This window comes from Streptomyces sp. NPDC029014 (assembly GCF_055564695.1).
This window is the reverse complement of the sequence record NZ_JBVHVT010000026.1, coordinates 1-57,004: the sequence shown is the minus strand read 5'-3', so window position 1 is coordinate 57,004 and position 57,004 is coordinate 1. Positions and strand designations below refer to the sequence as shown.

Genomic DNA, 57,004 nt, shown 5'->3' with positions numbered 1-57,004 from the left:
ACCGGCTCCTGGATCGACTTCCTGACCGGCATCGTGCCGAACGACGTCGTCACGCCGTTCACCGAGCTGAACGTCCTTCAGATCGTCTTCCTCGCCGCCGTCGCCGGTGTAGCCGCCCTCCAGCTGGGTGACAAGGCCCAGCCGGTCCTGAACGTCGCCGAATCGATTCTCCAGCTGCTGCAGAAGGCCCTGTGGTGGGTCATCCGCCTCGCCCCCATCGGCACCGTCGGCCTCATCGGCACCGCCATCGCCTCGTACGGCTGGGAGCTCATCGGCAAGTACGCGACCTTCACCGCCGACGTCTACATCGGCTCCGCGCTCGTGATGTTCGGCGTCTACCCGCTGCTCCTCGCGACCGTCGCCAAGGTCAACCCGATCCAGTTCTTCAAGGGCGCCTGGCCCGCGATCCAGCTGGCCTTCGTCTCCCGCTCCTCCGTCGGCACCATGCCGGTCACCCAGAAGGTCACCGAGCGCCTCGGCGTCCCGAAGGAGTACGCCTCCTTCGCCGTCCCGTTCGGCGCCACCACCAAGATGGACGGCTGCGCCGCCATCTACCCGGCGCTCGCCGCGATCTTCATCGCGCAGATCTTCGACGTGCAGCTGACGGTCACCGACTACCTGCTGATCGCCTTCGTCTCGGTGGTCGGCTCCGCCGCCACGGCCGGCCTCACCGGCGCCACCGTCATGCTGACCCTCACCCTGTCCACCCTGGGCCTGCCCCTGGAGGGCGTCGGCCTGCTCATGGCCATCGACCCGATCCTGGACATGATGCGCACCGCCACCAACGTCGCCGGCCAGTCCCTGGTCCCCGTCGTGGTCGCGGCCCGCGAGGGGATCCTCGACAAGAAGGCCTACGACAGCGCCTCGTCCTCCCCTCTGGACGAGCGCGCCCCGGTGGTGGCCGCCGCCTGACAGGCGCCACCGCCCCACGCGCCGCAGCCCCTGCCCGGTCCGATGCCGACCGGTCGGGGGCTGCGGCCTTTTCCTGCGGGCGTACGGGGGTGTACCGCGCGGGGTCTACTCCAGGGTCGCCATGCGGATCCAGGCGATCGCGCCGAGGAGGACGGGCGGGGCGAGCCACCACGGGCCCAGGGTCCGGCGGACCGACGGGATCAGGGTGACCAGCAGTGCGAGCCCGCTCAGGCAGACCACCGTGAAGCACACCGCCGAGATCCTCGTGTACCCGCGGTCGTCCCAGACGCCCTGCGGCCCGTAGCGCACCGCGGCATGGACGAGGAAGGCGTTCAGTGCGTGGACGAGCCCGAGCGGAACGCCCAGCACCCACTGCAGGCAGCCCCGGTCCTCGGGCAGGTCGATGTTCTCGCGCCGGTACGTCACTGCACGCCCTCCCCGTTGTGGTCATGGGCATGCTAATGGTCCGTTTCCGGCCAACGGGGCTCCGCCGCGCGGCCGGGTGTCGGCGGGGCGGCGGCTTCGGGGAAGGGGGCGGCGGGTTCGGTGGGGGTTCCGTGCGGGTTCGCACGAGGGGTGTTCAGCGCGGTTACCCGTGCGTACATTACCGCCGGTAACTCCGCGTCCCCGTGCCGAGCCGAGAAGGAGCGCCGTGGAACTGCAGACCGCGCCGAAGCTGGTCGAGCCCGTCAAGACCGTCGTCGACGGGGTGGTGCGCCAGGTCGAGGTACCCGCGCTCGCCGGGGTCCCGGCCAGCGGATCGCTCGGCGACATCCCGTTCCACAACGCCCGCGAGGCCCCCGGCACCGCCGTCCTCTCCCGCAAGGAGCGGGACGGGACGTGGCGCGACGTCACCGCAGCCCAGTTCGCCGCCGAGGTCCTGGCCGTGGCCAAGGGACTCATCGCCGAGGGGCTGCGGGAGGGCGACCGGATCGCCATCATGGCCCGCACCACCTACGAATGGACCCTGCTCGACTTCGCCGCCTGGGCCGCCGGACTGGTCACCGTACCCGTCTACCCCACCTCCTCCGCCCTCCAGGCCCGCTGGATCATCCAGGACTCCGGCGCCGTGGCCTGCGCCGTCGAGGACACCACCCAGGCCCGCCTCCTCAGCACCGAGCGGCCCAACCTGCCCTGGCTGGCCCACCTGTGGGAATTCGACACCGGCGCGCTGGCCCGGCTCGTCAAAGCCGGTGAACAGGTGCCCGACGCCGTCGTGCACGCCCGCCGCGCCGCCCGCACGCCCGACTCCGTCGCCACCCTCATCTACACCTCCGGCACCACCGGCCGGCCCAAGGGCTGCGTCATCACCCACGCCAACTTCTTCGCCGAAGCCGACAACGCCGTCGCACTACTGCACCCCGTCTTCAAGTCCGCCAGCAGCGAACCCGCATCGACCCTGCTGTTCCTGCCGCTCAGCCACGTCTTCGGCCGCATGGTCGCCATCGGATGCCTGCGCGCCCGGGTCAGACTCGGGCACGCCCCCAGCCTGCAGACCGAGGACCTGCTCGCCGACCTCGCCGGCTTCCGGCCCACGTTCCTGCTCGCCATCCCCTACGTGCTGGAGAAGGTCTACAACACCGCCCGGGCCACCGCCGAACGGATGGGCCGCGCATCCTCCTTCGACCGGGCCGCACGCATCGCGCAGCGCTACGGCGAAACGATCGAAGGCGGCACCCCGGGGCTGGGCCTGCGGATGGCCCGCGCCCTGTACGACCCCCTCGTCTACCGGCGCATCCGCGCCGCCCTCGGCGGGAGCGTACGGTACGTCCTCAGCGGCGGCTCACCCCTCGGGCGGCGGCTCGCCGCCTTCTACACCGGGGCCGGCATCGAGGTCTTCGAGGGCTACGGGCTCACGGAGACCACCGCCGCCAGCACCGTCACCCCACCGCAGCGACCCCGGCTCGGAACGGTCGGCTGGCCCCTGCCCGGCACCGCGGTGCGGATCGCCGAGGACGGCGAGGTGCTGCTCCGCGGCCGGCACGTCTTCGCGGGCTACTGGAACACGGCCGCCGCGGACACCCCGGGGGACGGCCCCTTCCTCGTCGGCGGCTGGCTCGCCACCGGGGACATCGGCGAACTCGACGCCGACGGGTACCTGACGATCACCGGCCGCAAGAAGGACGTGATCATCACCTCCGCCGGCAAGAACGTGGCCCCGGCCCCGCTGGAGGACTGGCTGCGGGCCCACCCGCTCGTCGGCCAGTGCATGGTCGTCGGCGACAACCGGCCGTACGTCACCGCGCTGATCACCCTCGAACCGGAGGGGCTCGCCCACTGGCGGGCGATGCGGAGGAAGGAAGGCGTGCCGATGCGGGAACTGGTCCGCGACGAGGAGCTGCGGGCCGAGCTCCAGCGCGCGGTGGACGACGCCAACCGGCTGGTCTCCCGGGCCGAGTCGATCCGCCGGTTCACGGTCCTGCCGGGAGGGTTCACCGAAGCCCGTGGACACCTGACGCCGTCGCTGAAGCTGAGGCGCGCGGCCATCGTCCAGGACTACGAACGGGAGATCGAGGGGCTGTACCGGGCGGATTGAGAGGTGAGGGTCGGGGTGGGCGTGGATCCCGGAAAACCTGGGCCGCCCAGGCCTGGGGGCAGGGGCTCGGGCGGCCGGGGCTCGGGCGGCGGGGGCTCGGGCGGCGGGGGCGGGGCCGGGAGCTTATGGTGGCGCTGACGGATCGGGGGGCCGCCCCGAGGAGGGTGCAGTGCACCGTTCCCGCACCGGAGCCGCGGTCGGCGCAGGCTGTCTGCTGGTGACCACGGCCGTGGCGACCACGGCCGCCGTCCCCGGCGTGCCCGGACACGCCCCGGCGCCCGTCCGGGCGTCCGTACCCGCTGCGGCAGCTACCGCCGCCTCCTCCGCCGCGTCCTCTTCGGCCGCGTCCTCCACTCGGCCCCGCATCCGGTGGGGTGCCTGCCCCGTACGGCCCGTGCCCGCCGGAATGCGGTGCGGCACCCTCACCGTGCCGCTGGACCACTCCGCCCCCGCCAAGGGCACCCTCCGCATCGCCCTTGCCGAGGTACCGGCCAACGGACCCCGCGCCGGGCGCCGCGGCTCGCTGCTGCTGAACTTCGGCGGACCCGGCGGCTCGGGCGTCAAGGGCCTCGCCGCCCACGCCAAGGACCTCGCGCAGCTCGGCGAGCGCTTCGACCTCGTCGCCTTCGACCCCCGCGGGGTCGGTCACAGCGCCCCCGTCAGCTGCGGCGGCTCGCTCGACTCCGATCCCGTCGACTCCGACGACCCCGCGGACGAGCTCGCCGCCGTCCGTGGCGTCGTCGCGCGCTGCGAACGGGCCTCCGGGCCGGTCCTGCCGTACATCGGCACCGTGCACGTCTCCCGGGACATGGACCTCATCCGCCGGGCCCTCGGCGAGGACCGGCTCAACTACCTCGGCTTCTCCTACGGCACCCGCCTCGGCGTCGTGTACGCCGCCCAATTCCCCCACCGGGTCGGCCGCATGGCCCTCGACGGCGTCGACACCCTCACCGAATCACGCGTCGACCAGGCCCTCGCCACCGCGCAGGGCCAGCAGCAGGCCCTGGACAACTTCCTGTCCTGGTGCGCCCGTCAGCCCGGCTGCGTGTACGGGACGAACACCCGCACCGCCAAGGAGGACGTGGCCGCCTTCGTCGCCCGGCTCGACGTCGCTCCCCTCGTCGACGCGGACGGAGCCCTCTTCACCGGGCGGGACGCCGTCACCACCATCGGCAGCGCCCTCTACTCCCGGGAGCTGTGGCCCCACCTGGCCAAGGCCCTCGCCCTGGCCGAGCGCGAGCGCGACCCGCGCGGACTGCTCCGCCTCGGCGCCCCCGCCGGCGCGGACGAGGGCGCGGGTACGGATCCGGACCCGGCCCCGGATGCGGATGCGGATCCGGGCGGTTCCGCACGGCCGCCCGGCCTCGTCCCCGCCGACAACGCCGTGGCCGCGATGACCGCCGTGAACTGCGCCGACGACCCCGACCGCAGCAGCGACGAGGAGAGCCCCGCGGCGGTGGCGGCGCGGATCGACGGCCTGCGGGAGGAGTTCCGGCAGGCCTCGGCGGTCTTCGGGCCGCGGCAGTTGCTGACCGTCCTGGCCTGCTACGGGCGCCCCGCCGGTACCGACTTCATCCGCCGGATCGACCGGCCCGGCGCCCCGCGCATGCTCCTCGTCGGTACCCGGGGCGACCCGGCGACCCCGTACCGGTGGACCGAGGAGACCGCCCAACGCCTCGGTTCCGCCGTCGTCCTCGACTACAAGGGCGACGGGCACACCGGCTACGGCAGCTCGACGTGCGTGCGCGGCTACGTCGACGACTTCCTGATCGACGGCCACCTGCCGGGCGGAACACGGTCCTGCCCGGCGGAGGAATGATCGCAGGTGGGAAGCCCTGTCCGAACGCGCGGTCGAATATGCGATCGAACATTCATTCGTATACGGTGACGCCATGGGGAACTTCGTACTGGTACCCGGCGCATGGCTCGGGGCATGGGCGTGGGACGCGGTGGTGGAGGAGCTGCGCGCGGCGGGCCACGACGCCCACCCGCTGACGCTGTCCGGCCTCGCCGAGCGCCGTGCGACCGGCTCCTGGGCGGGCCAGCAGACGCACGTGCACGACATCGTCGACGCCGTCGAGCGCCGGGACCTGCACGACGTCGTCCTGGTCGGCCACAGCTACGCGGGCGTCCCGGTGGGCCAGGCCGCCGAGCTGATCTCCGACCGGCTGGCCCGGGTGGTCTTCGTCGACGCCGACGTGCCGGTGGACGGGGAGCCGTTCGTTTCCGGCTGGCCGGGCGGGGCCGAGGTGGTCGCCTCCGTCGAGGCGAACGACGGCTTCTGGCCGCCGCTGACCGCGGCCGACTACGCGGGCCAGGGCCTGGACGGGGAGCAGATCGCCCGCATCGTGGCCGGCTCCACCCCGCACCCGGGCGCCACCCTGACGGAACCGGCGGCACTCGCCCGCTCGTTGGGCGAGCTGCCGGCGGTGTACGTGAAATGCCTGCTGGACGGGCCGGAACCGCCGCCCGCGGCGGCCGAACTCCTCAAGAACGACAGCTGGACCCTGCGGATCCTGGACACGGGTCACTGGCCGATGTTCTCCCGCCCGCAGGAACTGGCGCGGCTCCTGGCGGAGGTGGGGGAGGCGCAGGGGGAGCGGGAGCGGGAGGGGTAGGCAGCGCCCCGCCGCCCGCCGCCCCCTTACCCCTCTTCCGCCAGTGCCTCGTCCTGGTGGGCCAGCACCTCGGCCCACGCCGTCGCGTGGTGGTCGCGGGCCGCCTCGTCGTAGAAGCCGGCGTGGGTCAGGTGCAGGCGGGAGCCGATGGGGTGGGGGCCGAGGCGGACGGTGACGACCGTCTCGGCGCCGGCCGTGCCGGCGCGGCCCGTCACCCAGGTCATTTCGACCAGTCGGCCGGGTTCCAGTCGGAGGAAGCGTCCGTAGTGCGGATGGCGGGCCCGGGGCGTCTGCGGGTCGCCGGCGAACTCGGTCTCGAAGAAGAACGGCGCGTTCACCTCGGGCCGCATCAGCACCGAGCCCGGCGCGGCGAACCAGTGGTCGAACCGTTCCGTCCACGCCAGGTACAGCGCGTGCGGCGATGCGAGCATCGCGCGCTCGACGGTCAACTGGTGGGGGCGGTCGGCCAGGTCGGGGGTGCGGATCGGCTCGGTCACCACGGCACCACCGTAGTGAGGGGCGCGGCGGCCGGCCAGGAGCCGCGCCCGGGCGCCCGGGCTCCATCAGCCGTCCGCCGTCAGGCCTTTCGCTCCGCCTTGAGGTGGGTCAGTTCTTCCTCGTGCCGTCTGAGGTCCAGGGCCACCGTGCCCCTCGTGTACTGGAAGGTGCCGGCGGCGGCCAGCGGGACGGAGAGGGCGAGGAGGGCCAGGAGGTCGGCCGGATCCCGTTCCGTGGCGCAGCGTTCGCCCTCGGCGTCGGCGTACGAGCGCCGCTTGCCGTCGCCCTCGTCGTAGAAGACGGGGGAGGCGCAGTCGGTGCTCCGGCTGGAGCCGTAGTTGACGGTGAAGGGGGCCAGCAGCTGGTAGGCGAGCCAGAGCCAGATGGCGCCTGCTGCGATGAGCAGGTACACCCCCAGGGTGCGCATGCGGTCCGCGCGGGCGCGGAAGGTCGTCTCGTGGGCCTCTGCTGTCATGTACGCCGAATCTAGCCGAACGGTGTCCGGCCCACCCGCCCCGTTCCCGCCCCGGGTCGTCCCTCGCGTGTCCGTCCCCATCCGCCACAGAACGGACAAGCGCCTTCAAGTGAGCACCTATTGGCGCATAACCGTCGGCAACCCTCCCCCGTTGGGCGTTCTGTCGCCGTACCGGATGAAGCCGAGACGAATGGTGTGTCACATCTGCCGGGGCGCCGGTGAGTCGCCGTCGAATACCTGATAGACAGTGAATATTCACGGCTCGACCCGCCGTACAACTTGCCGGCCGCCTTGGGGGGATCGCCGCACTGTGAAGCCGCTTCACCGCCACCTCGTCAACACCTCGCGCAAGGTCCTGTGTACGGCCGCGCTCGCGGCCAGCCTGACGACCGCAGCCGTGGTGACCAACCCGCCGACCGCCGACGCGGGCGAGTCCGAGCCCACCCCGGACAGCCCCCAGGCCGCCGACCGCGGCGACGCCCGCCTGGACCTGCCCGGCGACCTCGCCGATCCGGCGGTGCCGCCGGCAGCCGGTGCGGGCGAGGGGGCCAGCGGCATCCCCGCGACCGCACTCGACGCCTACAAGCGGGCGGAGACCGCGGTCGCCGCCGCGCTCCCGAAGTGCAAGCTGCCCTGGCAACTCCTCGCGGGCATCGGCCGGGTCGAGTCGGTCCACGCCTCCGGCTACGGGCTCAAGGCCGACGGGTACACCGAGAAGCCGATCCGCGGCCCCCAGCTGAACGGCCAGGGCTTCGCCGAGATCAAGGACACCGACAAGGGCGAGTTCGACGGCGACGCGGCCTACGACCGGGCCGTCGGCCCGATGCAGTTCATCCCCTCCACCTGGGCCACCTGGGGCGCCGACGGCAACGGCGACTCCAAGCGCGACCCGAACAACATCTACGACGCGGCCCTCGGCGCCGGCCTGTACCTGTGCGCGGGCGACCGCAACCTCTCCGACCCGGCGCAGGTCGACCGGGCGATCCTCAGCTACAACAACTCCCGCGAGTACGTGAACACCGTGCTCGGGTTCATGAAGCAGTACCAGAACGGTGTCGGCGAGGTGCCCAACCCGCCCACCGGGACCTACCCGACGCCCACCAACCCGGTGCTGCCGACCCCGCGCCCCGGCACGCAGACCAAGCCGTCCACCGGCGGGGGGACGACCACCCAGCCGTCCACCCAGCCCTCGACGAAGCCGTCGACGAACCCCACCAACCCGTCCAAGCCGGCCGAGCCGCAGAAGCCCGCGCCCGCGCCGTACCTGGCCAAGGTGGAGGTGCTCGGCAGCACCGAGCTCAAGGCGGAGGCCGGGGCCGCGTTCACCGCGGTGCCGCGGGTCAAGGCGGTGCTCAGCGACGGCAAGCCGGCCAAGGGGCAGGCCGTCCTGTTCGAGGTCGAGAACGACACGACGGGCACGTACTTCGGTACGCAGGGCCGGCTCCACCTGGTGGTGCAGACCGACGCCGAGGGCGTCGCCGCCGCGCCGGGCCTCGTGGCCGGAGCCACTCCGGGCACCTTCACGCTGCGGGCCTCGGGCTACGGCACCGCCACCCAGTTCACGGTGAACTTCAAGGGCGTCGTCTCGGCGAAGCCCGTCCCGGCCGTCGCCGACCTGCTGACGCGTACCGACGCGGGTGCGGGCAAGCCGCTGGAGGTCGTCGCCGGGACCCCCGTCCGGGGCATCGAGGTCAAGGCGACCGCCGGCGGCAAGGCCGTGGCCGGTACGCAGGCGACCGCCGGGCTGGTGGAGCAGGACAAGGCGACCGGCCAGTGGGTCCCGGTGGACCCGGCGAAGGCCACGGGCCCGTACTTCAAGGGCGCCAAGGACGGCGAGAAGCTGTTCAGCCTGGAGCTGGCCGCCTCTGGCGCCGACGGCCTGATCGCCCTGCCGGAGCTGCTGACCACGGACGTCGCCCCGGGCACGTACCACCTGCGGCTGATCACCAAGGAGAAGGTGGTCCTGGTCCTGGAGCTGAGGGTGACCGCCAAGGCGCAGACCCCGGCCCCGCAGACCCCGTCCCCGACGGCTTCCGCCGTCAAGCCGTAACGGCTCGGCCCCCGGACGGCCCCGAGACGACGGCCGGCCGCCACCGCGACCCGGTGGCGGCCGGCCGTTTTCGCACCCCGGCCCCGGCCCGCCCCGCGCCGGCCCCGGCCCGGCGGCAAAAGGCAGGAGCCCCGCCTCCGCCGTTCGCGTGGGAACGGGGAGGCAGGGCTCCTTGGGTACTGCTCTCAGGTACTGCGATCCAACCGCGAGGGGTTGGCCGTGGCCATTAGGCTACGGTGACGTTCTCCGCCTGCGGGCCCTTCGGGCCCTGCGTGACGTCGAAGTTCACGGTCTGGTTCTCCTCGAGGGAGCGGAAGCCAGAGGCGTTGATCGCGGAGTAGTGGACGAAGACATCCGGGCCGCCGCCGTCCTGGGCGATGAAGCCGAAGCCCTTTTCAGCGTTGAACCACTTGACGGTTCCGGTAGCCATGAGCCCTCCTATGGGCCAAAGGGTCGCCCTGCTCCAGAACCTGCTAAGAAGTCTGAAAACTACTAAAGCCCGCGGGTCACATTCTCCGCAGGCTTCGTACTGCAAGGGAAACCAAACTGCAACTTGCGTCGAGCCTAGCACGCACCCCGCGGCCGAGACCAGAGGGAAAGATCACGTCACCCGGACGTTTGACACCCGCTCGAAGGCTGACGCGGGGCCCCCGGCTAGTCTCGCGATGTGGACGTCTATCGCAGCCGGCCCCGGGTCGGCCACATTCAGTTCCTGAACTGCCTTCCCCTCTACTGGGGGCTGGCCAGAACCGGCACCCTGCTGGACCTGGAGCTGACCAAGGACACCCCCGAGAAGCTCAGTGAGCACCTCGTCCAGGGCCGTCTCGACATCGCCCCGATCACCCTGGTGGAGTTCCTCCGCAATGCCGATCGGCTCGTCGCGTTCCCCGATCTCGCGGTCGGCTGCGACGGCCCCGTGATGTCCTGCGTGATCGTCTCCCAGGTGCCGCTGGACCGGCTGGACGGCGCCCGCGTCGCCCTCGGCTCGACGTCCCGCACCTCCGTGCGCCTCGCCCAGCTGCTGCTCGCCGAGCAGTACGGGGTCCGGCCCGACTACTACACCTGCCCGCCCGACCTGGGGCTGATGATGCAGGAGGCCGACGCGGCCGTGCTGATCGGCGACGCCGCACTGCGCGCCTCGCTGCACGACGCGCCCCGGCTCGGCCTCGACGTCCACGACCTGGGGCTGATGTGGAAGGAATGGACCGGACTGCCGTTCGTGTTCGCCGTCTGGGCCGCGCGCAAGGACTACCTCGACCGTGAGCCGGCCGTCGTCCGGCAGGTGCACGAGGCCTTCCTCGAATCCCGGGACATCTCCCTGGAGGAGGTCACCAAGGTCGCCGAGCAGGCGGCCCGCTGGGAGGCCTTCGACGCCGAACTGCTGGAGCGGTACTTCACCACCCTCGACTTCCGCTTCGGGCCGGAACAGCTCGCCGGCGTAAGGGAATTCGCGCGCCGCACGGGTCGGTCGACGGGCTATCCGGCAGATGTCGCGGTGGAGCTCCTGAAGGTGTCCTGAAGGATCCGCCGGAGCGTTCGGGCCGCCGCCCGTGTTCCGTTTCGTGATCGGTTTCGTGATCGGAATACCGGGCGGTGGCCCGGGTTCCGGGCGGCGCTTCCGGGGGAATTCCCTCTCTTTACGTATTGTCATCGCAGCGCCGTGTCGCCGTTGCCGTGAATTCACCCTTCCGGTCCGGTTCCGGCGCGGCCGGGGGAATTCCCGCCGCCCCTGCGGCCCCACCCACCCCGCCCGGCCCCGCCGCCCCGCGCGTGGGTGTCACCCGTACGGCAGGCCACGGGGCAGCAGGGACACGCGACGCCACGGTGTCCGGACCCTCGGCGGGTTCGAGCCCGCGGGAACGGCCCCGGGGTCCCCCTGACGCACCTAAGGTGGATCACGAGGTGGATCACGAGGTGGACCACCTCGTCGGGACCACGGGGGAGGGGCCGGGATGGAGCCGCTGGAGGCGGGCGAGCCGCGGAGCATCGGTGCGTACCGGCTGCTGGGCCGGCTCGGTGCGGGGGGCATGGGCCGGGTCTACCTGGGCCGCAGCGCGGGCGGCCGGACGGTCGCCGTCAAGATCGTGCACCCGCATTTCGCCGCCGACGCGGAGTTCCGGGCCCGGTTCCGCCGCGAGGTGGAGGCCGCCCGGCGGGTCGGCGGCGAGTGGACCGCGCCCGTGCTGGACGCCGACCCGGAGGCGCCGGTGCCGTGGGTGGCCACCGGGTACGTGGCGGGACCCTCGCTGGGCGCCGCCGTGGCCGCGCACGGGCCGCTGCCGCAGGCCGCGGTACGGGCGGTCGGCGAGGGGCTGGCCCGCGCCCTGGTGGCGGTCCACGGGCTGGGGCTCGTCCACCGAGACCTGAAGCCGTCGAACGTGATGCTGACCCTCGACGGGCCCCGCCTGATCGACTTCGGGATCGCCCGGGCCACGGACGGCACCACCTCCCTCACCTCCACCGGGGTCTCCGTCGGCTCGCCCGGCTACATGTCGCCCGAGCAGATCCTCGGCAAGGGCGTCACGGGCGCCGCCGACGTGTTCTCCCTCGGCGCGGTGCTGGCGTTCGCCGCGACCGGGCAGCCCCCCTTCATCGGGGACAACTCGGTGACCCTGCTCTACAAGGTGGTCCACGAGCCGCCGGACCTGGACGCCCTCCCGCCCGGCGAGCTGCGCGACCTGGTCGCGGCCTGCCTGGACAAGGATGCCGGGGCCCGGCCGTCCCCGCAGGCCGTGGCGGAGGCGTTCGACGGAGCCCTGCGCGCCCCCGGCCGGCTCCCCGAGCCCGTGATGGAGCAGGCGAGCCGCGCCGCGGTGGCCCTGCTCGACCTGGACGCGGTGGACGCGGTGGAGGGGGAGTCGGGGAGCGGTTCCGGGCCGGTCCCGTTCACCGCGCCCTCGTACGGGGCGCAGGCCGCGGCCGGCGGTGCGGCCGCGGCCGCCGGCGTCGGGGTCGGCGTCTTCGGCGCGCCCGACCCCTCCTACGGCGGCTCGTTCGGGGGCCCGGTCGGGCCCGCGGCGGGACCGTACGGTGCCCCGACGGAGACGGCCGGCGGCGGCAGCCCCGGCAGTGGCGGGGTTCCGCAGCCGCGCACCGCCCCCGACGGGGAGGGGACCGCCCCCGGCCGCAAGGTGACCATGACCGCCGCCGGGCGCCGGTTCAGCTGCACGGTGGTGGTCGCGGCCGCCGCGGTGACGGCCGCGCTGTCCGGCGGGCTGTTCGGGCTGGGGCTGCTGCCCGGGACGGGAGGCGGGCAGGACCACGCGTCCCCGCCGGCCGCAGCGACCAAGCCCTCCGCGCAGTCCTCGTCGGGCCCGACCCCGCTGCCGACGCCCAGCCCGTCCCAGGGCGCCCGCGAGGACGTCCCGCAGGAGCTGGTCGGCACCTGGAAGGGCACGGTGGCCACGGCCCGGCTAGGGCTGTCGAGCGAGTTCGAGATCACGATCAAGGCGGGCCGGGTCGGCGAGGTCGTCGGCCGCGACAAGTCGGTCCTGCCCGTCTTCGGCACCGACTGCTCCGGTAACTGGAAGCTGGTGTCGGCCACCGACCGCTCCCTGGTCCTGGACACCTCGGGCAACCCCAACCCGGCGCCCGGAATCTGCTCCGGCGGCTCCGCCGACGAACGCTTCACCCTCAACGCGAACGGCACGCTGCACTACCGGTCGGGCGACTCCGCGGCCGGGAACCCGGAGGGGGACCTGACCCGCGGCCGGTGAGTTCCGGCGCCGGGCCCTGGCGTAGGCTGGCTCGGTCCGGATCTCTTGACACACCGCCGAAGGGTGACGCACCGGTGACCGACCAGGCCGCTCTCCAGTCTGTCCTCGACCGTGCCGCCGCGGGGGGCCGGATCACCAAGGAGGAGGCGCTCGACCTCTACCGGCACGCCCCCCTGCACGCCCTCGGCCAGGCCGCCGACGCGGTGCGCCGCCGCCGCTACGCGGGTACCGAGCACATCGCGACGTACATCATCGAGCGCAACATCAACTACACCAACGTGTGCGTCACGGCCTGCAAGTTCTGCGCGTTCTACGCGGCCCCCAAGGACACGGGGAAGGGCTGGTCCCGGGACCTCGACGACATCCTGCGCCGCTGCGCGGAGACCGTCGAGCTGGGCGGCACGCAGATCATGTTCCAGGGCGGCCACCACCCGGACTACGGCGTGGAGTACTACGAGGAGCACTTCTCCGCCATCAAGAAGGCGTTCCCGCAGCTGGTCATCCACTCCCTCGGCGCGTCCGAGGTCGAGCACATGGCCCGTATCTCCGGCGTCTCCGCCGAAGAGGCGATCAAGCGGATCCACGCGGCCGGCCTGGACTCCTTCGCGGGCGCCGGCGCCGAACTGCTGCCGGAGCGGCCGCGCAAGGCGATCGCCCCGCTGAAGGAGTCCGGCGAGCGCTGGCTGGAGATCATGGAGATCGCCCACGGGCTGGGCGTGGAGTCCACCTCCACCATGCTCATGGGCACCGGCGAGACCAACGCCGAGCGCATCGAGCACATCGCGATGATCCGTGACACGCAGGACCGCACGGGCGGCTTCCGCGCCTTCATCCCGTACACGTACCAGCCCGAGAACAACCGCCTGAAGGGCCGTACCCAGGCGACGGTCTTCGAGTACCTGCGGATGATCGCGATCGCGCGCCTGTTCCTCGACAACGTGGCCCACATCCAGGGCTCCTGGCTGACCGTCGGCAAGGAGGCGGGCCAGCTCTCCCTGCACTACGGTGCGGACGACCTCGGCTCGGTCATGCTGGAGGAGAACGTCGTCTCCTCGGCCGGTGCCAAGCACCGCTCCAACCGCCAGGAGATCATCGACCTCATCCGCAAGGCGGGCCGCACCCCGGCGCAGCGCGCGACGACGTACGAGCACCTCGTCGTGCACGACGACCCGGCGAACGACCCGGTCGACGACCGCGTGGTCTCGCACATCTCCTCCACCGCCCTCGAAGGCGGCACGGCGCACCCCGAGCTGAAGCTCATCGCGGCCGAGTGATCCGGCCTTGCTGACGCTGCACACCGCGGGGCTGCTCGTCGCCGGGCGCGGGGCCGAGCCCCTGCCCGGCGGGGCCGTCCTCGTGGAGGGCGACCGGATCGCGGGCACCGGCCCGTACGAGGAGCTCGCCGCGGCCCGGCCGCACGCGCGGACCCGCCGCTGGCCCGGCGTGCTGACGCCGGGGCTGCTGGTGCACGGGGCGCAGGAGTTGCTGGAGGGGACGTACTACCCGGACGACCCGTACGAGACCGCCGAGCTCGGCACCGAGCCGGTGACCGGGGCGGAGGCGCTGGCCGCGCTGGAGTTGACCGATGCCCGCCGCGGCAACAGCGCCCGGCGGGCGACGCAGCGGCTGCTGGCCCGGGGCGTGGTGGCGGTGGCGGGGCGGCTGACGGTTCCGGCGGTGCGCACGGCCGTGGCCCGGTCGGGGCTGGAGCTGTTGCCGCCGGCCGGTGGGGGCGCCGGGGCCCCGCTGGATCCGTTCGCGGGGCGGGAGCACGTCGAGGAGGCCTTCCACGGGGTGCTCCGGACGGGTGCTCCGGCCCGGTTCGCGGTGTTCGCGGCGGCGGACCTCGGGGAGCTGGCGGCGGTGGGCGCGACGAGCTGTGTGGCCACCGTCATCGGCGGGCGGCTGCTGCACCGCCGGCGCTGACCCCGCGTGCGGCGAGGCGGCCGTCCTCGCGGGCGAGGGCGGCCAGCACGCAGGCCTGGAGGCGGCTGATGCCGCCCAGTTTGGTCCGTATGTTGTGGACGTGGAACTTGACGGTACTGACGGACAGTTGGAGTTCGCAGGCGAGTTCCGCGTTGGAGGCCCCGGTGGCCAGGCACAGGAACACGGCGGATTCCTGTTCGGTGAGCTGCACCGCGCGCCGCAGTGCTTCCTTCTTCTGCGCCGGCGTGTAGGCCGGGAACCAGGCAGGGACGCTGAAGCTGACGACGCGCACGTTTCCACTCCTCGCCCCCGGCCGTCACGGCCCGGACGGTCGACTCTCCGACTCTCCCCGCTCTAAGGGACGGGTGGACCGGACAGGTAGGTTCCCTTTCCGTCGTACGGCCAGGCGTTGGCCGTGCAGCCGAGCAGTCCCTTGATCTGCTGCATCATCGCGGGGGCGGGCTTGCCGGGGCCGGGGCAGGTCTCGTGGCCGCGGCCTATCTCGTGGCCGACCTCGTGGTTGACGATCAGCGCCCGGTACTCCTCCACGGGGCCCTTGAACTGGGGTGATCCTTCCTGCCAGCGCTTGAGGTTGACGACGACGTCGTGTCCGGCGCGGCAGTTGGTCTCGCCGACGAGCTCGGGGGTGACCACCTCGCACAGCTTGTCGGTGGTGGTGGGGGTGGCGATCTTCACGGTGAAGTCCACGGGGCTGCCGGCGCCGACGAGCTGGAAGCCGTGCGCCGGGTCGGATATCCAGCCGCGGGGGTCACCGAGGATGGTCTCGACGGCCTGGGCGGCGGTGTTCGGGTCGATTCCGCTGCCCTCCTCGACCTCGATGCGCCAGCGGCGGGCGGTGCCCTTGCCCTGCGGCTGCCCGGCGCGGGTGGAGGCGGTGAACGAGCCGCTACCGGTGGCCGGGACCGGTGCCTTGGAGCTCGCGGACGGCTTCGGGTCCGCGGGCGGGGAGGCCGCGGCGCCGGGTACGGGGGAGCCGTGGGCGCCGCCGGAGGAGCGGGAGGCCCGTCCGGGGTCGTCGGCGGGGCGCGGGTCGGTGGTCACCCGGTCGGCGACGGTGGTCTTCTTCGCTTCGGGCCAGGCGGTCCACAGTGCGGCGACGGCGGCGACGGTGGTGGCCGAAACCAGAAGGGTGCGGCGCAGGCGCCGGCGCCGCTCGGCCCGGCGGCGGGCGCGCGGCCCGGGGGGAGCGCCCGCGTTCGTGGAGCGACCGGTGGAACGACCTGCCGGCATGGTGAAGCCCTTTGCTCGGGGCGGCCCCCTGGGGATCCGGCCACCGGAGGTCCGGAACCGGCGGGTGGTGATCATCACCGGGCCGCGCCCGCCCAGTTAACCCCTTTCGTCGCTCTGGTCATAACTGTCCTCGGGGCCAGTTCGGTTGGGGTTCTCCCCGGGCACCGGATCGGAATGGCTCATTCCGTGCGGTGGGTCCCCCCGGCGGCCGGGCGGAGCCCCCGCCGGGCCGCCTCCGCCGGCCTGAGAGGATGAGCCCGTACGCACACGGACCGGAACCAACCACGCACCTGAGGGGCCCACGCCAGTGACCCGCGCTTCCCTGGACAAGCAGCCGCACGAAGTCGCCTCCATGTTCGACGGTGTGGCGGCGAACTACGACCTCACCAACGACGTGCTCTCCCTCGGCCAGGCCCGCCTGTGGCGCAAGGAGGTGGCCAAGGCGGTCGCCGCCCGTCCCGGGCACAGGGTGCTGGACCTGGCCGCCGGCACGGCGACCTCCTCACTGCCGTTCGCCGCGACCGGTGCGTACGTGGTGCCCTGCGACTTCTCCCTCGGCATGCTCCTCGAGGGCAAGAAGCGCCACTCCTGGCTGCCGCTGACCGCCGGCGACGCGACGAAGCTGCCGTTCAAGGACGACGTCTTCGACACCGTGACGATCTCCTTCGGGCTGCGCAACGTCCAGGACACCGACGCCGCGCTGCGCGAGCTGTACCGGGTGACCAAGCCCGGCGGCCAGGTCGTCATCTGCGAGTTCTCGCAGCCCACCTGGGGGCCGTTCCGCACGGTCTACACGGAGTACCTGATGCGCGCCCTGCCGCCGGTGGCCCGCGCCGTGTCCTCCAACCCCGACGCGTACGTGTACCTCGCCGAGTCGATCCGGGAGTGGCCGGAGCAGGCCGAGCTGGCGGCCCTGCTGCAGAAGGCCGGCTGGTCCAAGGTCGCCTGGCGCAACCTCAGCGGCGGCATCGTCGCGCTGCACCGCGGCTCCAAGGCCTAGCCGGCGGTGGCGGCGGTGGCGGACACCGGGGCCCCGGACTACGCGGAGCTGCTGGAGCGGATCGCGGCCGACGTGCGGCCGCTGGTCGGCAGCGGCACGCCCGCCGAGTACATCCCGGCCCTGGCCGAGGTGGACCCGGGGCAGTTCGGCATGGCCGTGGCGGACCTCGAAGGGAACGTCGTCGGGGTCGGGGACTGGCGGACCCCGTTCTCCGCCCAGTCCATCACCAAGGTCTTCGCGCTCGCCCTGGCGCTGGCCGAGGGCGGCGACAGCCTGTGGGAGCGGGTCGGCCGGGAGCCCTCCGGCAACCCGTTCAACTCCCTGGTGCAGCTGGAGTACGAGAACGGCATCCCGCGCAATCCGTTCATCAACGCGGGCGCCCTCGTCGTCACCGACCGGCTGCAGACCCTGACCGGCGACGCGAGCAGCGAGCTGTTGGAGTTCCTGCGCCGGGAGAGCGGCAACCCGGACATCGGCTTCGACGCGGAGGTCGCCGCCTCCGAGCACGAGCACGGCGACCGCAACGCCGCCCTCGCGCACTTCATGGCCTCGTACGGGAACATCGCCAACCCCGTGCCCGCCCTGCTCGACCACTACTTCTGGCAGTGCTCCATCGAGATGAGCTGCGCCGACCTGGCCCGCGCCGCGCGGTTCCTGGCGCGGCACGGGCTGCGGGCGGACGGCAGCCGGCTGCTGACCCGCAGCGAGGCCAAGCAGATCAACGCGGTGATGATGACCTGCGGGACGTACGACGCCGCGGGCGACTTCGCCTACCGCGTCGGGCTGCCCGGCAAGAGCGGGGTGGGCGGCGGCATCGTCGCCGTCGTCCCCGGCGTGTGCACCCTCGCCGTGTGGAGCCCCGGCCTGGACAGCCGGGGCAACTCGGTCGCCGGTGTGGCCGCCCTCGACCGGTTCACGACCCTGACCGGACTGTCCGTCTTCTGAGCCCGGTCACAGGGCGAGGGCGTAGCGGCGGCCGGTGCGGGTGCCGCCGGGGAGGGGGAAGACCTCCTCCAGGGTCATGCCGAGGCGCTCGGCGACCGCCACCGAGCGGGCGTTCGCGTCGTCGATCATCGCCACGACCCGGAGCACCCCGGCGGCGCGGACCCGCTCCAGGGTGGTCAGCGCGGCGGCGTACGCGTACCCCTTGCCCCAGGCGGACCGGGCCAGGCGCCAGCCGATCTCTATCTCGCCGACCGGCCCCCACGCCTTCTGCGCGGGCCAGGGCTGGGCGCCCGTGAAGCCCAGGACGCGGCCGTCCTCGTCCAGGAGCGTCCACAGGCAGTAGCCGAGCTGTGCGTCGTGCATCCGCTGGCGCGCGGTGAACTCCTCGTACGCGGACAGCTCGGCCGGTCCGCCGAGGAACTCCATGACGTCCGGGTCGGCGAAGACACCGTGCCAGGCGTGCGCGTCCTCGTCGGTGGGCACGCGCAGCCGGACGGCGGGGAGCGGCCGGGTGGGCGAGGTCGGCGAGGTCGGCGAGCTTGTCATCAGGTAACCCTTCGGATTCGCGATCTCTCTCGCTGCATAGACTGCACACGTCCCGTGCCAATGGGCACCCCCTATCGAGCCTTCGGGAGACCCCGCAGTGACCGAGCCCCTCTCCGAACACTCCGCGGACGTGATCGTCGTCGGGGCCGGGCCCGCCGGCTCGACCACCGCCTACTACCTCGCCAAGGCCGGCCTGGACGTCCTGCTGCTGGAGAAGACGGCGTTCCCGCGCGAGAAGGTCTGCGGTGACGGCCTGACCCCGCGCGCCACGAAGCAGCTGGTCGCGATGGGCATCGACATCTCCGAAGAGGCCGGCTGGCTGCGCAACAAGGGTCTGCGCATCATCGGCGGCGGGCAGCGGCTCCAGCTGGACTGGCCGGAACTCGCCTCCTTCCCGGACTACGGACTCGTCCGCAAGCGCGACGACTTCGACGAGATCCTGGCCCGGCAGGCCCAGAAGGCCGGCGCCCGCCTGTACGAGCGCTGCAACGTCGGCGAGCCGATCCGCGACCCGCGCACGGGGCGCATCACGGGCGTGCAGGCCAAGCTGGGCGAGGAGAAGACCCCGGTCACCTTCCACGCGCCGCTCGTGGTCGCCGCCGACGGCAACTCCTCCCGGCTGTCGCTGGCGATGGGTCTGCACCGGCGCGAGGACCGCCCGATGGGCGTGGCCGTCCGCACGTACTTCACGTCGCCGCGGCACGACGACGACTACCTGGAGTCCTGGCTGGAGCTGTGGGACCGGCGCGGCCCGCAGGACCGGCTGCTGCCCGGCTACGGCTGGATCTTCGGCATGGGCGACGGCACGTCCAACGTCGGCCTCGGCATCCTCAACTCCTCCTCCGCCTTCAAGGAGCTGGACTGGCGCGAGGTCCTCAAGGCGTGGTGCGCTTCCATGCCGGAGGACTGGGGCTACACCCCCGATAACATGACGCACCCGATCCGCGGCGCGGCCCTGCCGATGGCGTTCAACCGGCAGCCGCACTACACCAAGGGCCTGCTGCTGGTCGGTGATGCGGGCGGGCTCGTCAACCCGTTCAACGGCGAGGGCATCGCGTACGCCATGGAGTCGGGCCGGATCGCGGCCGACGTCATCGTGCAGGCCAACGCCCGGGCCACGCCGTCGCAGCGCGAGCTGGCGCTGCACAACTACCCGAAGGTGCTCAAGGAGACCTACGGCGGCTACTACACGCTGGGCCGCGCCTTCGTGAAGCTGATCGGCAACCCGAAGGTCATGAAGGTCGCGGCGCAGCGCGGCCTGACCCACCCGGTGCTCATGCGGTTCACGCTGAAGATGCTGGCCAACCTCACCGACCCGACGGGCGGCGACGCGATGGACCGCATCATCAACGGCCTGTCGAAGGTGGCCCCCCGCGCCTGAAAAGCGGACGAAAGGGTCCAATGGCCGTGCAGGCCCCGTGAAGGCGGGGTGAGGCGGTTCAGGCGGGTCGCGCCGGGTTCTCCCCGGAGCGGCCCGCTCCGTCTTCGTACGGGGCCGTGGAGGGCGCCTGAGGGGGTGTCGGGGGCTCCGGGGGCGGTGCGCCGGCTCCGTGGACGGCGCGCACGCAGCGGGCCGTCAGGGCGGCCCCGTAGGCCAGCATCGCCAGGGCGGCGGCCCACACGAGGGCGAGCAGGGCGGGGTGTCCCGGTTTGTCCCACGGGCGGGTGGTGTTCAGCAACAGGCCGCCGACGGCGAGGAGGAAGAGCCCGGCCGCGGCCGGGAGGGCGGTGGCGTCGGTCACTCCGTCATCGCCGGGGTCGCCGGGGCGGCCGTCCGCACTGCCGCCGTGGTCCTCGTACGGCTCCGACAGCCGCGGTGCGTTCACGCGCCCACCTCCACGGGGATGGTAGGCGCCCCGCCCGGGCGGGCGGTACTTCGTGCCGGGGCCGCCGTACGGGCGCACGGCGGAGGGCCGGTACTCCGCCCCCGAGCGGGGGAGTACCGGCCCTCCGGCCGTACGTGGTGGCCCGTGGGGCTCAGAGGACGCGGACCGCGCCCGTCGGCCGGTCGTAGCTCAGGTTGCGCTCGACGATGCCGGTGCTGGGGTTCTGCGCGCCGACGAACTTGCCGCCGCCGACGTAGATCGCGACGTGGTAGGCGCTGCCCTTCGGGCCCCAGTACAGGATGTCGCCCGGCTGCAGGGCGCTCAGGGAGACCGAGGTGCCGTACGAGGACTGCGGCTGCGAGGTGCGCGGCAGGGAGATGCCGGCCTGCCGGTACGCGGCCTGGACCAGGCCGGAGCAGTCGTACGCGGAGGGGCCGGTCGAGCCCAGGATGTAGGCCTTGCCGACCTGCGCGCGGGCGAAGTTGACGATGGCGGCGGCGGAGCCCTTCGCCGGAGTGACCGTCCCGACACCCTGCTCGTCCGAAGAGGCGGCGGCGGAGGCCGTCTTCAGCCCGGAGCGCTCGGCGTTGCGGGTGGCGCGCTCGGCCTCGGCCTTGCGGTCCGCCTCCTGCTTCGCCTTCTTCTCGGCGGCCTCCTTGGCCTCCTTGGCCTCGGCGGCGGCGCCGGTGCGGGCGCTCTCCTCCTCGGCGTGCAGCTCGCCGTCGACGGCGGCCGCGCGGGTGTTCTCCGCGGCGGTGGTGACGGCGGAGGACACCTCGGCGCCCAGGTCCATGTTGAGGACCGGCATTTCGAGGGTCTCGGTCACGGGCTCGGCGGCGGGGGACGCGCTCGCCGTGCCGGCCATCGCCAGGGTGCTGAGGACGCCACCGGCGACTCCGGCGCGAACCGCGAGCTTCGAGGCGCTGCGGCGGGGCTTCCGGTGGCTGGGTATGTGAGCGGTGTGGGACATGAGAACAACCGCTATCAGGGGGGTGCGGCTCGCTTCAAGAAACGTGGTCTGCGCCACAGTTGCGCGAGAAGTGAGGCAACCGGGCGCGCCGCGCTCCTTATTGACGCCGTAACGGACTAATCGGACACCCCCTCACAAGGCTGTGATCATGGGGTTTCCGCAATACGTCCCATTTGGTCCTGCGCCTACCATTCCCGCGGACTGTTGGCCAAGCCCCGTTTCGGAGGGGCTGGTTCAGAGTGGCGCAGGTCACAGCGGAGTCACGCCACGGGGTCGTCGTGGCCGGTCCGTGATCTCGCCGTGAGCGAGTCGCGTCCGAAGCGGCCCGGGGGCGCTCGGGGGAGTGTCCGCGGGGGTGGCTGCCGCGGCGCCGGAAGGGATGCCCGCGGGGGTGCCCGCAGGGGTGCCCGGAGAGGGTGCCGGGAGGTGGCCGGAAAGGCGCCGCGGGCGGGCGGAAGATCGCCGGGCGGGCGGCCGGGGGGATTGTCGGGGGGCGGCGGGGAAGTGGTGCGGCGGGCCGGCGGGCGTCCTGCTCCGGGGTCGGCGGAGATCGTGAACGCACGCACGTGTCCACTTCCGTCCCCGCGGCCTCCCCCGACCGAGCGACGCGGATCCCCTTACCATGGACATCTGAATTCGGCCAAATTTGCCTGCGCCCGTCATCGTTTGGTAGGGCAAGACCCCTCCTACCTGGGGTAACAGGCGTGGATGTCACGTTTGGTGATCAAGTGGATGCCTTGCGTATGAAGATCACCACTCATCGGACTTCATGATCGTTCGCCGGGTGGTGGAGATCACAAACTCGGTGTTGTCACCCGTGTCGCAGATCACAGATCGGCGGGCATAGGATGCGCAGCAGCCCGGCTTGTGAACTGCCTCACATGCAAGCGCTCGATCAAGAAGCGTGGTCTTCGCGGGGCGGGGCAGCGGTGCCGGCGCAGCGGTCCAACGGTCAAGGACGACTGGAAGGAGCGAGGAGCGTGAATGCCTACGCGCCCATCCTCGTGCTCGGCGCCCTAGGCGCAGGGTTTGCGATCTTCTCCGTGGTCATGGCCACGCTGATCGGCCCGAAGCGGTACAACCGGGCGAAGCTCGAAGCGTACGAGTGCGGCATCGAGCCGACCCCCACGCCGGCCGGCGGCGGCCGCTTCCCCATCAAGTACTACCTGACGGCGATGCTCTTCATCGTCTTCGACATCGAGGTTGTCTTCCTCTACCCCTGGGCCGTCACCTTCGACGCCCTGGGGATCTTCGGGCTCGTCGAGATGCTGCTCTTCGTGCTCACCGTCTTCGTCGCCTACGCCTACGTCTGGCGCCGCGGCGGCCTGGAATGGGACTGAGGGACTGAATTCCCATGGGACTGGAAGAAAAGCTGCCGAGCGGCTTCCTGCTGACCACCGTCGAACAGGCCGCGGGCTGGGTGCGCAAAGCCTCCGTCTTCCCCGCCACCTTCGGCCTGGCCTGCTGTGCCATCGAGATGATGACCACCGGTGCGGGCCGGTACGACCTGGCCCGCTTCGGCATGGAGGTCTTCCGCGGCTCCCCGCGCCAGGCCGATCTCATGATCGTGGCCGGCCGGGTCAGCCAGAAGATGGCGCCGGTGCTGCGGCAGGTGTACGACCAGATGCCCGCTCCCAAATGGGTCATCTCCATGGGGGTTTGTGCATCTTCGGGCGGAATGTTCAACAACTACGCGATCGTCCAGGGCGTCGACCACATCGTTCCGGTGGACATCTACCTGCCCGGTTGCCCGCCCCGCCCCGAGATGCTGATGGACGCGATCCTCAAGCTCCACCAGAAGATCCAGACCTCCAAGCTCGGGGTGAACCGGGAAGAGGCGGCCCGCGAGGCGGAGGCCGCGGCCCTCAAGGCGCTCCCCACCATCGAGATGAAGGGGCTGCTCCGGTGAGCGAGACCACCCCAGACCACGCCCACGGCAACGACGGCGGCAACGGGAACAACGTTCCCGCCCCCCGGGAGTCCGCCGGCCCCGACGTGATCGGCGTCCGCAAGGGCATGTTCGGCGCCCGGGGCGGCGGGGACACCAGCGGCTACGGCGGCCTCGTCCGCACCGTGGCCCTGCCCGGCGCGAGCCACCGCCCCTACGGCTCCTACTTCGACGAGGTGGCCGACGAGCTCGAAGGCGCCCTGGAAGAACAGGACCTGCTCCCCGCCAACGCCATCGAGAAGACGGTCGTCGACCGCGGCGAGCTCACCTTCCACATCGCCCGCGAGCACCTCGTCAAGGTGGCCTCCACCCTCCGCGACGACCCCGCCCTGCGCTTCGAACTGTGCACCGGCGTCAGCGGCGTCCACTACCCGGAGGACCGCGGCCGGGAGCTGCACGCCGTCTACCACCTGCGCTCGATCACCCACGGCCGGACCGTGCGGCTGGAGGTGTCCGCGCCGGACAGCGACCCGCACGTCCCCTCGCTCGTCTCCGTCTACCCGACCAACGACTGGCACGAGCGCGAGACGTACGACTTCTTCGGCCTGGTCTTCGACGGGCACCCGGCCCTCACCCGGATCATGATGCCGGACGACTGGCAGGGCTTCCCGCAGCGCAAGGACTACCCGCTCGGCGGCATTCCCGTCGAGTACAAGGGCGCCCAGATCCCGGCTCCCGACCAGCGGAGGTCGTACAGCTGATGTCCAACACCTCGAACCACGCGGCCTCCCGCGAAACCACCGAGGGCACCGTCTACACGGTCACCGGCGGCGACTGGGACGAGATCGTCCAGTCCGCGACCAAGGCGGACGACGAGCGCATCGTCGTCAACATGGGTCCCCAGCACCCGTCCACCCACGGAGTGCTCCGCCTGATCCTGGAGATCGACGGCGAGACGGTCACCGAGGCCCGCTGCGGCATCGGCTACCTCCACACCGGCATCGAGAAGAACCTCGAATTCCGGAACTGGACGCAGGGCACCACCTTCGTGACGCGCATGGACTACCTGACGCCGTTCTTCAACGAGACGGCGTACTGCCTCGGCGTCGAGGAGCTCCTCGGCATCACCGACCAGGTCCCCGACCGCGCCACCGTCATCCGCGTCCTGCTGATGGAGCTCAACCGGATCTCCTCCCACCTGGTGTGCATCGCCACCGGCGGCATGGAACTCGGCGCCACCACGATCATGATCTACGGCTTCCGGGACCGCGAGCTGATCCTGGACATCTTCGAGCTGATCACCGGCCTGCGCATGAACCACGCGTTCGTCCGGCCCGGCGGCCTCGCCCAGGACCTGCCCCCCGGCGCAGTGGACCAGCTGCGCGAGTTCCTCAAGACCATGAAGAGGAACCTGCCGGAGTACGACAAGCTCGCCACCGGCAACCCCATCTTCAAGGCCCGCATGCAGGACGTCGGCTACCTCGACCTCACCGGCTGCATGGCCCTCGGCGCCACCGGGCCCATCCTGCGCTCCGCCGGCCTGCCGCACGACCTGCGCAAGGCGGACCCGTACTGCGGCTACGAGACCTACGAGTTCGACGTGCCGACCACCGAGACCTGCGACTCGTACGGCCGCTTCCTGATCCGCCTGGAGGAGATGCGCCAGTCCCTGAGGATCGTCGAGCAGTGCCTGGACCGGCTGGAGCCCGGCCCCGTCATGGTCGCCGACAAGAAGATCGCCTGGCCGGCGCAGCTCGCGATGGGCCCCGACGGGCTCGGCAACTCGCTCGACCACATCAAGAACATCATGGGCACCTCCATGGAGGCCCTCATCCACCACTTCAAGCTGGTGACCGAGGGCTTCCGGGTCCCGGCCGGGCAGGCCTACGCGGCCGTCGAGTCCCCCAAGGGCGAACTCGGCGTCCACGTCGTCTCCGACGGCGGCACCCGCCCCTACCGGGTCCACTTCCGCGACCCGTCCTTCACCAACCTGCAGGCCATGGCCGCGATGTGCGAGGGCGGCCAGGTCGCCGACGTCATCGTCGCCGTCGCCTCCATCGACCCCGTGATGGGAGGCGTCGACCGATGACAGCCAACCCCGCCCGTCGAGAGGTGAGCCTGGGCATGCCCGGGCTGCCCGCCCCCGACTACCCGGCGGAGGTCCGCGCGCGGCTGGCGGCGGACGCCGCAGAGGTCATCGCCCGCTACCCCGACAGCCGCTCCGCCCTGCTGCCGCTGCTGCACCTGACCCAGTCCGAGGAGGGTCACGTCTCGCCGACCGGCATCCGGTTCTGCGCCGAGACGCTCGGCCTGACCACCGCCGAGGTCACCGCCGTCGCCACCTTCTACACGATGTACCGGCGCCGGCCCTCGGGCGACTACCAGGTCGGCGTCTGCACCAACACGCTGTGCGCGGTCATGGGCGGCGACGCCATCTTCGAGGAGCTCAAGGACCACCTCGGGGTCGGCAACAACGAGACCACCAGCGACGGCAAGGTCACCCTCGAACACATCGAGTGCAACGCGGCCTGCGACTACGCCCCCGTCGTGATGGTCAACTGGGAGTTCTTCGACAACCAGACCCCCGAGTCCGCCAAGGCCCTCGTCGACGACCTGCGCGCCGGCCGCCCCGTCGAGCCGACCCGCGGCGCGCCCCTGTGCACGTACAAGGAGACCGCCCGGATCCTGGCCGGCTTCCCCGACGAGCGGCCCGGGGCCGTCGAGGCGAGCGGCAGCGCCGGACCCGCCTCCCTGACCGGGCTGCGCATCGCGCGCGGCGAGGCCCCGCACCACGGCAAGGTCGTGCACCCGCGCGGCGAGGCGACCGGCGAGGAGGGGGAGTGATGAAGTTGACCACTGCCATGCACGAGAACGGCACCAGCCCGGAGAAGCTGCTGGCCCCCGTGCTGTCGGCGTTCTGGGACGAACCCCGGTCGTGGACGCTGGAGACCTACCGGCGCCACGAGGGCTACGAAGGCCTGCGCAAGGCCCTCGCCATGACCCCGGACGAGGTCATCGCGTACGTGAAGGACTCCGGTCTGCGCGGACGCGGCGGCGCGGGCTTCCCCACCGGGATGAAGTGGCAGTTCATCCCGCAGGGCGACGGAAAGCCGCACTACCTCGTCGTGAACGCGGACGAGTCGGAACCGGGAACCTGCAAGGACATCCCCCTTCTCTTCGCCAATCCGCACTCCCTCGTCGAGGGAATGGTCATCGCCTGCTACGCGATCCGCTCGGAGCACGCCTTCATCTACCTGCGCGGCGAGGTCGTCCCCGTCCTGCGGCGCCTGCACGAGGCGGTGCGCGAGGCGTACGAGGCGGGCTACCTCGGGCAGAACATCCTCGGGAGCGGGCTGAACCTCGACATCACCGTGCACGCGGGAGCGGGCGCGTACATCTGCGGTGAGGAGACGGCACTGCTCGACTCCCTCGAAGGCCGGCGCGGTCAGCCCCGGCTGCGTCCCCCCTTCCCCGCCGTCGAGGGGCTCTACGCGTGCCCCACTGTCGTCAACAACGTCGAGTCCATCGCGTCGGTTCCCGCGATCCTCGCCAAGGGCAAGGACTGGTTCAAGGCGATGGGGACCGAGAAGTCCCCCGGCTTCACCCTCTACTCGCTCTCCGGGCACGTCGCCTCGCCCGGCCAGTACGAGGCCCCGCTCGGCATCACCCTGCGCCAGCTCCTCGACATGAGCGGCGGGATGCGCCCGGGCCACCGGCTGAAGTTCTGGACCCCCGGCGGCTCCTCCACCCCCATGTTCACTGCCGAACACCTGGACGTGCCGCTCGACTACGAGGGCGTCGGCGCGGCCGGGTCGATGCTCGGCACCAAGGCGCTGCAGTGCTTCGACGAGACCACCTGCGTGGTGCGCGCCGTGACCCGGTGGACCGAGTTCTACGCCCACGAGTCCTGCGGCAAGTGCACCCCCTGCCGCGAGGGCACGTACTGGCTGGTCCAGCTGCTCCGCGACATCGAGGCCGGCCAGGGCGTCATGGCGGACCTCGACAAGCTGAACGACATCGCCGACAACATCAACGGCAAGTCGTTCTGCGCGCTCGGTGACGGCGCCGCCAGCCCGATCTTCTCCTCGCTGAAGTACTTCCGCGAGGAGTACGAGCAGCACGTCACGGGCAAGGGCTGCCCCTTCGACCCCAGCAAGTCGACCCTCTGGGCCGACAGGGAGGTGAACGCATGACCGTCGCCACGAACGCCCCCGCCGGTGGCGGAACGGCCGCGGTGCCGCCCGAGGACACGGTCTCCCTCACCATCGACGGCATCGAACTGTCGGTACCCAAGGGAACCCTGGTCATCCGGGCCGCCGAGCAGATCGGCATCGAGATCCCCCGGTTCTGCGACCACCCCCTCCTCGACCCGGTCGGCGCCTGCCGGCAGTGCATCGTCGAGGTCGAGGGCCAGCGCAAGCCGATGGCCTCCTGCACCATCACCTGCACCGACGGCATGGTCGTCCGGACGCAGCTCACCTCGCCCGTCGCCGAGAAGGCCCAGCACGGGGTGATGGAGCTGCTGCTCATCAACCACCCGCTGGACTGCCCGGTCTGCGACAAGGGCGGCGAGTGCCCGCTGCAGAACCAGGCGATGTCGCACGGCAACGCCGACTCCCGGTTCGAGGGGAAGAAGCGCACCTACGAGAAGCCGGTGCCGATCTCCACACAGGTGCTGCTGGACCGCGAGCGGTGCGTGCTGTGCGCGCGCTGCACCCGGTTCTCCACCCAGGTCGCCGGCGACCCGATGATCGAACTGCTGGAACGCGGCGCGCTGCAGCAGGTCGGCATCGGCGAGGGCGACCCGTTCGAGTCGTACTTCTCCGGCAACACCATCCAGATCTGCCCGGTCGGCGCCCTCACCTCGGCCGCGTACCGGTTCCGCTCCCGCCCCTTCGACCTCGTCTCCTCCCCGAGCGTGTGCGAGCACTGCGCGGGCGGCTGCGCGACCCGGACCGACCACCGGCGCGGCAAGGTCCTGCGCCGGATGGCCGCCGAGGACCCCGAGGTCAACGAGGAGTGGATCTGCGACAAGGGGCGGTTCGCGTTCCGGTACGCGCAGCGCCCGGACCGGCTGACCACCCCGCTGGTCCGCAACGCCGAGGGCGTGCTGGAACCGGCGAGCTGGCCCGAGGCGCTGGAGGCGGCGGCCGCCGGGCTCGCCGCGGCGCGCGGCCGGGCCGGCGTGCTGACCGGCGGGCGGCTCACCGTCGAGGACGCCTACGCGTACGCCAAGTTCGCGCGCGTGGTCCTGGACACCAACGACATCGACTTCCGGGCCCGCGTGCACAGCGCGGAGGAGGCCGAGTTCCTGGCCTCCGAGGTCGCCGGGTACGGGGTCGACCTGCGCGGGCCGTGGCCGTCGTACGCGGAGCTGGAGGCCGCGCCGGCCGTGCTCCTCGTCGGCATCGAGGCCGAGGAGGAGGCCCCGGGCGTCTTCCTGCGGCTGCGCAAGGCGTACCGCAAGCGCAAGCAGCGGACCTTCGCCCTCGCCCCGTTCGCCACCCGAGGCCTGACCAAGGCGGGCGGCACGCTGCTGGCCGCGGCACCCGGCACCGAGCCCGAGTGGCTCGACGCGCTGGCCTCGCGGACCGGCCTGGAGGCGGGCGGCGCCGAGGCCGCCGAGGCGCTGCGGCTCGGCGGCTGCGTCATCGTCGTCGGCGAGCGGCTCGCCGGGGTGCCGGGCGCGCTGACCGCGGCCGTGCGGGCGGCGGCCGCGACCGGGGCCGCCCTGGTGTGGATCCCGCGTCGGGCCGGCGAGCGGGCCGCCATCGAGGCGGGCGCGCTGCCGTCGCTGCTGCCCGGCGGTCGCCCGGCCACCGACCCGCGGGCCCGCGGCGAGGTCGCCGCCGCCTGGGGGCTGGACGAGCTGCCGCACCGCTACGGCCGCGACACCGGGCAGATCGTCGAGGCCGCCGCCACCGGTGAACTGTCCGCCCTGCTCGTCGCGGGCGTGGAGGTCGCCGACCTGCCGGACCCGGAGCGGGCCCGGACCGCCCTGAAGGAGGCCTTCACGGTCTCCCTGGAGCTGCGGCCCGGGGAGGTCACCGACCACGCGGACGTGGTCTTCCCGGTCGCGGCCGTCGCCGAGAAGGCCGGCGCGTTCATCAACTGGGAGGGCCGCCTCCGGCCGTTCGAGGCCGCGCTCAAGCCCGACCAGATGACCCGCCCGCTCGCCCCCGCCGACGCCCGCGTGCTGCACATGCTGGCCGACGCCGCCGACCGGCCGCTCGCCCTGCCCGACGTGCACGCCGTACGCCGCGAACTGGACCGGCTCGGCCAGTGGGAGGGCGCGCGCGCCGCCGACGTGTCCGCCGGCACCGAGCCGCTGCCCCGCCCCGCCGCGGGCGAAGCCGTCCTCGCCGGACACCGGCTGCTCCTCGACCGGGGCCTGCTCCAGGAGGGCGACGAGGCCCTGGCCGGCACCCGGCACGAGGCCGCGGCCCGGCTGTCGGCCGCCACGGCCGTCGAGACGGGCGTCAGGGACGGCGACGTCCTCGCGGTGACCGGGCCCGGCGGCACCGTGGAACTCCCACTGCGGATCACGCAGATGCCCGACCGGGTGGTCTGGCTCCCGCTGAACTCCACCGGCTCGGGCGTGCGCGCCGACACCGGCGCCCTGCCGGGCACCCTCGTACGGATCGGCCCGGCGACCCCGGCCGGCGCAGGCGGCACCACTGCGGAGGTGGGCGCGTGAACGCGGTACAGCTCGCTGCCGAGGACCTGTCCCTGTTCGGCAGGGACCCCTGGTGGCTCGTCGTCCTCAAGGCGGTGTTCTGCTTCGCCTTCCTGATGGTGACCGTGCTCTTCTCCATCGTGTGGGAGCGCAAGGTCGTCGCCTGGATGCAGCTGCGCATCGGCCCCAACCGGCACGGCCCCTGGGGCATGCTCCAGTCGCTCGCCGACGGCGTGAAGCTGATGCTCAAGGAAGACATCATCGTCAAGCGCGCCGACAAGGTCGTCTACGTCCTGGCGCCGATCGTCGCGGCGATCCCGGCGTTCATGGCGATCGCGGTGATCCCCTTCGGGCCCCCCGGCGACGAGGTCTCGATCTTCGGCGTGCGCACCACGATGCAGCTCACCGACCTGCCCATCGCGATGCTGTACGTCCTCGCGGTGGCCTCGGTCGGCATCTACGGCATCGTGCTGGCCGGCTGGTCCTCGGGCTCCACGTACCCGCTGCTCGGCGGCTTGCGCTCCTGCGCCCAGATGATCAGCTACGAGATCGCGATGGGCGCGGCCTTCGCCTCCGTCTTCCTCTACTCCGGGTCGATGTCGACGTCGGCGATCGTGGAGGCGCAGGCGGACCGCTGGTTCATCGTGCTGCTGCCGGTGTCGTTCATCATCTACGTCGTCACGATGGTCGGTGAGACGAACCGCGCCCCGTTCGACATGCCGGAGTCCGAGGGCGACCTCGTCGGCGGCTTCAACACCGAGTACTCGTCGATCAAGTTCGCGATGTTCATGCTGGCCGAGTACGTCAACATGGTCACCGTCTCCGCGGTCTCGGTCACCCTGTTCCTCGGCGGCTGGCGGGCCCCGTGGCCGATCAGCAGCTTCTGGGAGGGCGCCAACCACGGTTGGTGGCCGCTGCTCTGGTTCGTCATCAAGGTCCAGCTGCTGCTGTTCTTCTTCATCTGGCTGCGCGGCACCCTGCCCCGCGTCCGCTACGACCAGCTGATGAAGCTCGGCTGGAAGGTCCTGATCCCGGTCTCCGTGCTCTGGCTGATGCTGGTGGCGACCGTCCGGGCGCTGCGCAACGAGGCCTACGACTTCGCGCAGATCGTCCTGTACGTGGGCGGTGCGGTCGTCGCGGTCCTGCTGCTGTCCTTCGTCGCCGACGTGCTGCGCGACCGCAGGGAGAAGGCCGCAGCCGGGCGGTCCGAAGCCGCTGCCGGGGCCGAGCCCTTCGACCCGCTCGCGGGCGGCTTCCCCGTACCCCCCAAGCCCGGCCAGCACCTGGCACCCGTACCGCGCAGGCGGCCCCGCCAGGAGCGGGAGCTGATCGCCAGTGGCGGGGCGAATACTGACAGTGACCGAGAGGAGGGTGCTGAGAATGTCTGACGAGAAGTGGCAGAACCCGGTGGCCGGCTTCGGCGTGACCTTCAAGGCCATGTTCAAGAAGCGCCTCACCGAGCAGTACCCGGAGCAGCAGAAGACCACCGCCCCGCGCTTCCACGGACGGCACCAGCTGAACCGGCACCCGGACGGTCTGGAGAAGTGCATCGGGTGCGAGCTGTGCGCCTGGGCCTGTCCCGCGGACGCCATCTACGTGGAGGGTGCGGACAACACCGAGGAGGAGCGCTACTCCCCGGGCGAGCGGTACGGCCGCGTCTACCAGATCAACTACGCCCGCTGCATCCTGTGCGGGCTGTGCATCGAGGCGTGCCCGACGCGGGCGCTGACGATGACGAACGAGTTCGAACTGGCCGACGCCAGCCGGGAGTCGCTCATCTACACCAAGGAGCAGCTGCTGGCGGGGCTGACCGAGGGCATGGTCGAGGCCCCGCACGCGATGTACCCGGGGACGGACGAGCAGGACTACTACCGCGGCCAGGTGACGGGGGCTGCGCCCGGTACGGAGCGGCAGGCCGCCGTGTCCAAGGGCGAGGCCCCGAAGGAGAAGGCGGCGCACGGTGGCGGCGGCCCGGCCGAGGGGGTGGGGGCGTGAGCGCGCTCGCCGCGGGCGCGGCCTCGCTCACCTCGACCGGTGAGGCCGTGCAGTTCTGGATCCTCGGCACGGTCGCCGTGATCGGCGCGCTGGCGACGATCCTGATGAAGAAGGCCGTGCACAGTGCCCTGAGCCTGGCCGGGACGATGATCGTCCTGGCGGTGTTCTACCTCGCCAACGGGGCGTACTTCCTGGGCGTGGTCCAGGTCATCGTCTACACCGGCGCGATCATGATGCTGTTCCTCTTCGTGGTCATGCTGGTCGGCGTCACCGCCGCCGACTCGCTGAAGGAGACCATCAAGGGGCAGCGCTGGCTGGCCGCGCTGTGCGGGCTCGGCTTCGGCGTCCTGCTGATCGCCGGCCTCGCCAACGCCTCGCTGAACCACTGGAACGGGCTCGGCCGGGTCAACTCCGCCGGGCACGTCGAGGGCCTGGCCCTGCTGATCTTCACCCGGTACGTGTTCGCCTTCGAGGTCACCGGAGCACTGCTGATCACGGCCGCCGTCGGCGCGATGGTGCTCACCCACCGCGAGCGCACCGAGCGGGCCGCCACCCAGCGCGAGCTGTCCGAGCAGCGCGTCCGCGAGGGCGTCCAGCTCCCGCCGCTGCCGGCGCCCGGCGTCTACGCCCGGCACAACGCGGTGGACGTCGCGGGCCTGCTGCCGGACGGCACCCCGTCCGAGCTGACGGTCAGCAAGACGCTGCGGGCCCGCGGTCAGGTCCGGGACGTCTCCGGCGAGGCCCTGTCGGACCTGGCGGAGCTGGAGCAGCGGTCGGCGGAGCGGCTCGGTCGTGAGGAGGCCTCGAAGTGAACCCGGTCAACTACCTCTACCTCGCGGCCCTGCTGTTCACCATCGGTGCCGTGGGAGTGCTGATCCGCAGGAACGCGGTCGTGCTGTTCATGTGCGTCGAGCTGATGCTCAACGCCTGCAACCTCGCCTTCGTCGCCTTCTCGCGGATGCACGGCAACCTCGACGGCCAGATCATCGCGTTCTTCACGATGGTCGTCGCCGCCGCGGAGGTCGTGGTGGGCCTCGCGATCATCGTGTCGCTCTTCCGCACCCGCCACTCGGCCTCGGTCGACGACGCCAGCCTGATGAAGCTGTAAGGGGCGTACACAGTGGACAATCTGATCGCGCTGCTCGTGGCGGCGCCCCTGCTCGGGGCGGCGGTGCTGCTGTGCTGCGGGCGGCGCCTCGACAAGACCGGGCACTGGCTCGGCACCCTGCTCGCGGCGGTCTCCTTCGGCATCGGCGTGGCCCTGTTCGCCGGCATGCTGGGGCGTCCGGCCGACGAGCGCACCATGCGGCAGTTCCTGTACAGCTGGATCCCGGTGGAGGGCTTCCAGGCGGACGTCGCCTTCCGGCTGGACCAGCTGTCGATGACGTTCGTCCTGCTCATCACCGGTGTGGGCACGCTCATCCACGTGTACTCGATCGGGTACATGGAGCACGACGAGCGCCGCCGCCGCTTCTTCGGCTACCTCAACCTGTTCCTCGCGGCGATGCTGCTCCTGGTCCTCGCCGACAACTACCTGCTGCTGTACGTCGGCTGGGAGGGCGTGGGCCTCGCCTCGTACCTGCTCATCGGCTTCTGGCAGCACAAGCCCAGCGCGGCGACCGCCGCGAAGAAGGCCTTCCTGGTCAACCGGGTCGGCGACATGGGCCTGTCGATCGCGATCATGCTGATGTTCACCACGTTCGGCACGTTCGCGTTCGGGCCGGTGTTCGCGTCCGCGGACAAGGCCTCCGAGGGGATGCTGACGGCGATCGGCCTGATGCTGTTGCTCGCCGCCTGCGGCAAGTCGGCCCAGGTGCCGCTGCAGTCCTGGCTCGGCGACGCGATGGAGGGCCCGACCCCGGTCTCGGCGCTCATCCACGCGGCGACCATGGTCACCGCCGGCGTCTACCTGATCGTCCGCTCCGCGGCGATCTTCAACGGGGCACCGGACGCACAGCTGGTCGTCACCATCGTCGGCGCGGTCACGCTGCTCTTCGGTGCGATCGTCGGTTGCGCGAAGGACGACATCAAGAAGGCCCTCGCCGGGTCGACGATGTCGCAGATCGGCTACATGATCCTCGCCGCCGGCCTCGGCCCGATCGGCTACGTCTTCGCGATCATGCACCTGGTCACCCACGGCTTCTTCAAGGCCGGCCTCTTCCTCGGCGCCGGTTCCGTGATGCACGGGATGAATGACGAGGTCGACATGCGCAAGTACGGCGGCCTGCGCCGGTACATGCCGATCACGTTCGTGACGTTCGGGCTCGGCTACCTCGCCATCATCGGCTTCCCCGGCCTGTCCGGCTTCTTCTCCAAGGACAAGATCATCGAGGCGGCCTTCGCGAAGGGCGGCACCGAGGGCTGGATCCTCGGCTCGGTGGCCCTGATCGGCGCGGCCATCACCGCGTTCTACATGACCCGCGTCATGCTGATGACCTTCTTCGGGGAGAAGCGCTGGCAGCCGGCGCCCGACGCCGACGCCGTGCCGGGCGTCGAACCCGGCACCGAGCACCACGCCGGCGAGCTCCCGCACCCGCACGAGTCCCCGAAGTCCATGACCGCCCCGATGATCGTGCTGGCCTTCGGCTCGGTCTTCGCCGGCGCGTTCTTCGTGATGGGCGACCGCTTCCTGAACTGGCTGGAGCCCGTCACCGGGTACGAGCACGGACACCCGCCGGTCAGCGCCCTGACCGTGACCCTCGCGACGACGGCCTGCCTCGTCATCGGCGTCGCGATCGCCTGGGCCATGTACGGGCGCCGCCCGGTGCCGGTCACCGCCCCGCGCGGCAGCCTGCTCACCCGGGCCGCCCGCCGGGACCTGCTCCAGGACGACCTCAACCACATCGTGCTGGTGCGCGGCGGCGAGCACCTGACCCGCTCGCTCGTCTACGTCGACCACAGCCTGGTCGACGGCGTGGTCAACGGGACGGCCGCCTCGGTCGGCGGCCTCTCGGGCCGCCTGCGCAAGCTGCAGAACGGCTACGCCCGCAGCTACGCGGTCTCGATGTTCGGGGGTACGGCGATCCTCATCGCCGCGACCCTGCTGATGAGGGCGGTGTGAGATGTCCCTTCCCCTGTTGACGGTGACGGCCGCGGTCCCCGCGGTCGGAGCGGTCCTCACGGCGGCCGTCCCGGCCGCCCGCCGGACCGCCGCCAAATGGCTCGCCCTGCTCTTCTCCCTCGCCACCCTGGCCCTGGCCGTGCTCGTCGCCGTCCGCTTCGACCCGGACGGCGACCGCTACCAGCTCACCGAGTCGCACGCCTGGATCGCCGACTTCGGGGTCCGCTACCAACTCGGTGTCGACGGCATCGCGGTGGCGCTGATCGGGCTGACCGCCCTGCTGGTCCCGTTCGTCATCGCGGCCGGCTGGCACGACGCCGACCCGCTGGAGACCAGCTCCTCGCGCTGGCGGCCGACGCAGGGCTTCTTCGCCCTGATCCTGATGGTCGAGGCGATGGTGATCATCTCCTTCGAGGCCACCGACGTCTTCCTCTTCTACATCTTCTTCGAAGCCATGCTGATCCCGATGTACTTCCTCATCGGCGGCTTCGGAGACCGCGCACACGGGGGCTCCGACGAGAACGCGGCCGCCCAGCGGTCGTACGCGGCGGTCAAGTTCCTCCTCTACAACCTGGCCGGCGGCCTGATCATGCTGGCCGCCGTCATCGGGCTGTACGTGGTCGCCGGGAACTTCTCCCTCCAGGAGATCACCGCCGCCCGCGCCGCGGGCACCCTGGACATGTCGACCAACACCGAGCGGCTCCTCTTCCTCGGCTTCTTCTTCGCCTTCGCCGTCAAGGCCCCGCTGTGGCCGCTGCACACCTGGCTGCCGAACGCGATGGGCGAGTCCACCGCCCCGGTCGCCGTGCTGATCACCGCGGTCGTCGACAAGGTCGGCACCTTCGCGATGCTCCGCTTCTGCCTCGGCCTGTTCCCCGAGGCCAGCAAGTGGGCCACCCCGGCGATCCTCGTCCTGGCCCTGATCAGCATCGTCTACGGTGCGCTGGTCGCCGTCGGGCAGCGCGACATCAAGCGGCTGGTCGCGTACGCGTCGATCTCGCACTTCGGCTTCATCATCCTGGGCATCTTCGCGATGACCTCGCAGGGGCAGTCGGGCGCGACGCTGTACATGGTCAACCACGGCCTCTCCACCGCGGCCCTGATGCTCGTCGCCGGGTTCCTGATCTCCCGGCGCGGCTCGCGGCTCATCGCCGACTACGGCGGCGTGCAGAAGGTCGCCCCGGTGCTGGCCGGCACCTTCCTGATCGGCGGCCTCGCCACCCTGTCGCTGCCCGGGCTCGCCCCGTTCGTCAGCGAGTTCCTGGTCCTGGTCGGCACGTTCGCCCGGTACCCGGCCGTCGGCGTCATCGCCACCGTCGGCATCGTGCTGGCCGCCCTGTACACGCTGGTCCTCTACCAGCGCACCATGACCGGCCCGGTCCGGGACGAGGTGCGCAACATGCCGGACCTGCGCGCACGCGAACTCCTCGTCGTCGCCCCGCTGATCGCGCTGCTGATCGGGCTGGGCGTCTACCCGAAGCCGCTCACCCAGATCGTCAACCCGGCGGTGGAGTACACCATGGCGGACGTCAAGCAGACCGACCCGAAGCCCTCCGTGCCCGTGCAGAACGTGGCTGTCGAGGCCGAGAACGGGGAGGCCGCGAAGTGAGCACCGTGACTTCGGCCCACGGCCTGTGGGCGGTCGCCGCACAGGCACCGATCGACAAGATCCCGGCCCCGCACATCGAGTACGCCCAGCTCGCGCCCACCCTGATCGTGGTGGGCGTGGCCGTCGTCGGCGTCCTCGTCGAGGCCTTCGTACCGCGCGCCGCCCGCTACCCCGTCCAGGTGTTCCTCGCCGTCGCCGCCCTGGCCTCCGCGTTCGCGGCGGTCGTCGGCCTCGCCGCCGCCGGGTACGCGGGCGACAAGGCCCACATCGCGGCCATGGGCGCCGTCGCCGTGGACGGGCCCGCCCTGTTCCTGCAGGGCACCATCCTGCTGGCCTCGCTCGTCGCCCTGTTCACGTTCGCCGAACGGCACCTGGATCCGGCGGCGCACGGCAATCGGGTGGACTCCTTCGCCGCCCAGGCGGCGTCCGTACCGGGCAGCGACAGCGAGAAGGCCGCCGTCAAGGCCGGTTTCACCACGACCGAGGTCTTCCCGCTCGCCCTGTTCGCGATCGCCGGGATGCTGATCTTCCCGGCGGCGAACGACCTGCTGACGCTGTTCGTCGCCCTGGAGGTCTTCTCCCTCCCGCTGTACCTGCTGTGCGCCCTCGCCCGCCGCCACCGGCTGGTGTCGCAGGAGGCGGCGGTCAAGTACTTCCTGCTCGGCGCCTTCTCGTCGGCGTTCCTCCTCTTCGGCATCGCGCTGCTCTACGGCTACGCGGGTTCCGTCTCGTACGCGGCCATCGCGGACGTGGTCGACGGCACCGTCACGAAGATCGACCCGGCCCTCGCCGACACCATGGGCAACGACGTGCTGCTGCTGATCGGCGGGGCGCTCGTGCTGATGGGCCTGCTGTTCAAGGTCGGCGCCGTCCCCTTCCACATGTGGACCCCGGACGTCTACCAGGGCGCACCGACGCCGGTCACCGGCTTCATGGCGGCGGCGACCAAGGTGGCCGCGTTCGGTGCGCTGCTGCGCCTGCTGTACGTGGTCCTGCCGGGCCTGCGGTGGGACTGGCGGCCGGTGATGTGGGGCGTGGCGATCGTGACGATGCTGGGCGGCGCGGTGCTCGCGGTGACCCAGACCGACGTCAAGCGCCTGCTGGCCTACTCCTCGATCGCGCACGCGGGCTTCATCCTGGCCGGCGTGATCGCCACGACGGCGCAGGGCGTCCAGTCGGTGCTGTTCTACCTGCTGGCCTACTCCTTCGTGACGATCGGCGCGTTCGCGGTGGTCACGCTGGTGCGGGACGCGGGCGGCGAGGCCACCCACCTGTCGAAGTGGGCGGGGCTCGGGCGCCGTTCACCGCTGACGGCGGCCGTGTTCGCGGTGTTCCTGCTGGCCTTCGCGGGCATCCCGCTCACCTCCGGCTTCTCCGGGAAGTTCGCCGTGTTCAAGGCGGCGGCGGAGGGCGGCGCGGGCGTGCTGGTCGTCGTCGGCGTCATCTCGTCGGCGATCGCCGCGTTCTTCTACGTCCGGGTGATCGTGCTGATGTTCTTCAGCGAGCCGAAGGCGGACGGGCCGACTGTGGCCGTGCCGTCGCCGCTGACGATGACGACGATCGCGGTCGGCGTCGCCGTGACGCTGGTGCTGGGTCTGGCGCCGCAGTACTTCCTGGACCTGGCGGGGCAGGCGAGCACCTTCGTGCGGTAGCCGGCGCCTCGTCCGAGGCCGAGGGCCCGGCCCCCTCTTCCGGGGGCCGGGCCCCTTGCCGTGCCGGAGGGTGACTACTCGGGCCGTCGGCGCTTCGGCGTGATCTCGGTGAGGTCCAGGTCGATGGGGAAAGGGACGGAGACCTTTAGGCGCTCGTGGAAGATGCCCGTGCTCATGTAGGAGCCCGTGGCCGGTTCACGTTCGAAGACGTAGACCACCGCCCGGCCGTCCTTCTTCTCCACCCGCCAGAAGTGGGGGATCCCGGCGCGGGCGTACTTCAGGGGCTTGGTCTCGCGGTCCCGCCCGATCGACTCCGGTGAGACGACTTCGATGGCCAGGCGGACGGACGACGCGGGAAACCGGGTCAGATCGGGGTCGTTGACGACGTCCTCGTCGACGACGATGACGTCAGGCTCCGGCCGGTTGCGCCGGTCGATGTCGATGGTGAACTCCCGGACCACCTCCAGTCCGGCGGGGACGAGCGACTGGAGCTGCCAGTTGAAGAAGTCCACCGCACGCGAGTGGAAAAGGTTCTGCGGACTCACGAAGACGAGGCTCCCGTCGATCAGCTCCGTGTGAGGAGGCAGGTGGGGAAGCCGGTCGAGGTCGTCGGCCGTCCAGCCGCCTGCGGGCGGGACGGGCCAGCGGTACGTCGGCTCGAAGTCCTCGGGGTCGACGCTCATAGGTAGTGCTCCCATGCGACGGAGTCTCGCCAGTCCGTCCAGCGTATCGCCGGGACACCGCAGCGGACCGCCCGCACGTGTGAGCGGGCGGTCGCGTGTTGACCATGTGCCGTTGGCATGGGCGGACGGCATATGCGCGGACGTCGCCGTCCGGCAGGATCCGTCACCTGCGGTGTCGGCGGGGCGGCGGTGTGGCCGCCGTCCCGCCGTAGCCGTGCGGGGGCGGGCTAGCGGGTGGGCACGATGCGGCCGGTGACCTCGCCGAGGCCCACGCGGGTGCCCTCCGGGCCGGGGGCCCAGGCGGTCATGGTGACGGTGTCGCCGTCCTCCAGGAAGGTGCGCTTGCCCTCGGCCAGCTCGATGGCGTCGCGGCCGTTCCACGTCAGCTCCAGCAGGGAACCGCGCTGGGCGACCTCGGGGCCGCTGACGGTGCCGGAGCCGTACACGTCGCCGGTGCGCAGGGAGGCGCCGTTGACCGTCATGTGGGCGAGCTGCTGGGCCGCGGTCCAGTACATCGTCGAGAACGGCGGCTGCGCGACCTCCTGCCCGTTGATGGAGACGGTGATGTGCAGGTCGAAGCCGCTGGGCCGGTCGGCGTCGGCGTCGTCCAGGTAGGGCAGCAGCGGGAAGTCGCGGGCCGGCGGGGCGACGCGGGCGGCGTCGAGGGCCTCCAGCGGGGTCACCCAGGCGGAGACGGAGGTGGCGAAGGACTTGCCGAGGAACGGGCCCAGCGGCACGTACTCCCAGGCCTGGATGTCGCGCGCCGACCAGTCGTTGAGGAGGAAGAGCCCGAAGACGTGGTCCTCGAAGTCGCCGAGCGCGACGGGGCTGCCCAGCTCGGAGGGGGCGCCGACGAGGAAGCCGACCTCGGCCTCGATGTCGAGCTTGATCGACGGGCCGAAGACGGGCGCCGCGTCGGCGGGGGCTTTGCGCTGGCCGGAGGGGCGGACGACGTCGGTGCCGGAGACGACGATGGTGCCCGAGCGGCCGTGGTAACCGATCGGCAGGTGCTTCCAGTTGGGGGTGAGCGCGTCGCCGTCGGGGCGGAACATGCGGCCCACGTTGGTGGCGTGGTGCTCGCTGGCGTAGAAGTCGACGTAGTCGGCGACCTCGTACGGCAGGTGCATCGTGACCGCGTCGAGGGGCAGCAGGTGGGCCTCGACCGTCGCGCGGTGGCCGGGGTCGGTGACCCAGGCGGTCAGCGCGCGGCGCACGTCGCGCCAGGCGGTGCGGCCGGCGGCCAGCAGGGGGTTGAGCGAGGGCTGCCCGAGCAGGCCGGCGTACGGGGAGCCGAGCGCCTCCGCGGCCGCCCCCGCGTCGAGTACGTGCCCGCCGATGCGCACGCCGATCCGGCGGCGGGAGTCGCCGGTGGTGGAGAAGACGCCGTACGGGAGGTTGTGCGGCCCGAACGGGTCGCCCTCGGGGACATCGAGGGGGCTCTGCTGGGGCATGGGGTACTGCCTCGCTTTCGATGCGGTCCGGGGGGTGTCCCGGGGGCTGGTTGATACGTTACGTGGCTGCTGGGGCCTGCGGGAGGCCGGATTCGGGCGCTATTTGTAGGACTTGTCCACTGGGGTCCGTATCCTTGCGCCGTGACTTCCGCTCCGCCTTCGGCCCCCCCTTTCTCTCTCATCGCCACTGACCTGGACGGGACCCTGCTGCGCGCCGGAGACACCGTCTCCGCCCGCTCGTACGCCGCGCTCGCGACGGCGCGCGCCGCGGGCGCCCTGCACATCATCGTCACCGGGCGCCCCGTTCCGCAGGTACGCCATGTCCTTGACAGCCTTGGGTATACGGGGCTCGCGGTGTGCGGACAGGGCGCGCAGGTGTACGACGCAGCGCGCGGGCATCTGCTGCACGCCGTGGAAATGGAACGGGAGCTGGCGGAGGAGGCACTCGGCAAGATCGAAGCCGAGATTGGGGAGGTCTGGGCGGCGGTCGACCAGGACGGCGTGGACGCCGCGATGCTGATAGGGCCCGGCTACCGGATGCCGCACCCCCACCTGCCGACGGTGCGGGTAGGGCAGCGGGCCGACCTGTGGGCCGCGCCCATCAACAAGGTGCTGCTCCAGCACCCGGAGCTCGACGACGACGAGCTCACGGAGCTGGCGCGGGGGGTCGTCGGCCACATGGTCAACGTGACCATGGCGGGGGAGCACACGGTGGAGCTCCAGCCGCTCGGGGTGGACAAGGCGAGCGGGCTGGCGCTGGCGGCCGAGGTGCTGGGGGTCGGGGGCCCGCACACCATCGCCTTCGGGGACATGCCGAACGACGTCCCGATGTTCGCCTGGGCGGCGCACGGGGTCGCCATGGCGAACGCCCACCGCGAACTGGTCGCCGTCGCGGACGAGGTGACGCTGTCGAACGAGGACGACGGCATCGCGGTGGTCCTGGAGCGGCTCTACGGCTGACCCGCGCGCCTGCGGGGCCGGCCGCCGGGGGCCCGTCACCCCGCGGTGCGCGGCAGGCTGCGCTCCCACGTCCGGTGGAAGACGACCTCCTCCCCCTCCCGGCACACCAGTTCGTCGGAGGTGAGGAACGAGGCCCCGTCGCAGCCGATCTCCGAGCGGGTCTCGATCCGCACGTCCCAGCCCGACTCGGGCCGGTGCAGCCGGATCCGCCACGTGGAGCGGGTCCGGGCCGACAGGGCGTCCCCGTCCCGGATCTCGTACACCTCGCCCACCTCCTCGGTGGACTCCAGCCCGTCCGGGTACACCCGGGTCCCGCCGTACCGCGGGTCCACCTCCAGCCGCCACGCCCCGCGCGCGACGTCGCGTACGACGACCCGTTCCGGACGCGGCTCGTCCAGCGTGGCCGGGACGGCCACCGGGAGCGGCGGCGCCTGTTCGGGCGGCCCGAAGGCGACGGCGTCGTCCACGGCGGGCGAGGGGAAGCGCACCGGGAGGACCAGGGCGCTGCCGGCCGGGTCGAGGGTCCAGCCGGCCTCCGAGCCGGCCCGCGGCCAGATCCACGGCCAGTACGCCGAGGACAGGGCGAGGCGGATGCGGTGGCCCGGCGCGAAGGCGTGCCCGATGCCGTTCAGCTCGAACACCACGTCCTCGTAAGCGCCCACCGGCCACGGCTCCGCCAGTTCCCGGCCGAGCCGCGCCGACAGGTTCAGCGCGCCCCGGGTGACCAGCGTGGACGAGCCGTCCGGCGCGACGTCGCAGAGGCGGGCGGCCACCTGCCCGTACGGGACGTCCATCCGCAGCCGCAGGGTGACCTGCGGGCGGCCCAGGATCTCCAGCGGGGCCCCGCCCGCCACCGGGAACTCGAAGCAGGCGGACTTCGCGTCCTCCTCCCGCTGGTCCGGTGGCAGGTCGGCGTCGTTGCCGTACGGCCGGAACCGGCCCGCGTCCAGGCCGGTGTGCTGCGGCGAGGCGACGGCCACCGGCGCGCCCCGGAGCCCGTACGTGACGGAGGTGACGGCGGGGGAGGGCCAGGCCGGATCGCCGGTCCAGCGGCCGGGCAGTTCCTCGTACGTGGTCGCCGGCGGGTGGGAGGCGGAGATCCAGGACCGCAGCAGGGGCTCGTCCATCACCCCGTTGGCGGAGCCCCTCAGCCAGTGGTCCCACCAGCGCAGCGTCTCCTGGAGGAAGCCGATCGAGGGGCCCGGCGGCAGCCCGCGGTCGGGGTACTGGTGCGACCAGGGGCCGATCAGGCCGCGCACCCGGTCGGCACGGAGGTGGGAGACCAGCCGCAGCACCGTGTCCCGGTACGGGTCGTGCCAGCCGCCCACGGCGAGGACCGCCGCGCGGACGGCCCCGTAGTCCTCGCAGACGCTGCCGTGCATCCAGTGCGCGTCACGGGTCTGGTGCGCCAGCCAGGTGTGGACCGGCGGTTCGACCGACTCCAGCCGGGCCAGCCACTGCTCGCGCCAGCCGTCGCCGGCGTACCGCGGGTCCGGCGGGCGGGCGGCGAAGGCCAGCAGGGTCGCCGACGCGGCGTGCAGGTCGGCGGCCAGCACCGAGCCGCCCGAGTGGTGCGCGTCGTTGTCGAAGCGGTCGTCCGTCGAACAGACGGTGACGACCGCCTTGAGGGCCTCGGGTGCGAGCGCGGCGATCTGGAGGGAGTTGGTGCCGCCCCACCCGATCCCGAACATCCCCACGGACCCCGTGCACCACGGCTGCGCCGCCAGCCACTCCACCACCGCGACCCCGTCGGTCAGTTCCCGGTCGCCGTAGGGCTCGCCCGGGCTGCCGCCGCTGCAGCCGTGGCCGCGGACGTCGACCCGCACCGAGGCGTAGCCGTGGCCCGCGTACCAGGGGTGGCGCTGCCCGTCGCGCGGGGCCGTCCAGTCCGTCAGCCGGTACGGGAGGTACTCGAGCAGGGCCGGGACGGGCTCCGCCGTGAGCGGACGCCAGATCCGGGCGTACAGCTCCACGCCGTCGGGCATCGGGATGCGGACGTCGTCGCGGGCGGTCTCGTGGGGGAAGGCGGTGCGGATGGTCACGTCCATGCGGCCGTCCGCCTCCTCGGGGCACCGGCGGTGGCGGCGGGCCGCGCGCGCGTCAGCCATCCGACGGCCGCCATACGGGTGGCCGCGGCGCCGTCCGAGGCGACCGGCTCCGCCGGGTCCTCCCTCTCGGTCACAGTTCTGGACAAGACGCGCTCTCCGGTTGTCTCGGCTCATCACGAACATACCGGGGTATTCGGGGCGATGCGTCGGCGCTTCGGGCGTGGCGGTGAGACGGGTGCTCTCGGTGATCGAAATCGGACCGGATAGGCTGGCTTGAGTGAAGGCAGCGACACATCGACAATCCAGGTGATCGTCAGCGTGATCGTCAGCAGACAGGAGTACCCCTCGTGACCGTCGTCGGGCCGTTCGGACTGAGCGTGCGGGACCAGGCTCTTGAGACCGATGTCCAGGCCGGACTGGCCGCCGTCGAGGCGGGTCTGCTGGAGGCCACCAAGAGCGAGGTCCCCTTCATCACCGAATCCGCGCAGCACCTGGTCAAGGCCGGTGGCAAGCGGTTCCGGCCGCTGCTGGTCATGCTCGCCTCCCGCTTCGGCGACCCCTACGCGCCCGGCATCGTGCCCTCCGCGGTGGTCGTGGAGCTCACCCACCTGGCGACGCTCTACCACGACGACGTCATGGACGAGGCGGACGTGCGCCGCGGCGTGGCCAGCGCCAACGCCCGCTGGGGCAACTCGGTGGCCGTCCTGACGGGTGACTTCCTCTTCGCCCGTGCCTCGCACATCCTGGCGGACCTCGGCCCGGAGGCCGTGCGCATCCAGGCCGAGGCCTTCGAGCGGCTGGTGACGGGCCAGATCCTGGAGACCGCCGGCCCGCGCGACGGCCGCGACCCGGTCGCCCACTACCTCGACGTCATCGCCGGCAAGACCGGCTCGCTGATCGCGGTCTCCGGCCGGTTCGGCGCCCTGATGTCCGGCGCCGACGAGTCCGTCGTCGACATCCTGACCCAGTACGGCGAGCGCCTCGGCACCGCCTTCCAGCTCGCCGACGACGTCCTCGACATCGCCTCCGACTCGCACGAGTCCGGCAAGACCCCCGGCACCGACCTGCGCGAGGGCATCCCGACGCTGCCCGTGCTGCGGCTGCGCGAGATGGCGGCGGCCGGCGGCGACCCCGCCGACCTGGACCTCGTACGCCTCCTGGACGGCGACCTGACCGACGACGCCCGGCACGCCGAGGTGCTCGCCCGGCTGCGGGTGCACCCCGCGCTGGAGCAGGCCCGCCGGGACACCGTCCGCTACGCGCAGGACGCCCGCGCCATGCTCGCACCGCTGCCGGACTGCGCCGCCAAGGCCGCGCTGGAGGAGCTGTGCGACGCGGTGGTGCACCGCGCGGGCTAGTCTCCGCGGGCCCGGACGGCACCGGGTACGACCGAGGTCATACACGGGGCCCTGCATCCCCTACGGGTAGCGGATGCAGGGCCCTCGCCATGTCATCCCCTGGGCGTACACGGAGTTGAGTCCGCGGAGTGACGCCCCGACCCCCTCCTCTTTGGTCAGATGGAGATACATCCCCACCAGAACGGGTGAGAGTGGCGGCGCGGGGTGGACACGTACGTGCATGAAGGAAGGCCGCCGCCGTACACAAAGAGGTAGGGCAGACATGGCAACGAACGCAAAGTCCCGCAAGGCCGCCCGGTACGCCGTACCGGTCGCCGTGGCGGGCGTGGCCGCCGCGACGGTGGCGATGGTCCCGGCCTTCGCCAACGCCGGCAGCCCGGACCTGCCGAAGGTGACGGCGCAGCAGCTGATCGAGAAGGTCGCCGCGTCGGACGTGGAGCAGTTCTCCGGCAGCGCGAAGATCAGCACCGACCTGGGGCTGCCGTCCTTCGCGGGCGGCCTCCTGGGTGGCGCGGGCGGCGGTGGCGTCACCGGCGGGTCGGCCGACCCGCAGGAGAAGCTGACCCAGCTGGCGAGCGGCAGCCACACGCTGCGGGTCGCGGCCGACGGGCCGGACCACCAGAAGATCACGTTCGTGGACGGCAAGGACGAGTACAGCCTGATCCACAGCGGCGCGGACGTCTGGGGCTACGACAGCAAGGCCAACGAGGTCTGGCACGAGAAGGACCCGGAGGCCGGCAAGGACCACAAGAAGACCGCCGAGCGCCTCGGGGCCTCCCCGCAGCAGATGGCCCAGGAGATCCTCAAGGCCGCCGGCCCGACGACGGACGTCAGCGTCGGCGACAACGCCCAGGTCGCCGGGCGGGACGCGTACCAGCTGGTGCTCAAGCCCAAGCAGAGCGGCTCCACGATCGGCTCCGTCAAGATCGCCGTGGACGCGAAGAACGGCGTGCCGCTGCGCGTGCAGCTGCTCGCGGCCGAGGGCGGCAAGCCCATCGTCGACGCCGGCTTCACGAAGGTCGACTTCGCCAAGCCCGCCGCCGACACCTTCGCCTTCACCCCGCCCAAGGGCGCCAAGGTGACCGAGGGCAGGGCCGGCGGCCCCGAGGGCGGCCCGGGCCACGGCAAGGAGTTCAAGGGCCTGGAGGCCTTCCCCGGCCTCGACGCCATCACCGGCGGCGCCGGCAAGAACGGCAACGGGGACGTGAAGGTCCTCGGCGAGGGCTGGTCGACCATCGCCCGGATCGACACGGGCGCGGGCCGCAGCCTGAAGGACCTGGAGAACGACAAGAACGCCCCCAAGGAGGCCAAGCAGTTCCTCAACTCCCTCGGGGACAAGGTCTCCGGAGGCTTCGGCGAGGGCCGGATCTTCAAGACCCGCGTGGTCAACGCGCTGATCACGGACGACGGCAAGGTGTACGTCGGCGCGGTCACCAAGGACGCGCTGGTGCAGGCGGCCACGGCCAACAAGTAGGCCGCGGCGGCCCTGTGGGGCCGCACAGCGAAGGGTGGGCGGGGACTGTGTCCCCGCCCACCCTTCGGCCGTTCGGGCCGTGCGTACAGCAGCCCCGCTGTACCGTGGGGACCATGCCGAGACACGTCACCATCCGCCTGGACGAAGAGTTCCACGACCGCCTCAAGGCGCGCGCGGCGGCACAGGGGACGACGGTCACCGCGCTGATCACCGAGGTAACGGAACGCGAGCTCGACGAGGACCGGAAGAACTTCCTTTCCGGGATAGAGGAGTTCGCCGTTCACTGGGGCTACTTCCAGGAGCGGTTCGGCCATTGAAGATCACCATGGAGTGGGCCTGGACCGCTCTGGCCCACCATCTCCCGTCCGATCCCGCCGTGTGGGATCCCTCCGGGGTGGCCGCCGCGGTCGCCCGGCACCAGAACGACCTCGTCATGGTGCCCGAGCAGCCCGCCCCCGACACCGCGTGGCGGGCCGCCGCGTTCCTGCACACCCTCGCCGTGTGCCCGGCGCTGGAATCGCCGATGAACGAGTTCTACACGGCCGCCGCCACCCGCTCCTACCTGCGGGTGGCGGGGGCCAAGCAGCTTCCCTCGCCCGAGCAGCTGGGCGACCTGGTCGAGGCGGCGAAGCTGGGCCGCGCCGACATCGGCGCCGTGGCCGAGGAACTGCGCGCCCTCATCAGGGAGCCGCTGGACGCCTCGCTCCGGGCTCCTGCCGAGGGCGCGTAGCCGTGGTCGTGGCCGCAGCCGTGGCCGGCCGGGTCAGAACGTGATCCGCCAGCTGTTGATGTAGCCGACGTCCTGCGCGGCCGTGTCCTTGACCTGGAGCTTCCAGACGCCGTTGGCCACCTCGCTCGACGCGTTGACGGTGTACGTCTGGACGATGTTGTCGGCGCTGCCGCCGCTGCGGTTGTGCAGGTTGTAGACGGTGCCGTCCGGGGCGACCAGGTCGACCACCAGGTCACCGCGGTAGGTGTGGACGATGTTCACGTCGACCTTGGTGGTGGCCGGGGCGTTGCCCGTCACGCCGGAGACCGTGATCGGCGAGTTCACCGCGGCGCCGGGGGAGTCCGGGATGTTCACGTCCGCCGTGTTCTCGAAGGACGGGCCGGGCGGGACCGGGGTGGCCGCCCCCAGGTTCCAGACGGCGTAGGCGACGGCGTCCGCGTTGCGGTCCAGGGCGGTGTCGTTGATGTTCGCCGTGGTGTCGCAGGAGGAGTGGTAGCAGCGGTCGAAGGCCTGGCCGGCCGTGCCGCCCCACTTCTGCGCCTGCGCCGCCGTCTTGGTGTAGTCGGCGCCCGTGAACAGGCCGCCCACCGGGATGCCCGCGTTCTTGAACGGGGCGTGGTCGGAGCGCCCGTCGCCCTCGGTCTCTATCTCGGTCGGTATGCCCAGGCCCGAGAAGTAGGTCTTGAAGGTCTGCTCGATCGTCGGGTCGTCGTCGTAGACGAAGTAGCCCGGGTTCGGGGAGCCGATCATGTCGAAGTTCAGGTAGCCGGAGATCTTCGCCTTCTCCGTGCTCGACAGGCTGTTCACGTAGTACTTCGACCCGATCAGGCCGAGCTCCTCCGCACCCCACCAGCCGAACCGCAGGTGCTTGGTGGGCTGGAGCTGTGCGCGCGAGACGGCCAGGGCGGTCTCCAGGACGGCGGCGGACCCGGACCCGTTGTCGTTGATGCCGGGACCGGAGGTCACCGAGTCCAGGTGCGAGCCGGCCATCAGCACCGAGTTCGGGTCGCCGCCCGGCCAGTCGGCGATCAGGTTGTAGCCGGTGGCGCCGCTGGAGGTGAACGTCTGCAGGGTGGTGGTGAACCCGGCCGCGTCCAGCTTGCCCTTCACGTAGTCGATCGAGGCCTTGTAACCGGCCCTGCCGTGGGCGCGGTTGCCTCCGTTGGCGGAGGCGATGGACTGGAACTGGGCCAGGTGCGCCTTGACGTTGGCCACCGGGATGTCGGGCGGGGTGGGGGCTGCGGTCGCCGCCGCGGGCGAGGCCAGCGCGGCGGGGGCGGCGGGGGCGAAGAGGCCGGCGACCGCGAGCGCGGTCACGGCAGCAAGGCGCCGAGGGACGAACAGGCTCATGTGGGGGCTCCGGGGATTCCGTTGGGGATTGAACGGAACGTGCGGGGATAGAGCAGGTGAGCGATCGTGCGTCAGTGCGCCTGATGTTGAGCGAGAGTATGACTGTCAGTCAAGACCGCGTTTCGGTCAGGGTCGTTCGGAAAACGGACGATCCCCGTCACGGTGGTTCCGTGACGGGGATCGTGGGGGTATTGGGGCGCCCGGGCGGCCCTACGCGCGCTCAGGTTCCGGAGCGGAGGCAGGCTGGGGGGCGCTCGCCGCGGCCGCGGCCCCGGCCGCGTCCAGGCGGGCCCGGGAGCGGCGTGCCGTCCGCAGGGCGTCCCAGGTCAGCAGCGCGAGCGCGGCCCAGACCAGGGAGAAGCCGGCCCACCGCTCGAAGGGCATGGCCTCGTGGAAGTACACGACGCCGAGCGCGAACTGGAACACCGGCGCCAGGTACTGGAGCAGTCCGAGCGTGGACAGCGGGACCCGGATCGCGGCCGCCCCGAAGAAGACCAGCGGGATCGCGGTGACCAGTCCGGTCGCGGCGAGCAGCGCCGAGTGCCCGAGGCCCTCGGTGCCGAAGGCGGACCGGCCCTGGGCGCCCAGCCACAGCAGGTAGCCGAGGGCGGGCGGGAAGAGCAGGGCCGTCTCGGCGGCCAGCGACTCCACGCCGCCCATGCCCAGCTTCTTCTTGATCAGCCCGTAGGTGGCGAAGGAGAAGGCCAGGACCAGGGAGATCCACGGCGGTCGCCCGTACCCGATCGCGAGCACCAGCACGGCGACGAAGCCGACGGCGACCGCCGCCCACTGCGCGCGGCGCAGCCGCTCACCGAGGAGCAGGACGCCGATGGCGATGGTGACCAGGGGGTTGATGAAGTAGCCGAGGCTGGATTCGACGACCGCGCCGTTGTTGACGGACCAGATGTACAGGCCCCAGTTCACGGAGATCACCGTGGCGGCCAGGGCGGTCATGCCCAGCTTGCGGGGCTCGCGCAGCAGCTCCCGTATCCAGCCCCAGCGCCGCATGACCAGCAGCAGGACGCCGACGACGGCCAACGACCACACCATGCGGTGGGCGAGGATCTCGACGGCCCCGGCGGGTTTGAGGAGCGGCCAGAAAAGGGGGACCAGCCCCCACATCCCGTAGGCGCCGAATCCGTAGAGCAGTCCTGTGCGCTGCTCGTTCTCCGCCTTCACGCGGGCCTCCCGTCACATTCCGGCCAACCTCATCCAAGAAACCTAGCGCTGCGGGCCGCCGGTGTCATGTGCATAGGCAGGAGATACTGATGACACCGGTGAGGTCTTGTGGGGCCGGGGTCGGGTGGGCTCACGCAGGTCGCACCCGGCCCGGGGGTGCCGTGCGGGGGTGCTCCGCACGGCACCGTCGCCGCGGGCTCAGGCCAGTGCGGCGGTGATGGCCTCGGCGACCGGCGTGGTCGGGCGGCCGATCAGCCGGGACAGGTCGCCGCCGGTGTGGCCCAGGCTGCCGCGCGCGATCGCCGCGTCCACGTCGACGAGCAGGGCGGCGAAGGCCTCGGGGACCCCCGCGCCCGTGAGGGCGGACAGGTGGGCCTCGGCCGGGAGGTCGGTGTACGCGATCTCCTTGCCGGACTGCGCCGAGACCTCGGCCGCGTACTCGGCCATGCTCCAGGCCGTGTCGCCGGAGAGCTCGTAGATCCGGTTCAGGTGGCCCTCGCCGGTCAGCGCGGCCGCGGCCGCGGCGGCGTAGTCGGCCCGGGCGGCGGAGGCGATCCGGCCCTCGCCGGCGCTGCCCACGACGGCGCCGTGCGCCAGGACGCCGGCCAGCTGGGCCGTGTAGTTCTCGTGGTACCAGCCGTTGCGCAGGAAGGTGTAGGGCAGGCCGGAGTCGAGCAGGGCCTGCTCGGTGACCTTGTGCTCGGCGGCCAGGTCGAAGTCGGCCTCGGGGCCGCCGAGGATCCCGGTGTAGGCGAGCTGGGCCACGCCGGCGGCCTTGGCGGCCTCGATCACCGCGGTGTGCTGCGGCACCCGGTGGCCGACCGCGTTGCCGGAGATCAGCAGGACGCGGTCGCCGGCGCGGAAGGCGTCCGCCAGGGTCTCGGGGGCGTCGTAGTCGGCGATGCGGACCTCGACGCCGCGCTCGGCCAGGTCCGCGGCCTTGGCCTTGTCGCGGACGGCGACGGCCACCTCCGCGGCCGGGACCCGCTTCAGCAGCTCCTCGACGACCAGACGGCCGAGGGCTCCGGTGGCTCCGGTGACGACGATGCTCATGATGCTCTCCCTGGGGCGGGTGTGGTGCGTGGGGTGTTTTCCCTGCCTTTCGGCTGTGACACCACCCTAGGGAAAGCGCTAACTGTTCGTAAGTACCCACTTTGAAGTAAGGTACTGGTATGGCAGTAAGTGAGACGGGCCGGCCGCGGCGCCCTGTGAGCGTGAAGGCCCCGATGTGCCCCTCCCGCGGAGTCCTGGAGCACGTCACCAGCCGCTGGGGCGTGCTGGTCCTGGCCGCCCTCGTGGAGCGCTCGTACCGCTTCAGCGAACTGCGCCGCGAGGTCGGCGGGGTCAGCGAGAAGATGCTCGCCCAGACCCTCCAGACGCTGGAGCGCGACGGCTTCCTGCTGCGCGACGCCAAGCCGGTCATCCCGCCGCGCGTCGACTACTCCCTCACCGAGCTGGGGCGCGAGGCCGCCGAGCAGGTGTGGGCCCTGGCGCGCTGGACCGAGCGGCGCACCCCCGAGGTGCAGGCGGCGCGCGCCGCGTACGACGAGGCCCGGAGCTCCTGAGGAGGAAGCTCCGGGCCTGTCAGACGCGCGGGACGTGCGGGACGTACGGGAGGGACCCGCGGGTCGCGGGTCCGTCCGCGCTCCGCGAGCGGTCGCTAGCCGACGACCGTCCAGGTGTCGCCGCCGGCCAGCAGCGCGCCCAGGTCGCCCTTGCCCTTGCTCTCGACGGCCCGGTCCAGCTGCTCGGCCATGAGCGTGTCGTACACCGGCCGCACCACGCTGCGGAACACCCCGATGGGCGTCTGGTCCAGCGTGTCCGGGTCGGCCAGCCGGGACAGGGCGAAGGCGGTGGTCGGGCTGGCGCCGTGCGCGTCGTGGACCAGGATCCGCGCCTCGTTCTCCGCGGTCACGTCGACGACCTCCAGGTCGCCGGTGGCCGGATCGCGTACGACGCCCTTGTGCCCGCCGGCGCCGAAGCGGATCGGCTGCCCGTGCTCCAGCCGGATCACCGCCTCCTCGGCCCGGTCCTTGTCCTTCAGCACCTCGAAGGCGCCGTCGTTGAAGATGTTGCAGTTCTGGTAGATCTCCACCAGCGCCGTGCCCGGGTGGTCCGCGGCCGCCCGCAGCACCTCGGTCAGGTGCTTGCGGTCGGAGTCGACGGTGCGGGCCACGAAGGACGCCTCGGCGCCCAGCGCCAGCGACACCGGGTTGAAAGGTGCGTCCAGCGAGCCCATCGGCGTCGACTTGGTGACCTTGCCGAGCTCGGAGGTGGGGGAGTACTGCCCCTTGGTCAACCCGTAGATCCGGTTGTTGAACAGCAGGATCTTCAGGTTGACGTTCCGCCGCAGCGCGTGGATCAGGTGGTTCCCGCCGATGGACAGGGCGTCGCCGTCACCGGTGACGACCCACACCGACAGGTCGCGGCGCGAGGTGGCCAGCCCGGTCGCGATGGCCGGGGCCCGGCCGTGGATGGAGTGCATCCCGTACGTGTTCATGTAGTACGGGAACCGGGACGAGCAGCCGATCCCGGAGACGAAGACGATGTTCTCCCTGGCCAGCCCGAGCTCCGGCATGAAGCCCTGCACCGCGGCCAGTACCGCGTAGTCGCCGCAGCCGGGGCACCAGCGGACCTCCTGGTCCGACTTGAAGTCCTTCATGGACTGCGCGGCCTCGGCCCTGGGCACCAGGGACAGCAGGGTCGGGGCGTCGGTCACCTCAGTCATTGACGGCCTCCTCCAGAACCTTCGCGAGCTGCTCGGCCTTGAACGGCATTCCGTTGACCTGGTTGTACGACCGGGCGTCGACCAGGTACTTCGCCCGGAGCAGGGTCGCGAGCTGTCCGAGGTTCATCTCCGGCACCACCACCTTGTCGTAGCCCCGCAGCACCTCGCCGAGGTTGCCCGGGAAGGGGTTCAGATGGCGCAGGTGGGCCTGCGCCACGGGCACTCCGGCAGCCCGCAGCCGTCGGACCGCGGCCGTGATCGGCCCGTACGTGGAACCCCAGCCGATGACCAGGGTCCGGGCGCGGTCCGGGTCCTCGACCTCCACGTCGGGGACCTCGATGCCGTCGACCTTGGCCTGCCGGGTGCGGACCATCAGGTCGTGGTTGGCCGGGTCGTAGCTGATGTTGCCCGTGCCGTCCTGCTTCTCGATGCCGCCGATCCGGTGCTCCAGGCCCGGGGTGCCCGGCACCGCCCACGGGCGGGCCAGGGTCTCCGGGTCGCGCTTGTACGGCCAGAAGACCTCGGTGCCGTCCGCCAGCTCGTGGTTGGGTCCCGCCGCGAACTGCACCCGCAGGTCGGGCAGCTCCACCGGGTCCGGGATCCGCCACGGCTCGGAGCCGTTGGCGAGGTACCCGTCGGAGAGCAGGAACACCGGCGTCCGGTACGTCAGTGCGATCCGGGCCGCGTCCAGCGCGGCGTCGAAGCAGTCCGCCGGCGTGCGCGGGGCGACCACCGGCACCGGGGCCTCGCCGTTGCGCCCGTACATGGCCTGGAGCAGGTCCGCCTGCTCCGTCTTGGTGGGCAGGCCCGTGGAGGGGCCGCCGCGCTGGATGTCCACGATCAGCAGCGGCAGCTCCAGCGAGACCGCGAGGCCGATCGTCTCGGACTTCAGCGCCACACCGGGCCCGGAGGTGGTGGTCACGCCGAGGCTGCCGCCGAAGGCCGCGCCCAGCGCCGCGCCGATACCGGCGATCTCGTCCTCGGCCTGGAAGGTGCGCACGCCGAAGTTCTTGTGCCGGCTCAGCTCGTGCAGGATGTCCGAGGCCGGGGTGATCGGGTACGAGCCCAGGTAGAGCGGCAGCTCGGCCTGCCGGCTCGCCGCGATCAGGCCGTAGGCCAGCGCCAGGTTCCCGGAGATGTTGCGGTAGGTGCCGGTCGGGAAGGCGCGGGTGGCGGGTGCCACCTCGTAGGACACCGCGAAGTCCTCGGTGGTCTCGCCGAAGTTCCAGCCCGCACGGAACGCCGCGACGTTCGCCTCGGCGATGACGGGCTTCTTCGCGAACTTCCGGCGCAGGAACGACTCCGTGCCCTCGGTCGGCCGGTGGTACATCCAGCTCAGCAGGCCCAGCGCGAACATGTTCTTGCTGCGCTCGGCCTCCTTGCGGGAGAGCCCGAAGTCCTTCAGCGCCTCGACCGTCAGGGTCGTCAGGGGCACGGGGTGGATGTTGTAGGCGCCCAGCGAGCCGTCCTCCAGCGGGGAGGTCTCGTAGCCGACCTTCGCCATCGGGCGTTTCGTGAATTCATCGGTATTGATGATGATCTCCGCGCCGCGCGGCACGTCCCCGATGTTCGCCTTCAGTGCCGCCGGATTCATCGCGACCAGGACGTTCGGGGCGTCGCCCGGCGTCAGGATGTCGTGATCGGCGAAATGCAACTGGAAGGAAGATACGCCCGGCAGGGTTCCGGCGGGGGCGCGGATTTCGGCGGGGAAGTTCGGCAGGGTGGAGAGGTCGTTCCCGAAGGACGCCGTCTCCGAGGTGAACCGGTCGCCGGTGAGCTGCATACCGTCACCCGAGTCACCCGCGAACCGGATGATCACCCGATCGAGGCGGCGCACTTCCTTGCCGCCGCCCGGGCCCGGGGGCGTCCGCTGCTCGCCGAGGACGGCCGTCTCGGCCCCCTCGGCCCCGTCGGCCTGCTCGGCTGGGCTACTGACCTGGCTGGTCACTGAACTGGACCTCCTTCGAGGCTCGGCGTTCCCGCTCCCACGGCCAACCCTACGTCGGTACGCCTGCCCTTATCGGAAACGTTCATACTCCGGGCAGTCTTCCGAAGGGTGGACGGACGGCGGAAATTCCGCGGGATTTCAAGGGATCCACCGGGATTCCTGGATTCCGTTTCCCGCTGCCGTACGGAAAAACGCGGGAGCCCGATGGTGTGAGCCAGGTGCGGCCGGAAGTGGTACGCACTCTTTCTGACAGGGTGTCAGTCGATCAGGGGTCGGGACAAGGCCGGACGGCGAGCCTGGGGAGCGGCCGGGGCCGGCCGCGACGGGCCGCGGGCCGCCGGAGCCGCAGGTCGCCCGCCGCCCGCCGCCCGGCCGCCGCCGGTCAGGACCGGAGGTAGGTCAGCACCGCGAGCACGCGGCGGTGGTCGCCCTCGCTCGGCGACAGCCCGAGCTTCATGAAGATGTTGCCGACGTGCTTCTCCACCGCCCCGTCGCTGACCACGAGCTGCTTGGCCACCGCCGAATTGGTCCGGCCCTCGGCCATCAGGCCCAGCACCTCCCGCTCGCGCGGGGTCAGCCCCGCCAGCACGTCCTGCTTGCGGCTGCGGCCGAGCAGCTGGGCGACCACCTCGGGGTCCAGGGCGGTGCCTCCCCGGGCCACCCGTACCACCGCGTCCACGAACTCGCGCACGTCCGCCACCCGGTCCTTGAGCAGGTACCCCACCCCGGTACTGGATCCGGCCAGCAGTTCGGTCGCGTACTGCTCCTCGACGTACTGCGACAGCACCAGCACCCCGATGCCCGGGTACTCCCGCCGCAGCCGGACGGCGGCCCGCACGCCCTCGTCGGTGTGCGTCGGCGGCATCCGCACGTCGGCGACCACCACGTCCGGCAGCGCGTCCTCCGCCGCAAGCTCCGCCACCGTCTTGACCAGGGCCTCCGCGTCCCCGACGCCCGCGACGACGTCATGCCCCCGGTCGGTCAGCAGCCGGGTCAGCCCCTCCCGCAGCAGCACCGAGTCCTCGGCGATGACCACCCGCACCCTGTCTTCCACGATTCAGCAGCTCCCGCGTCCACACGTTCCGGCGATGTACTCCGACCGGGCCAAGCATTCCAGCCCCGGCGGGCGGACGCGGTGGGTGCGGATCGGCGGGTGGAAACGGAGGCGGTTCTTCCCGAGGGCGGGGTCGGCGCGGGGGTCGGGTGGGTCGGGTCAGCGGGTGCGCCAGGGCAGCTCGGCGGTGACGGTGGTGCCGACCCCGGCGGGGGAGTCCACGACCAGCACCCCGTCCACGGCGTCCAGCCGCTCGGTGAGCCCGGCCAGCCCGGAGCCCCCCGCCCCGGCGCTCGCCCCGCCGCGCCCGTCGTCGGTGACCTGGATCAGCAGCCGGTCTGCGGATTTCCAGACGTCGACGCCGGCGGTGTGGGCGCGGGAGTGCTTGCTGATGTTCTGGAGGAGTTCGGAGACGGTGAAGTAGGCGATGCCCTCGATGGCGGCGGCGGGGCGTTCGGGCAGGTCGACGGCGACCTTGACGGGGACGGTGCAGCGGGAGGCGACGGAGGAGAGTGCGGCGTCGAGGCCGCGGTCGGTGAGCACCGCCGGGTGGATCCCCCGGGCGAGGTCGCGCAGTTCCCTGAGGGCGAGCTTCACCTCGCCGTGCGCCTCGTCGACCATCGCGGCCGCGGCGTCCGGGTCCTCGGCGAGCTTCTCCTTCGCCAGGCCGAGTCCCATCGCCAGGGCCGCCAGCCGGGCCTGGGCCCCGTCGTGCAGGTCCCGCTCGATGCGCCGCAGGTCGGCGGCGGCGGTGTCGACGACCACCCCGCGGTCCGACTCCAGCTCGGTCACCCGGTGGGCCAGCCGCGACGGGCCGAGCAGCACGGCCACGAGCAGCCGGTCGACGGCGGTCAGCGCGCGGAACACCCAGGGTGAGGCCAGCGTCAGCAGCAGCCCGGCCAGGAACGTCAGCGCGATCTCGACGGGCGAGTCCAGGTGGAGGGCGTGGTCGCCGTTCTGGAACAGCTGGAGCCCCGGCTGGTCGGTGTACGCCGGGAAGACCCAGAACCAGAGCGGGTACAGCAGGAACGACCAGGCGCACGACCACAGCACCAGCGCCACGCAGAACGCGAACACCGCCCACGGGAACCACACCACCGCGTACAGCGCGTGCCGCCAGGCGCTCCCGCTGCCCAGCAGCGCCCCCATGGCCCCGAGCGCCCCGCCCTTGCGCCCCCAAACCGGTCCCGGAGCCGCGACGGAGACCCCCAGCATGGCGCGGACCCGGGTCCGCTCGATCCCGCCGAACCCGCGGCACATCAGGAGCACCCCGGCGAACACCGGCACCCCGAGGAAGGTGACGAGCAGGCCGGCGCCCAGGGCCAGCCCCGTGATCGCGAGCGAGAAGTACGCCGTGGCGAGCGGCAGCGAGAGCATCAGGTACCCGAACTCCCGCCAGGTCCGTCCGGCGACCGGAGCCCGCAGGGCCCGGCCGAGCGCCGTCCCGTGCGAGCCCGTGCTCCCCGTGGCGCCCTTCGCCCCCATGGCGTCCGTGGTGTCGCCGCCGCCCATGTCCCGCCCGCCCTTCGCTCGTCCCGTCACCCCACCACCCTGTCGCCCGGGGCCGCGCCGGACCATGCGGTGCGTCGGCCTGTCCGCAGGGGGGTTAGCCCCACCCGGAGGCCGCCGGGCTCAGCCGCGGGCGCGCCACGGCAGCTCCGCCGTGACCACCGTGCCCTGCCCGGGCGGCGAGTCCACGACGAAGACCCCGTCCACCGCGCCCAGCCGCTCCGCGAGCCCCGCCATTCCCGTCCCCACGGAGGGCGTCGCCCCGCCGCGCCCGTCGTCCGACACCCGGATCAGCAGCCGGTCTGCGGATTTCCAGACGTCGACGCCGGCGGTGTGGGCGCGGGAGTGCTTGCTGATGTTCTGGAGGAGTTCGGAGACGGTG

The 57,004-nt window shown here is 71.9% G+C and carries 52 protein-coding genes (1 of these 52 cut by a window edge); 32 read left to right on the top strand and 20 right to left on the bottom strand.

Features of this window, described 5'->3' with window-relative positions:
* Positions 1-912, top strand: the 3' portion of a protein-coding gene (locus ACZ4VL_RS16585; RefSeq protein WP_468200174.1) for a dicarboxylate/amino acid:cation symporter. It extends 396 nt beyond the left edge of the window; only the last 912 of its 1,308 coding nucleotides appear in the window; its start codon lies beyond the left edge, outside the window; the stop codon is at positions 910-912.
* Between the two features lie 105 nt (positions 913-1,017).
* On the opposite strand, the gene ACZ4VL_RS16580 is transcribed toward ACZ4VL_RS16585, so the two are convergent.
* On the bottom strand, positions 1,018-1,338 hold the full coding sequence (locus ACZ4VL_RS16580; protein ID WP_468200173.1) for a hypothetical protein: 321 nt from the start codon (positions 1,336-1,338) through the stop codon (positions 1,018-1,020).
* A gap of 226 nt (positions 1,339-1,564) precedes the next feature.
* On the opposite strand from ACZ4VL_RS16580, the gene ACZ4VL_RS16575 reads away from it, so the two are divergent.
* The 3 genes from ACZ4VL_RS16575 (at position 1,565) to ACZ4VL_RS16565 (ending at position 6,066) form a co-directional block, all read left to right on the top strand.
* Positions 1,565-3,448 (top strand): AMP-dependent synthetase/ligase, encoded by a 1,884-nt coding sequence (locus ACZ4VL_RS16575; RefSeq protein WP_468200171.1) that lies wholly within the window; start codon positions 1,565-1,567, stop codon positions 3,446-3,448.
* Between the two features lie 169 nt (positions 3,449-3,617).
* Positions 3,618-5,267: an alpha/beta hydrolase gene (locus tag ACZ4VL_RS16570; RefSeq protein ID WP_468200170.1), complete on the top strand. Its 1,650-nt coding sequence runs from the start codon at positions 3,618-3,620 to the stop codon at positions 5,265-5,267.
* A gap of 73 nt (positions 5,268-5,340) precedes the next feature.
* The gene (locus ACZ4VL_RS16565; RefSeq protein WP_468200168.1) at positions 5,341-6,066 is read left to right on the top strand and encodes an alpha/beta fold hydrolase; all 726 of its coding nucleotides are present in this window, start codon (positions 5,341-5,343) and stop codon (positions 6,064-6,066) included.
* 26 nt (positions 6,067-6,092) lie between these two features.
* Here the strand turns inward: ACZ4VL_RS16565 and ACZ4VL_RS16560 are convergent, their stop codons facing one another.
* Both ACZ4VL_RS16560 and ACZ4VL_RS16555 read right to left on the bottom strand, forming a co-directional pair.
* The gene (locus ACZ4VL_RS16560; RefSeq protein WP_468200166.1) at positions 6,093-6,566 is read right to left on the bottom strand and encodes an SRPBCC family protein; all 474 of its coding nucleotides are present in this window, start codon (positions 6,564-6,566) and stop codon (positions 6,093-6,095) included.
* A gap of 77 nt (positions 6,567-6,643) precedes the next feature.
* Positions 6,644-7,039: a hypothetical protein gene (locus ACZ4VL_RS16555; protein ID WP_468200164.1), complete on the bottom strand. Its 396-nt coding sequence runs from the start codon at positions 7,037-7,039 to the stop codon at positions 6,644-6,646.
* Positions 7,040-7,349: 310 nt separating this feature from the next.
* On the opposite strand from ACZ4VL_RS16555, the gene ACZ4VL_RS16550 reads away from it, so the two are divergent.
* Positions 7,350-9,089, top strand: a complete 1,740-nt coding sequence (locus ACZ4VL_RS16550; protein WP_468200162.1) for a lytic transglycosylase domain-containing protein — start codon at positions 7,350-7,352, stop codon at positions 9,087-9,089.
* A gap of 226 nt (positions 9,090-9,315) precedes the next feature.
* Here ACZ4VL_RS16550 and ACZ4VL_RS16545 read toward each other — a convergent pair whose 3' ends face one another.
* Positions 9,316-9,519, bottom strand: a complete 204-nt coding sequence (locus ACZ4VL_RS16545) for a cold-shock protein (protein ID WP_360624020.1) — start codon at positions 9,517-9,519, stop codon at positions 9,316-9,318.
* Between the two features lie 237 nt (positions 9,520-9,756).
* Between ACZ4VL_RS16545 and ACZ4VL_RS16540 the strand changes: the two genes are divergently transcribed.
* The 4 genes from ACZ4VL_RS16540 to ACZ4VL_RS16525 all read left to right on the top strand — a co-directional run bounded on the left by ACZ4VL_RS16540 (position 9,757) and on the right by ACZ4VL_RS16525 (position 14,731).
* On the top strand, positions 9,757-10,608 hold the full coding sequence (locus tag ACZ4VL_RS16540) for a menaquinone biosynthetic enzyme MqnA/MqnD family protein (protein ID WP_404238226.1): 852 nt from the start codon (positions 9,757-9,759) through the stop codon (positions 10,606-10,608).
* A 433-nt stretch (positions 10,609-11,041) separates the two neighbouring features.
* The gene (locus ACZ4VL_RS16535) at positions 11,042-12,805 is read left to right on the top strand and encodes a serine/threonine-protein kinase (RefSeq protein ID WP_468200160.1); all 1,764 of its coding nucleotides are present in this window, start codon (positions 11,042-11,044) and stop codon (positions 12,803-12,805) included.
* Positions 12,806-12,879: 74 nt separating this feature from the next.
* Positions 12,880-14,079 carry a cyclic dehypoxanthinyl futalosine synthase gene (gene mqnC / locus ACZ4VL_RS16530; protein WP_468200159.1) on the top strand — a complete coding sequence of 400 codons (1,200 nt, stop codon included), beginning with the start codon at positions 12,880-12,882 and terminating at the stop codon, positions 14,077-14,079.
* Between the two features lie 7 nt (positions 14,080-14,086).
* Positions 14,087-14,731, top strand: a complete 645-nt coding sequence (locus tag ACZ4VL_RS16525) for an imidazolonepropionase-like domain-containing protein (protein ID WP_468200158.1) — start codon at positions 14,087-14,089, stop codon at positions 14,729-14,731.
* On the opposite strand, the gene ACZ4VL_RS16520 is transcribed toward ACZ4VL_RS16525, so the two are convergent.
* Together ACZ4VL_RS16520 and ACZ4VL_RS16515 are read right to left on the bottom strand one after the other, a co-directional pair.
* Positions 14,697-15,023, bottom strand: coding sequence for a response regulator transcription factor (locus ACZ4VL_RS16520; RefSeq protein ID WP_468200156.1), 327 nt, complete (start codon positions 15,021-15,023; stop codon positions 14,697-14,699). The two genes, ACZ4VL_RS16525 and ACZ4VL_RS16520, sit on opposite strands and share 35 nt — an antisense overlap.
* A 62-nt stretch (positions 15,024-15,085) precedes the next feature.
* Positions 15,086-15,982, bottom strand: coding sequence for a DUF3152 domain-containing protein (locus ACZ4VL_RS16515; RefSeq protein WP_468200154.1), 897 nt, complete (start codon positions 15,980-15,982; stop codon positions 15,086-15,088).
* Positions 15,983-16,289: 307 nt separating this feature from the next.
* On the opposite strand from ACZ4VL_RS16515, the gene ACZ4VL_RS16510 reads away from it, so the two are divergent.
* Together ACZ4VL_RS16510 and ACZ4VL_RS16505 are read left to right on the top strand one after the other, a co-directional pair.
* A complete protein-coding gene (locus ACZ4VL_RS16510; RefSeq protein ID WP_468200152.1) occupies positions 16,290-16,982 on the top strand; it encodes a demethylmenaquinone methyltransferase in 693 nt (230 codons plus the stop codon).
* Positions 16,983-16,997: 15 nt separating this feature from the next.
* Positions 16,998-17,927 carry a glutaminase gene (locus ACZ4VL_RS16505; RefSeq protein ID WP_468200150.1) on the top strand — a complete coding sequence of 310 codons (930 nt, stop codon included), beginning with the start codon at positions 16,998-17,000 and terminating at the stop codon, positions 17,925-17,927.
* 6 nt (positions 17,928-17,933) lie between these two features.
* Here the strand turns inward: ACZ4VL_RS16505 and ACZ4VL_RS16500 are convergent, their stop codons facing one another.
* Positions 17,934-18,473 (bottom strand): GNAT family N-acetyltransferase, encoded by a 540-nt coding sequence (locus tag ACZ4VL_RS16500; protein WP_468200149.1) that lies wholly within the window; start codon positions 18,471-18,473, stop codon positions 17,934-17,936.
* A 97-nt stretch (positions 18,474-18,570) separates the two neighbouring features.
* Here ACZ4VL_RS16500 and ACZ4VL_RS16495 point away from each other — a divergent pair, with 97 nt between their 5' ends.
* Entirely contained in the window at positions 18,571-19,854 is a 1,284-nt protein-coding gene (locus ACZ4VL_RS16495; protein ID WP_468200148.1) for a geranylgeranyl reductase family protein, read from the top strand.
* Between the two features lie 58 nt (positions 19,855-19,912).
* On the opposite strand, the gene ACZ4VL_RS16490 is transcribed toward ACZ4VL_RS16495, so the two are convergent.
* Positions 19,913-20,299, bottom strand: coding sequence for a hypothetical protein (locus ACZ4VL_RS16490; RefSeq protein ID WP_468200146.1), 387 nt, complete (start codon positions 20,297-20,299; stop codon positions 19,913-19,915).
* A 151-nt stretch (positions 20,300-20,450) separates the two neighbouring features.
* On the bottom strand, positions 20,451-21,269 hold the full coding sequence (locus ACZ4VL_RS16485) for a C40 family peptidase (protein WP_468200145.1): 819 nt from the start codon (positions 21,267-21,269) through the stop codon (positions 20,451-20,453).
* A 980-nt stretch (positions 21,270-22,249) separates the two neighbouring features.
* Here ACZ4VL_RS16485 and ACZ4VL_RS16480 point away from each other — a divergent pair.
* Genes ACZ4VL_RS16480 through nuoN form a run of 14 tightly spaced genes read left to right on the top strand, consistent with a single transcriptional unit; the run spans position 22,250 to position 38,150 of the window.
* Complete coding sequence (locus ACZ4VL_RS16480) at positions 22,250-22,609, top strand: NADH-quinone oxidoreductase subunit A (protein ID WP_114053663.1); 360 nt, start codon at positions 22,250-22,252, stop codon at positions 22,607-22,609.
* 14 nt (positions 22,610-22,623) lie between these two features.
* On the top strand, positions 22,624-23,178 hold the full coding sequence (locus ACZ4VL_RS16475) for a NuoB/complex I 20 kDa subunit family protein (RefSeq protein ID WP_360624040.1): 555 nt from the start codon (positions 22,624-22,626) through the stop codon (positions 23,176-23,178).
* Positions 23,175-23,918, top strand: a complete 744-nt coding sequence (locus tag ACZ4VL_RS16470; protein ID WP_468200142.1) for an NADH-quinone oxidoreductase subunit C — start codon at positions 23,175-23,177, stop codon at positions 23,916-23,918. Before ACZ4VL_RS16475 ends, ACZ4VL_RS16470 begins: the two co-directional genes overlap by 4 nt.
* Positions 23,918-25,246, top strand: a complete 1,329-nt coding sequence (locus ACZ4VL_RS16465) for an NADH-quinone oxidoreductase subunit D (RefSeq protein ID WP_468200141.1) — start codon at positions 23,918-23,920, stop codon at positions 25,244-25,246. The genes ACZ4VL_RS16470 and ACZ4VL_RS16465 overlap by 1 nt, the downstream gene beginning before the upstream one ends.
* Positions 25,243-26,001: an NADH-quinone oxidoreductase subunit NuoE gene (nuoE, locus tag ACZ4VL_RS16460; RefSeq protein WP_468200139.1), complete on the top strand. Its 759-nt coding sequence runs from the start codon at positions 25,243-25,245 to the stop codon at positions 25,999-26,001. Before ACZ4VL_RS16465 ends, nuoE begins: the two co-directional genes overlap by 4 nt.
* The gene (gene nuoF / locus ACZ4VL_RS16455; RefSeq protein WP_468200138.1) at positions 26,001-27,350 is read left to right on the top strand and encodes an NADH-quinone oxidoreductase subunit NuoF; all 1,350 of its coding nucleotides are present in this window, start codon (positions 26,001-26,003) and stop codon (positions 27,348-27,350) included. Before nuoE ends, nuoF begins: the two co-directional genes overlap by 1 nt.
* On the top strand, positions 27,347-29,854 hold the full coding sequence (locus tag ACZ4VL_RS16450) for an NADH-quinone oxidoreductase subunit G (protein ID WP_468200136.1): 2,508 nt from the start codon (positions 27,347-27,349) through the stop codon (positions 29,852-29,854). Before nuoF ends, ACZ4VL_RS16450 begins: the two co-directional genes overlap by 4 nt.
* The gene (gene nuoH, locus ACZ4VL_RS16445; protein ID WP_468200134.1) at positions 29,851-31,221 is read left to right on the top strand and encodes an NADH-quinone oxidoreductase subunit NuoH; all 1,371 of its coding nucleotides are present in this window, start codon (positions 29,851-29,853) and stop codon (positions 31,219-31,221) included. Before ACZ4VL_RS16450 ends, nuoH begins: the two co-directional genes overlap by 4 nt.
* Positions 31,214-31,828: an NADH-quinone oxidoreductase subunit NuoI gene (gene nuoI, locus ACZ4VL_RS16440; RefSeq protein WP_468200132.1), complete on the top strand. Its 615-nt coding sequence runs from the start codon at positions 31,214-31,216 to the stop codon at positions 31,826-31,828. Before nuoH ends, nuoI begins: the two co-directional genes overlap by 8 nt.
* Positions 31,825-32,640, top strand: a complete 816-nt coding sequence (locus tag ACZ4VL_RS16435) for an NADH-quinone oxidoreductase subunit J (RefSeq protein ID WP_468200130.1) — start codon at positions 31,825-31,827, stop codon at positions 32,638-32,640. The genes nuoI and ACZ4VL_RS16435 overlap by 4 nt, the downstream gene beginning before the upstream one ends.
* The gene (gene nuoK / locus ACZ4VL_RS16430) at positions 32,637-32,936 is read left to right on the top strand and encodes an NADH-quinone oxidoreductase subunit NuoK (protein WP_361090877.1); all 300 of its coding nucleotides are present in this window, start codon (positions 32,637-32,639) and stop codon (positions 32,934-32,936) included. Before ACZ4VL_RS16435 ends, nuoK begins: the two co-directional genes overlap by 4 nt.
* Positions 32,937-32,948: 12 nt before the next feature.
* Positions 32,949-34,889, top strand: a complete 1,941-nt coding sequence (nuoL, locus tag ACZ4VL_RS16425; RefSeq protein WP_468200129.1) for an NADH-quinone oxidoreductase subunit L — start codon at positions 32,949-32,951, stop codon at positions 34,887-34,889.
* Position 34,890: 1 nt separating this feature from the next.
* Positions 34,891-36,498, top strand: a complete 1,608-nt coding sequence (locus ACZ4VL_RS16420) for an NADH-quinone oxidoreductase subunit M (RefSeq protein WP_468200127.1) — start codon at positions 34,891-34,893, stop codon at positions 36,496-36,498.
* Positions 36,495-38,150 (top strand): NADH-quinone oxidoreductase subunit NuoN, encoded by a 1,656-nt coding sequence (nuoN, locus tag ACZ4VL_RS16415; protein ID WP_468200125.1) that lies wholly within the window; start codon positions 36,495-36,497, stop codon positions 38,148-38,150. Before ACZ4VL_RS16420 ends, nuoN begins: the two co-directional genes overlap by 4 nt.
* 74 nt (positions 38,151-38,224) lie before the next feature.
* On the opposite strand, the gene ACZ4VL_RS16410 is transcribed toward nuoN, so the two are convergent.
* Together ACZ4VL_RS16410 and fahA are read right to left on the bottom strand one after the other, a co-directional pair.
* Entirely contained in the window at positions 38,225-38,833 is a 609-nt protein-coding gene (locus tag ACZ4VL_RS16410) for a Uma2 family endonuclease (protein ID WP_468200228.1), read from the bottom strand.
* Between the two features lie 227 nt (positions 38,834-39,060).
* Entirely contained in the window at positions 39,061-40,284 is a 1,224-nt protein-coding gene (fahA, locus tag ACZ4VL_RS16405; protein ID WP_468200123.1) for a fumarylacetoacetase, read from the bottom strand.
* A gap of 141 nt (positions 40,285-40,425) precedes the next feature.
* Between fahA and ACZ4VL_RS16400 the strand changes: the two genes are divergently transcribed.
* The gene (locus tag ACZ4VL_RS16400; protein WP_468200122.1) at positions 40,426-41,244 is read left to right on the top strand and encodes an HAD family hydrolase; all 819 of its coding nucleotides are present in this window, start codon (positions 40,426-40,428) and stop codon (positions 41,242-41,244) included.
* A gap of 35 nt (positions 41,245-41,279) precedes the next feature.
* On the opposite strand, the gene ACZ4VL_RS16395 is transcribed toward ACZ4VL_RS16400, so the two are convergent.
* On the bottom strand, positions 41,280-43,286 hold the full coding sequence (locus ACZ4VL_RS16395) for a CocE/NonD family hydrolase (protein WP_468200226.1): 2,007 nt from the start codon (positions 43,284-43,286) through the stop codon (positions 41,280-41,282).
* Positions 43,287-43,639: 353 nt separating this feature from the next.
* Here ACZ4VL_RS16395 and ACZ4VL_RS16390 point away from each other — a divergent pair, with 353 nt between their 5' ends.
* From ACZ4VL_RS16390 to ACZ4VL_RS16375, 4 genes are all read left to right on the top strand, one after another.
* Positions 43,640-44,650, top strand: a complete 1,011-nt coding sequence (locus ACZ4VL_RS16390) for a polyprenyl synthetase family protein (RefSeq protein ID WP_385849314.1) — start codon at positions 43,640-43,642, stop codon at positions 44,648-44,650.
* Positions 44,651-44,912: 262 nt separating this feature from the next.
* Positions 44,913-46,124, top strand: a complete 1,212-nt coding sequence (locus ACZ4VL_RS16385; RefSeq protein WP_468200119.1) for a LolA family protein — start codon at positions 44,913-44,915, stop codon at positions 46,122-46,124.
* 113 nt (positions 46,125-46,237) lie between these two features.
* On the top strand, positions 46,238-46,441 hold the full coding sequence (locus tag ACZ4VL_RS16380) for a plasmid partition protein ParG (protein ID WP_361090853.1): 204 nt from the start codon (positions 46,238-46,240) through the stop codon (positions 46,439-46,441).
* Positions 46,438-46,854, top strand: a complete 417-nt coding sequence (locus tag ACZ4VL_RS16375) for a hypothetical protein (RefSeq protein ID WP_468200117.1) — start codon at positions 46,438-46,440, stop codon at positions 46,852-46,854. Before ACZ4VL_RS16380 ends, ACZ4VL_RS16375 begins: the two co-directional genes overlap by 4 nt.
* Positions 46,855-46,887: 33 nt before the next feature.
* Here ACZ4VL_RS16375 and ACZ4VL_RS16370 read toward each other — a convergent pair whose 3' ends face one another.
* From ACZ4VL_RS16370 to ACZ4VL_RS16360, 3 genes are all read right to left on the bottom strand, one after another.
* Positions 46,888-48,204, bottom strand: coding sequence for a M28 family metallopeptidase (locus ACZ4VL_RS16370; RefSeq protein WP_468200116.1), 1,317 nt, complete (start codon positions 48,202-48,204; stop codon positions 46,888-46,890).
* 210 nt (positions 48,205-48,414) lie between these two features.
* Positions 48,415-49,383, bottom strand: coding sequence for an EamA family transporter RarD (gene rarD / locus ACZ4VL_RS16365; protein WP_468200115.1), 969 nt, complete (start codon positions 49,381-49,383; stop codon positions 48,415-48,417).
* Positions 49,384-49,581: 198 nt separating this feature from the next.
* Positions 49,582-50,436 (bottom strand): SDR family oxidoreductase, encoded by an 855-nt coding sequence (locus tag ACZ4VL_RS16360; protein WP_468200114.1) that lies wholly within the window; start codon positions 50,434-50,436, stop codon positions 49,582-49,584.
* Between the two features lie 119 nt (positions 50,437-50,555).
* Here ACZ4VL_RS16360 and ACZ4VL_RS16355 point away from each other — a divergent pair, with 119 nt between their 5' ends.
* Positions 50,556-50,948, top strand: coding sequence for a winged helix-turn-helix transcriptional regulator (locus ACZ4VL_RS16355; RefSeq protein ID WP_468200112.1), 393 nt, complete (start codon positions 50,556-50,558; stop codon positions 50,946-50,948).
* A 95-nt stretch (positions 50,949-51,043) separates the two neighbouring features.
* Here ACZ4VL_RS16355 and ACZ4VL_RS16350 read toward each other — a convergent pair whose 3' ends face one another.
* The 5 genes from ACZ4VL_RS16350 to ACZ4VL_RS16330 all read right to left on the bottom strand — a co-directional run.
* Positions 51,044-52,111 carry a 2-oxoacid:ferredoxin oxidoreductase subunit beta gene (locus tag ACZ4VL_RS16350; protein ID WP_468200111.1) on the bottom strand — a complete coding sequence of 356 codons (1,068 nt, stop codon included), beginning with the start codon at positions 52,109-52,111 and terminating at the stop codon, positions 51,044-51,046.
* On the bottom strand, positions 52,104-54,059 hold the full coding sequence (locus ACZ4VL_RS16345; RefSeq protein ID WP_468200110.1) for a 2-oxoacid:acceptor oxidoreductase subunit alpha: 1,956 nt from the start codon (positions 54,057-54,059) through the stop codon (positions 52,104-52,106). Before ACZ4VL_RS16345 ends, ACZ4VL_RS16350 begins: the two co-directional genes overlap by 8 nt.
* Positions 54,060-54,441: 382 nt before the next feature.
* On the bottom strand, positions 54,442-55,101 hold the full coding sequence (locus tag ACZ4VL_RS16340; protein WP_361091152.1) for a response regulator transcription factor: 660 nt from the start codon (positions 55,099-55,101) through the stop codon (positions 54,442-54,444).
* A 171-nt stretch (positions 55,102-55,272) separates the two neighbouring features.
* Complete coding sequence (locus ACZ4VL_RS16335) at positions 55,273-56,625, bottom strand: sensor histidine kinase (protein WP_468200224.1); 1,353 nt, start codon at positions 56,623-56,625, stop codon at positions 55,273-55,275.
* 120 nt (positions 56,626-56,745) lie between these two features.
* Positions 56,746-57,004 (bottom strand): sensor histidine kinase (locus tag ACZ4VL_RS16330; RefSeq protein ID WP_468200109.1); only part of this gene is annotated, 259 nt, incomplete at its 5' end.

Bases quoted from the DNA above. Each gene is read 5' to 3' on its own strand.
- ACZ4VL_RS16565 (WP_468200168.1), top strand. From the start codon at position 5,341: ATGGGGAACTTCGTACTGGTACCCGGCGCATGGCTCGGGGCATGGGCG.
- ACZ4VL_RS16555 (WP_468200164.1), bottom strand. From the start codon at position 7,039: ATGACAGCAGAGGCCCACGAGACGACCTTCCGCGCCCGCGCGGACCGC.
- ACZ4VL_RS16545 (WP_360624020.1), bottom strand. From the start codon at position 9,519: ATGGCTACCGGAACCGTCAAGTGGTTCAACGCTGAAAAGGGCTTCGGC.
- ACZ4VL_RS16535 (WP_468200160.1), top strand. From the start codon at position 11,042: ATGGAGCCGCTGGAGGCGGGCGAGCCGCGGAGCATCGGTGCGTACCGG.
- ACZ4VL_RS16515 (WP_468200154.1), bottom strand. From the start codon at position 15,982: ATGCCGGCAGGTCGTTCCACCGGTCGCTCCACGAACGCGGGCGCTCCC.
- ACZ4VL_RS16500 (WP_468200149.1), bottom strand. From the start codon at position 18,473: ATGACAAGCTCGCCGACCTCGCCGACCTCGCCCACCCGGCCGCTCCCC.
- ACZ4VL_RS16485 (WP_468200145.1), bottom strand. From the start codon at position 21,269: ATGTCCCACACCGCTCACATACCCAGCCACCGGAAGCCCCGCCGCAGC.
- ACZ4VL_RS16475 (WP_360624040.1), top strand. From the start codon at position 22,624: ATGGGACTGGAAGAAAAGCTGCCGAGCGGCTTCCTGCTGACCACCGTC.
- ACZ4VL_RS16465 (WP_468200141.1), top strand. From the start codon at position 23,918: ATGTCCAACACCTCGAACCACGCGGCCTCCCGCGAAACCACCGAGGGC.
- nuoE (WP_468200139.1), top strand. From the start codon at position 25,243: ATGACAGCCAACCCCGCCCGTCGAGAGGTGAGCCTGGGCATGCCCGGG.
- nuoF (WP_468200138.1), top strand. From the start codon at position 26,001: ATGAAGTTGACCACTGCCATGCACGAGAACGGCACCAGCCCGGAGAAG.
- ACZ4VL_RS16450 (WP_468200136.1), top strand. From the start codon at position 27,347: ATGACCGTCGCCACGAACGCCCCCGCCGGTGGCGGAACGGCCGCGGTG.
- nuoI (WP_468200132.1), top strand. From the start codon at position 31,214: ATGTCTGACGAGAAGTGGCAGAACCCGGTGGCCGGCTTCGGCGTGACC.
- ACZ4VL_RS16420 (WP_468200127.1), top strand. From the start codon at position 34,891: ATGTCCCTTCCCCTGTTGACGGTGACGGCCGCGGTCCCCGCGGTCGGA.
- ACZ4VL_RS16410 (WP_468200228.1), bottom strand. From the start codon at position 38,833: ATGAGCGTCGACCCCGAGGACTTCGAGCCGACGTACCGCTGGCCCGTC.
- fahA (WP_468200123.1), bottom strand. From the start codon at position 40,284: ATGCCCCAGCAGAGCCCCCTCGATGTCCCCGAGGGCGACCCGTTCGGG.
- ACZ4VL_RS16385 (WP_468200119.1), top strand. From the start codon at position 44,913: ATGGCAACGAACGCAAAGTCCCGCAAGGCCGCCCGGTACGCCGTACCG.
- ACZ4VL_RS16380 (WP_361090853.1), top strand. From the start codon at position 46,238: ATGCCGAGACACGTCACCATCCGCCTGGACGAAGAGTTCCACGACCGC.
- ACZ4VL_RS16370 (WP_468200116.1), bottom strand. From the start codon at position 48,204: ATGAGCCTGTTCGTCCCTCGGCGCCTTGCTGCCGTGACCGCGCTCGCG.
- ACZ4VL_RS16360 (WP_468200114.1), bottom strand. From the start codon at position 50,436: ATGAGCATCGTCGTCACCGGAGCCACCGGAGCCCTCGGCCGTCTGGTC.
- ACZ4VL_RS16355 (WP_468200112.1), top strand. From the start codon at position 50,556: ATGGCAGTAAGTGAGACGGGCCGGCCGCGGCGCCCTGTGAGCGTGAAG.
- ACZ4VL_RS16350 (WP_468200111.1), bottom strand. From the start codon at position 52,111: ATGACTGAGGTGACCGACGCCCCGACCCTGCTGTCCCTGGTGCCCAGG.
- ACZ4VL_RS16335 (WP_468200224.1), bottom strand. From the start codon at position 56,625: ATGGGCGGCGGCGACACCACGGACGCCATGGGGGCGAAGGGCGCCACG.